Below are 57,230 nucleotides of genomic sequence, written 5' to 3' on the forward strand. Positions count from 1 at the left end.
GTTCGGTCCCCAGGGCGAGATGAGCCTGGCCGCCAATGTGCTGGAACGCCCTGTGGCCGAGCCTGCCTGGCGACCGACAGTCTCGTCTGGCGGTTATGCGCCGCCGTCCCGGTCTACCGGTCCTGTAGGGACGGCCGAGGCCCAGGCGGCTTACCGCGAGTATTTCGCGCCGTTGCCGGATTCGGCGCCCGTGAGCCTGCCGGAAAGCCAGGGCGATATTCCGCCGCTGGGCTATGCTCTGGCACAGCTCAAGGGCATCTACATCCTTGCGGAAAACGCACAGGGGCTTGTGCTGGTCGACATGCATGCGGCTCACGAGCGCATCACCTATGAGCGCCTGAAAATCGCCATGGCCAGCGAGGGGCTCAAAGGGCAGCCATTGCTGGTGCCGGAATCCCTGGCGGTAAGCCAGCGTGAAGCGGACTGCGCCGAAGAGCATGCGACCTGGTTTCAGCGGCTTGGCTTCGAGCTGCAACGACTGGGGCCGGAGACCCTGGCGATCCGCCAGACACCGGCATTGCTGAAGCAAGCCGAAGCCTCCCAGCTGGTGCGGGACGTGCTGTCGGATCTTCTCGAATACGGGACCAGCGACCGCATTCAGGCGCACCTGAACGAACTGCTGGCGACCATGGCCTGCCATGGCGCGGTGCGTGCCAATCGCCGGCTGACCGTGCCGGAGATGAATGGCCTGCTCCGCGACATGGAGCAGACCGAGCGCAGCGGCCAGTGCAACCACGGACGCCCCACCTGGACCCAGCTGGGCATGGACGACCTCGACAAGCTCTTCCTGCGGGGCCGTTGAGATGGGGGAGCGTTTACCGCCCGCCATCTTCCTGATGGGGCCGACTGCTGCGGGGAAGACCGATCTGGCCATCGAGTTGGCCCAGGTGCTGCCCTGCGAGTTGATCAGCGTTGATTCCGCCCTGGTGTATCGCGGCATGGATATCGGCACCGCCAAGCCGGATCGCGCCACACTGGAAGCCTACCCGCATCAATTGATCGATATCCTCGACCCTGCCGACGCCTATTCAGCTGCGGATTTTCGCGCGGATGCGCTGGCGGCCATGGCGGATGCCACCGCCCGCGGACGCATACCGCTGCTGGTTGGCGGCACGATGCTCTACTACAAGGCGTTGCTGGAGGGGTTGGCGGACATGCCCAGCGCGGATCCGGCCATACGGGCTGGGCTGGAAGCCCGTGCCGCGCGGGAGGGATGGGAAGTCTTGCATCAGGAGCTGGCAGCGGTCGATCCCGAGTCGGCGGCGCGCATCCATCCCAATGATCCCCAGCGCCTGACCCGGGCGCTGGAGGTGTACCTCTCTGGCGGTGTTTCCATGAGTGAGCTGCGACGTCGACAGGCGTCGCAAAATCACGACGCCGGCCCCGCTGGGGCGGGGCATTTGCCTTATACTGTCGCGCAGCTGGCGATTGCTCCTGCGAATCGCCAGGTTTTGCATGCACGAATTGCGCAACGATTTCGTCTGATGCTGGAACAGGGGTTCGTCCAAGAGGTCGAAAACCTGCGCGAAAGACGTGACTTGCACGCAGGATTGCCGTCTATAAGGGCTGTGGGTTACCGCCAGGTATGGGAATACCTCGAGGGCAACCTGACCCGGGCCGAAATGGAGGAGCGAGGCATCATTGCCACGCGCCAGTTGGCCAAGCGACAGTTCACCTGGTTACGCAGTTGGGCCGATTTGCACTGGCTCGACAGCCTGGCTTGCGACAATCTGCCGCGCGCCTTGAAATACCTGGAGTCGGTCTCCATATTGGGCTAAGACCTCGCCAGTTACCGTCTATCCTTGGGGGTAGGGCGGCCAACTTTCTCGTCATTTGACAACTCATACGAATTAGATCCCTACAGGAGTGCGGCATATGTCAAAAGGGCATTCGCTACAAGACCCTTACCTGAATACCTTGCGTAAGGAACGCGTACCGGTTTCCATCTACCTGGTCAACGGCATCAAGCTGCAGGGCCAGATCGAATCCTTCGACCAGTTCGTGATCCTGCTGAAGAACACCGTCAGCCAGATGGTCTACAAACACGCCATTTCCACCGTTGTACCGAGCCGCCCCGTCCGCCTGCCCAGCGCCAGCGAACAAGAGCAGCCTGAGCCCGGTAACGCCTGATAGGAGTCTGCTTTGTTTTTCGAACGCCCAGGTGGTGGTGAGCGTGCCGTCCTTGTTCATTTGGAAGGCCATGATCCTGAGGCGCGAGAAGACCCGCAGGAATTCCAGGAGCTGGCTCGATCGGCTGGTGCGGATACGGTGGCCTTCATCTCCGTTTCCCGTCACCAGCCGACCGCCAAATACCTGATCGGCAGCGGCAAGGTCGAGGAGCTTCACGATCTGGTCAAGGCTGAGCAGGCTGAGCTTGTCATCTTCAATCACACCCTCACACCCAGCCAGGAGCGCAACCTCGAGCGCGCCTTCGAGTGCCGGGTGCTGGACCGCACCGGTCTGATCCTCGATATCTTCGCCCAGCGCGCCAGGACCCATGAAGGCAAGCTGCAAGTGGAGCTCGCGCAGCTCGAACACATGAGCACCCGTCTGGTTCGCGGCTGGACCCACCTGGAGCGCCAGAAGGGCGGTATTGGCCTGCGTGGTCCCGGTGAAACCCAGCTGGAAACGGACCGTCGCCTCCTGCGCGTGCGCATCCGCCAGATCAAGCAGCGCCTCGAAAAGGTCCGCAGCCAGCGTGAGCAGGCCCGGCGTGGCCGCAAGCGAGCGGATATCCCTTCCGTGTCACTCGTGGGGTATACCAACGCGGGTAAATCCACGCTTTTCAATGCCCTGACCACGTCCGAGGTCTATGCGGCAGACCAGCTGTTCGCCACGCTGGATCCCACGCTGCGCCGGCTCGAACTGGCCGATCTGGGACCGATCGTGCTGGCAGATACCGTGGGTTTTATCCGCCATCTTCCGCACAAGCTCGTCGAGGCTTTCCGGGCTACCCTTGAGGAGTCCAGCAACTCCGACCTGCTGCTGCACGTTATCGATGCTCATGAGCCTGAGCGGATGGCGCAGATCGAGCAAGTGCTGGCGGTACTGGGGGAGATCGGTGCCGATGGATTGCCGATGCTGGAGGTCTACAACAAGATCGACCTGCTGGAATCCATGGAGCCGCAGATCCAGCGAGACGAGCATGGCAAGCCCGAGCGTGTCTGGTTGTCTGCCCGTGAGGGCAAAGGGCTTGAGCTGCTTGAGCAGGCGATTGCCGAGTTGTTGGGGGAGGACCTCTTCGTGGGGACCCTGAAGCTACCGCAGCGTTTGGGGCGACTGCGGGCGCAGTTCTTCGCACTGGGGGCCGTGCAGAGCGAGCAGCACGACGAGGCTGGCGATACATTGCTGGCAGTCAGGTTGCCACGTGTCGAGCTGAACCGGCTTGTCAGTCGCGAAGGCTGGCAACCCCAGGCGTTCATCGAGCAACACACTTTGCAATAAGGCCGCGGAATGGCTTTTTGCCGCAGATAGCGGGCTTTCGGTAGCATTGGCGGACGTGCCTTGGGCGCGTCTTTGCTTTATCAGTATGGAGAGCGCTATGGCTTGGAACGAGCCGGGTGGCAACTCGAACAATCAGGATCCCTGGGGTGGCCGCCGTGGCGGTGACCGCAAGGGACCGCCGGATCTGGACGAAGCCTTCCGCAAGCTGCAGGACAGTCTTAATGGCCTGTTCGGGGGCGGCAAGAAACGAGGCGGCGATGAAAACCGTGGCGGTGGCTTCGGTTTGCTGGGTATCGCCCTGTTCATCCTTGTACTGGGCTGGCTCTACAGCGCGGTGTACGTGGTCGATGAACAGGAGCAGGCGGTGGTACTTCGCTTCGGCAAGTACTACGACACCGTTGGGCCTGGCCTGAACATCTATTTCCCGCCGATCGATCGCAAGTTCCAGGAGAACGTCACCCGCGAGCGCGCCTATAGCAAGCAGGGGCAGATGCTCACCGAGGACGAGAACATCGTCGAAGTGCCGCTCACTGTGCAGTACAAGATCAGTGACCTGCAGAAGTTCGTGCTGAACGTCGATCAGCCTGAAGTGAGCTTGCAGCACGCCACCGAGAGCGCCCTTCGTCATGTGGTGGGCTCGACCGAGATGGACCAGGTGCTGACCGAAGGCCGTGAGCTGATGGCTAGTGAGATCAAGGAGCGCCTGCAGCGCTTCCTCGACACCTATGGCACCGGCATCACCGTCACCCAGGTCAACGTCCAGAGTGCGGCCGCCCCCCGTGAGGTGCAGGAAGCATTCGATGACGTGATCCGTGCCCGTGAAGATGAACAGCGTGCCAAGAACCAGGCAGAGGCCTACGCCAATGGCGTGATCCCTGAGGCCCGTGGTCAGGCCCAGCGCATCATCGAAGAGGCCAACGGTTACCGTGAAGAGGTCATCTCCCGTGCCAAGGGTGAGGCTGATCGCTTCACCAAGCTCGTGGCTGAATACCGCAAGGCGCCTGATGTCACGCGCCAGCGCCTGTACCTCGACACCATGCAGGAAGTCTTCAGCAACACCAGCAAGGTCCTGGTAACGGGTGACAAGGGGCAGAACAACCTGCTGTATCTGCCGCTGGATAAGATGATCGACAACCGCGGTGGTGCCAGTGCGGCAATACCGGCGCCGGCCACCTCGAGCGGCGCGGCCAGCGACCTGGGTTCGCGCGTCACCACCGATCTGCAGCAGCGCGATCTGCGTTCTAGGGAGAGTCGCTGATGGGTAACAAGTCGCTGATCGCCCTGATCGGGGCTGTCGTGCTCGGGCTGGTAGCCTGGAGCAGCTTCTACATCGTGGCCCAGACCGAACGAGCGGTTCTCCTCCAGTTCGGCCGTATCGTCGAGGCGGATGTCCAGCCCGGCCTTCACGTGAAGATCCCCTACGTCAACCAGGTGCGGAAGTTCGATGCGCGCCTGCTGACCTTGGATTCGCCTACCCAGCGTTTCCTGACCCAGGAGAAGAAAGCGGTGATGGTGGATGCCTATGCCAAGTGGCGGGTCTCCGATGCCGAGCGCTTCTACACCGCCACATCCGGCCTCAAGCAGATTGCGGACGAGCGACTCTCTCGTCGTCTCGAGGCCGGCCTGCGCGACCAGTTTGGCAAGCGCACCCTGCATGAAGTGGTATCCGGTGAGCGCGATGGCCTGATGGCCGATATCACGCGTTCGCTGAACACCATGGCCAGCAAGGAGTTGGGTATCGAGGTCGTGGACGTTCGCGTGAAGGCCATTGATCTGCCTCGCGAGGTGAACCGCAGCGTTTTCGAGCGCATGAGCACCGAGCGCGAGCGGGAAGCGCGTGAGCATCGCGCCAAGGGTAGCGAGCTGGCAGAAGGTATCCGCGCGGATGCCGACCGTCAGCGCCGTGTACTGCTGGCCGAGGCCTACCGGGAATCCGAAGAGCTTCGCGGTGATGGTGATGCCCAGGCGGCTGCCATCTATGCCAAGGCCTACAGCCAGGACCCGGAGTTCTATTCCTTCTACCGGAGCCTGCAGGCTTACCGCGAGAGCTTCGCCAAGAAGAGCGATGTGATGGTGCTGGACCCGCACAGCGAGTTCTTCCAGTTTCTGAACAAGGCCAAGTGAGGATGCACCCCGGCGGACGAACCTGACCGCCGGGGTGACCCTCCGGGAAAACGTGTTATGATGGGCCAGCCGGGAAATCCCGGCTTTTTTGCGTCCGCGGGAATCATGTGGCAGGAAATCGGCATAGCGATCTGTTTTGTGCTGGTGCTGGAAGGCATCCTGCCCTTCCTCTATCCGCGCCGTTGGCGCGCCGCGGTGCTTGGGTTGGCGAGTCTGAAGGATCGCCATCTCCGCCTCATGGGCCTCGCCAGCATGTTGCTGGGGACCGGCCTCCTGTATCTGCTTCACTGAAGGCTTGCCGCCCAGCTAAGAGGGGAGTGGCGAAATGGCAACGGTAGATCGCTGGCTGCTGCCAGACGGAATCGAAGAAGTACTGCCGCCCGACGCGGCGCGCATCGAGGCAGCCCGCCGCCAGGTACTGGACCTGTTCCAGCGCTGGGGCTACGACTTCGTGGTAACCCCGCACATCGAATTTCTCGAATCCCTGCTCACGGGCGCCGGGCAGGATCTTGAATTACGTACGTTCAAGGTCACGGACCCGCAATCGGGACGGCAGATGGGCTTCCGCGCCGACATCACGCCCCAGGTTGCGCGTCTGGACGCCCATACCTTGCGTCGAGAAGGGCCTAACCGGCTGTGCTATGCGGGCAGTGTCCTGCATGCCAAGCCGCGCGCACTTTCCACCTCCCGCAGCCCGATCCAGCTGGGTGCCGAGCTGTATGGCGATGCCAGCCCGGCCAGCGATGTCGAGGTCATCAGCCTGATGCTGGAGATGCTCGAGCTGGCCGATGTGCCGGACGTGCACATGGACCTTGGTCATGTCGGTATCTACCGTGGTCTTGCCCGTGCTGCCGAGCTGTCCGGCGAAGCTGAGCAGCGTCTTTTCGACGCCCTGCAACGCAAGGCGGTCGATGAGGTGGCCGAGCTGACCGAAGGCCTCCCTGCACACCTGGCCGGGATGCTTCGCTCCCTAGCCGAGCTCTGCGGTGATCGCCAGGTTCTTGAGCTTGCCCAGGGCGTCCTGGTGGATGCGCCCGAAGAGGTCCATGTCGCGCTCGATGAACTCGTCGCCATCGCGGATGAGCTGGAGCTGCGTTATCCGGAGCTTCCGCTGTACTTCGACCTGGGTGAGCTGCGTGGCTACCACTACCACACGGGCGTGGTCTTCGCGGCATTCGTACCGGGTGAAGGGCAGTCCATCGCCCAGGGTGGCCGCTACGACGACATCGGCGCCGACTTCGGGCGTGCGCGTCCAGCAACCGGCTTCTCTACCGACTTGAAGACCCTGGTGACCCTGGGGCGCATGCAGCTGGATGATGCGCCCGCCGGAATCTGGGCGCCGGATGTCCATGACGTCTACCTCTGGCAGGCAATCAAGCGCCTGCGTGGCGAAGGCCAGCGTGTCGTTCAGGCGCTGCCGGGCCAGGATGTAGGCAGTGCGCAGGAAGTGGCATGCGATCGCCAGCTGATCCTGCAGGATGGGCGCTGGCAGGTTGCGCCCCTGGTTTAAGGTTTTCCCGCCGGCGCGCGCCGGCATCGAGCTTCCGAAGAGGACAAGTGTTATGGGTAAGAATGTCGTGGTCCTGGGCACCCAGTGGGGTGATGAGGGCAAAGGCAAGATCGTCGACCTGCTGACCGACCAGGCTGCAGCTGTCGTGCGCTACCAGGGCGGCCACAACGCAGGTCACACCCTGGTGATCGATGGCGAGAAGACCGTCCTGCACCTGATTCCGTCCGGCATCCTGCGCGAGAACGTGCAGTGCATGATCGGCAACGGCGTGGTTGTGGCGCCGGACGCGCTGATGCGCGAGATCACCAAGCTTGAGGAGAAAGGCGTACCGGTTCGCGAGCGCCTGCGCATCAGCCCCTCCTGCACCCTGATCCTCCCGTACCACGTGGCCCTCGACCAGGCGCGCGAGAAGGCGCGTGGTGACGCCAAGATCGGCACCACCGGTCGTGGCATCGGCCCTGCTTACGAAGACAAGGTTGCTCGCCGTGGCCTGCGGATCGGCGACCTGTTCCACCGCGAGCGTTTCGCCGCCAAGTTGGGTGAGCTGCTGGACTACCACAACTTCGTCCTGCAGAACTACTACAAGGAGCCGGCCGTCGACTTCCAGAAGACCCTCGACGAAGCCCTGGGCTATGCCGAGCTGCTGAAGCCGATGATCACCGACGTCGCCGCCCGCCTGCACGAATTGCGCAAGCAGGGCGCCTACATCATGTTCGAGGGCGCCCAGGGCTCCCTGCTGGACATCGACCACGGCACCTACCCCTACGTGACCAGCTCCAGCACCACCGCTGGCGGTACCGCCACCGGCTCCGGCTTCGGCCCGCTGTACCTGGACTACATTCTCGGTATCACCAAGGCCTACACCACCCGTGTCGGCTCCGGCCCGTTCCCCACCGAGCTGTTCGACGACACCGGTGCATACCTGGCCAAGCGTGGCCACGAGTTCGGTTCCACCACCGGTCGTGCCCGTCGTTGTGGCTGGTTCGATGCCGTCATCCTGCGCCGCGCCATCGAGATCAACAGCATCTCCGGCCTGTGCCTGACCAAGCTGGATGTGCTGGATGGCCTCGAAACCATCCGCATCTGCACCGGCTACAAGGACCAGAATGGCAACCTGCTGGACGACGCACCGACCGATGCCGACAGCTACATCGGCCTGCAGCCGCTGTACGAGGAAATGCCGGGCTGGACCGAGTCCACCGTCGGGGCCAAGTCCCTCGAAGAGCTGCCCGCTAACGCCCGCGCCTACATCAAGCGCGTGGAAGAGCTGGTGGGGGCGCCCATCGACATCATCTCCACTGGCCCGGATCGCAACGAGACCATCGTCCTGCGCCATCCCTACGCCTGAGTGCGATGAACGAGAAAGGGCCGCTGATGCGGCCCTTTTTCTTTGCGAGACAGCGACCGTTCGTCGACCCCTTCTCCTTCCCCTCCGCGCGTCCGCCCCGTCGCAGCCACACTCCATGGGCCGGGTTTCAAAAATTTGCGGCATGCCCCTTGCTGAGGACCTATATAAATCCCGGAAGTCGCCGTTAACCCAGAACGGTCGTTGAGGAGTAATCGTCGTGTCCGCCATCCTTTCCCTCCTGCAGAGCCGCCTGTTGCGGCCTGTATTCATCGCCCTCGGAATCGCCCTGCTGGTGCAGGTGGTGGTGGCTGTTGCACTGACTCGGGGCACGGTCGATGCCTTGGTCACGGACCTTGGCAAGCGTCTGGGGGATGACACCCAGCGCCTGTCCGGAGAGCTGGCCCAGGCGGGGCAGGAGGTGTCGGGAAGTCTTTCCAGTCTCTCCACCCAGACCCGTGAACGCCTGAGCGCCTCCCTTTCCGAGCGGTTGAAGGCCGAGCAGGGGCAGCTGCGCGAATCCCTTGAGCAGAGCCTGAAGGCATCCGCCAACGACCTGGCCCAACTGCTGGCGGCCGTAGCACCCCGCGCCATGTGGGACAGCGATATCCCCACCCTTTCCGAATTCGCTCGGCGCGCCCAGCGCAACCCCAATGTGCTGTTCGTGATCTACGACGATGCCCAGGGCCAGCACCTGACCCGCTACCTCAATCGCGAGAACGAAGTCATCAAGGCCCTGCTGGACAAAGGTCAGGGTGAGCGCGCGCTGGACAAGGTCCTGGATGCAGCGGCCCACGACCCCTCTGTCTACTTGGTGGAGGCCTCCATCAGTCCCAACGGAGTGGAGATCGGCAAGGTACGCCTAGGCGTTTCCACCGCCTCCGTCGAAACCCAGTTGAAAGCCCTGGACAGCCGCTTCAGTGCCCTCATCGCCAGCAGCGGTGACCTCGTGGCCCAGAGCCTTGCGGGGGCGGCTACCGGCAGCACCGCCGTGCTCACGGCGCGCTTGAAGTCTGCCCAGGACGCAGCCAGCAGCATGAGCACCGGTGCCCAGAACACCGTCGAGGGCGCCGCCCACGAGTTGCGCTGGCGCATCGGTCTGGCGCTCGTGCTGGTCGGTCTGGGCGTGCTGCTGGTCCTGGCGGTGGTGCTGGGGCATCGGGTGGTCAATCGCCTGCGCCTGCTCATATCCGCGTTGAATGACCTGGCGGCGGGCGAGGGCGACCTGACCCGGCGCGTGCAGATCGACAGCCGTGACGAGGTGGGGGAGATGGCGGGTGCGGTTAACCGCTTCATCGACAAGCTCCAGCCGATCGTCCGTGAAGCGGGCGAGGTGGCGGTGCGCACCGGTTCGGAGATCCGCTCCCTGGCGGAGCGCAGTAGGGTGGCCGAGGCTGCCGCTGATCGGCAGCGCAACGAAGTCGCCGGCAGCCTGGAGGCTCTGGGCCAGATGGCGGCCGAGGCCCAGGCCGAGAGCCATGCCATGCAGAGCGCGCTCCAGCAGGTCGGCGAGATTCGCCAAGCCACCCAGGACAGTGCAGCGATCGCCCGCAAGGTAGGTGGGCTGATCGAAACCCTGGAGGAGCGGGTCCAGAACGGTTCCGAAGTCATCGAGCGCCTGGCGCGGCAAAGCGAGCAGATCGAAGTCGTGCTCTCGGTGATCCACGGTATTGCCGAGCAGACCAACCTGCTCGCGCTCAACGCCGCGATCGAGGCGGCGCGCGCAGGGGAAAGCGGTCGCGGATTCGCCGTGGTCGCCGATGAGGTCCGGGCGCTGGCCAGCAAGACCCAGCAATCCACCGGTGACATCCAGGCTCATATCGGTGCGCTGCAGAAAGGTGCGCAGGAGGCGGTGGCTGCCATCTCCCAGGCCCGTGCGCGGGCCGCCGAAGGGATCGACGCCCTGCGGGACAGCGAGCGCCTGCAGCAGAGCGTCCAGCAGGCGGTCGAAGGTGTGCACGAGGCGGTACGGACTGCGGCGCGCGCGGCTGAGCATCAGGCCGAGGGAGCGGGGGCGGTACGCGGGCGGGTCGATGTCATCCACGCCGAGGCGCGCCTTGCAGCCGAGGCTGTCGCGGCCACGGCCAGCAGCGGGCGCGTGCTGGATGGCCTGGCGGCTCAGCTCAAGTCCAGTCTCGGGCAGTTCAAGGCGTGATGAGGGAATGCCAGAAAGCACAAAGCCGAGCATTGCTCGGCTTTGTCTTGAAGAGTGGTGCCCAGGAGAAGACTCGAACTTCCACGGTGTTGCCACCGCTAGGACCTGAACCTAGTGCGTCTACCAATTCCGCCACCTGGGCACATTGCGATGATCGCTCATCGACTTTTGCTGCACTTGATCGACGGTGTCGACAGGGAGTGCTGCATCCCTATTTTGAAACCCGACGCATTGTCGTGTTTCTGAAGAGTGGTGCCCAGGAGAAGACTCGAACTTCCACGGTGTTGCCACCGCTAGGACCTGAACCTAGTGCGTCTACCAATTCCGCCACCTGGGCACTGCGTGCGATGATTGCTCACCGTCTTCACACTACAACGTCAGCAACGTTGTGGGCGCGAACTATACGGTTCGGGTTTTTGCTTGTAAACCCCTGACCCCGAAAAAAATTATTCTCTGGCGAAAGCTGACCGACGATTGGATTTCGCGCTTCAATAGCTACATGACAAGCCGACCTATGAATGAAAAGGTGATTCCCAACTGATGGCCGATTGGCAAAACCTCGATCCCGAGGCCGCACGCGAAGCGGAAAAATACGACAACCCCATTCCCAGCCGTGAACTCATCCTGCAGCGCCTCGACGAACGTGGCGCGCCCGCCAGCCGCGAGCAGCTGGTGGAAGAGTTCGGCCTGACCACGGACGACGAGCTGGAAGCCCTGCGGCGCCGGCTGCGTGCCATGGAACGTGATGGCCAGCTTATCTATACGCGCCGTGGCGCCTATGCACCGGTGGACAAGCTCGACCTCATACGCGGCCGCATCAGCGGCCACCGGGACGGCTTCGGCTTCCTGATCCCCGACGACGGCAGCGACGACCTTTTCCTCAGCCCCGCCCAGATGCGCCTCGTGTTCGACGGCGACCGCGCCCTCGCGCGCGTTTCCGGCCACGACCGCCGTGGCCGCCGTGAAGGTGCGCTGGTGGAAGTCATCGAGCGCGCCCACGAGACCCTGGTAGGCCGCTTCTTCGAAGAGAGCGGCATCGGCCGCGTGGTTGCCGACAATCCCAAGATCCAGCAGGAAGTGCTGGTGGCTCCCGACAAGCGGGGCGGTGCACGCCACGGCCAGTTCGTCCAGGTGCGCATCGAGCAATGGCCGAGCGCCTTCCGCCTGGCCCAGGGTGAAGTGGTGGACGTGCTGGGCGACTACATGGCGCCCGGCATGGAGATCGAAGTCGCCCTGCGCAGCTACGACATCCCCCACGAGTGGCCCGAGGCCGTCGAGAAGGAGGCCGCCAAGCTCAAGCCCGAAGTGGCTGAGAAGGACAAGCAGAGGCGCGTCGACCTGCGCGACCTGCCCCTGGTCACCATCGACGGCGAGGACGCCCGCGACTTCGACGATGCGGTCTACGCCGAGGCTCGCAAGGGCGGCGGCTGGCGTCTGTTCGTCGCCATCGCCGACGTTTCCCACTATGTGAAGGTCGGTTCGGCACTGGATGAAGAGGCCGCCAAGCGTGGCAACTCCGTCTACTTCCCCGAGAAGGTCGTGCCGATGCTGCCGGAGGTCCTCTCCAACGGCCTCTGTTCGCTGAACCCCCAGGTCGACCGGCTGGCCATGGTCTGCGAGGTCACCCTGTCCCGGGCTGGCAAGATGACCGGCTACGAATTCTACGAAGCCGTTATCCACTCCCATGCACGGCTCACCTACACCAAGGTCAGCCAGTTGCTGGAGACGCCCGACTCCCCGGAAGGGCAGCAACTCGCCGAGCAGATGCCGCACCTGGTCCCCCACCTGCAGCAGCTCTACAAGCTCTACAAGGTGCTCCTGGCCGCACGCCACAAGCGTGGCGCCATCGACTTCGAAACCCAGGAGACGCGCATCGTCTTCGGCGCTGATCGCAAGATCGCCGAGATCCGTCCGACCCAGCGCAACGATGCCCACAAGCTGATCGAGGAATGCATGCTCTGCGCGAACGTCGCCACCGCGCGTTTCATGCAGGACCATGACATTCCCTCGCTCTACCGCGTGCACGATGGCCCGCCGGCCGAGCGCCTGGAGAAGCTGCGCCTGTTCCTTGGCGAACTGGGCCTGACCCTCAATAAAGGCAAGGGCGAACCGACGCCGAGCGACTACCAGGCGCTGCTGGAAACCATCCGCGATCGCCCGGACTACCACCTGATCCAGACGGTCATGCTGCGCTCCCTCAGTCAGGCGGTGTACAGCGCCGACAACCAGGGCCACTTCGGTCTCAACTACGACGCCTACACCCACTTCACCTCGCCGATCCGTCGCTACCCGGACCTGCTGGTGCACCGCGCCATCCGCAGCGTGATCCGCTCCAAGCGCGAAACCGAGCACGTCCGTCGTGCCGGCGCCGCCGCCATGCCCAAGGCACGCATCTACCCGTACGACGAAGCGGCTCTCGAGCGCCTCGGCGAGCAGTGCTCCATGACCGAGCGCCGTGCCGACGAAGCCACCCGCGATGTCACCAACTGGCTGAAGTGCGAGTACATGCGCGAGCGGGTGGGCGAGACCTTCCCCGGCGTCATCTCCGCCGTCACCGGCTTCGGTCTGTTCGTCGAGCTCACCGACATCTATGTGGAAGGCCTGGTGCACGTCACCGCCCTGCCTGGCGACTACTACCACTTCGACGCAATCCATCACCGCCTCGCCGGTGAGCGCAGCGGCCGCAGCTTCCGCCTGGGGGATCAGGTGGAAGTGGTCATCGCCCGGGTCGACCTGGACGAGCGCAAGATCGACTTCGAGCTGTCCGAGAACGTGCTGACCGCGCCGGTCGGCCGCAAGAAGCGCGGGGCCGACAAGGCCGCGCCGGTTGCTGAGCCTCGTACCGCCAAGGGGGCCAAGACCCGCAGCCGCGGAAGCAAGCCCTCTGCCCAGGCGAAGAAGGCTGCGCGAGCGCCTCAGCCCGAGCAGATGGCCCCCGGCGTCGCCGTGGCACCCCGTCGTGCCAAGGCCGGCAAGGTCCAGGCGCTGCCGCCGGTGGCACCCGAAATCCTCGCCCAGGCCGAGGAGATGCTTGGCAATACCGACGTCAAGCGCAGTCGCGCCCTGAAGCAGGCGTTGCTCAGCGAGGCCCGGCAGGGCGGCGAGAAACCGCGCGAAGGCAAGGGCAAGGCCGGCAAGGGTTCGTCCCGCGCCGCGCCCTTCGGCGCCGACGGCCAGGACCCGACCGGCAAGGCCCGGCCTGCCAAGGCGGGGGGTGACAAGTCGAAGAAGGCCAAGCCCGCCGCCAAGGCGAGCAAGCCAGGCAAGCATCGCAAGGGGCCGCCCAAGCCCAAGGCCGCCGGTAGCGGCAAGAACAAGGTCAAGTCATGAGTGAGTTGGAAAAGGTCTACGGCGTGCACGCCGTGGAAGCGTTGTTGCGTCACCACCCCAAGCGCGTGAAGCAGTTGTGGCTGGCCGAGAGCCGGCAGGACCCGCGCATCCAGGCCCTGCTGGGCCTGGCCGGGCAGGCCCGCGTACCGGTCGGCAACAAGGACCGGCGCGAGCTGGATGAATGGGCCGAGGGTGTCCACCAGGGCGTCGTCGCCGAAGTCAGCCCCAGCCAGGTGTGGGGCGAGAACATGCTCGACGAACTGCTGGAGCGCAGCGAGGGCCCGCCCTTGCTGCTGGTACTGGACGGCGTCACCGATCCGCACAACCTCGGCGCCTGTCTGCGCACCGCCGATGCCGCCGGCGTGCAGGCGGTCATCGTGCCGAAGGACAAGTCCGCCACCCTCAACGCCACGGTGCGCAAAGTCGCCTGCGGTGCGGCGGAGGTGGTGCCCCTGGTGGCCGTCACCAACCTGGCCCGCACCCTGGAGAAACTGCAGAAGAAGGGCCTGTGGACGGTCGGCACTGCCGGCGAGGCCGAGCAGGTCATCTACCAGCAGGACCTCACCGGCCCCACCGTTCTGATCATGGGTGCTGAAGGCAAGGGCATGCGCCGCCTGACCCGCGAGCATTGCGACTACCTCGTCAAGCTGCCCATGGGCGGCAGCGTCAGCAGCCTCAACGTCTCCGTCGCCACCGGCATCTGCCTGTTCGAGGCGGTGCGCCAGCGCACCGCCGGCAAGCCTTCCGCCGCCAGCGGCCGCTAGCGAACCGCGCCGGGGCGTGCCACTTCGGCCGTCCCGGCGCGTCCTTCGCGGCTGTTCAAATATTCACCAGTTTTTCTTGCGTGGCCCTGCGCCCTTCTCTAGAATGGCGCCCCTTGCCGCGACGGCAGGTGTTCGTACGCCCGATGTCCAGCAAGCCAAAACGAAACATTCACTCCTTGCCTGACCACGATGTTGGCAGGCTACAACCCGTAAGGAGCATTTATGCGTCATTACGAAATCATCTTCCTGGTTCACCCGGACCAGAGCGAGCAGGTTGGTGGCATGGTCGAGCGCTACACCAAGCTGATCGAAGAAGACGGCGGCAAGATCCACCGTCTGGAAGATTGGGGCCGTCGTCAACTGGCCTACGCCATCAACAACGTTCACAAGGCTCACTACGTGATGCTGAACGTCGAGTGCAGCGGCAAGGCCCTGGCCGAGCTGGAAGACAACTTCCGCTACAACGACGCCGTCCTGCGCAACCTGGTCATCCGTCGCGATGAAGCCGTTACCGGCCAGTCCGAGATGCTCAAGGCCGAGGAAAACCGCAACGAGCGCCGTGAGCGTCGTGAGCGCGTTGAGACTGAAAGCGCCGCTGAAGGCGATGACAGCGACAACGACAGCGACAACGCTGACGAGTAATCCCCGGACCTTATTGAGGAGCCAAGTTCATGGCACGTTTCTTCCGTCGTCGTAAGTTCTGCCGTTTCACCGCTGAAGGCGTGAAAGAGATCGACTTCAAGGATCTCAACACCCTGAAGGCCTACATCTCCGAAACCGGCAAGATCGTTCCCAGCCGTATCACCGGTACCAAGGCCAAGTACCAGCGTCAGCTGGCCACCGCTATCAAGCGCGCCCGCTACCTGGCCCTGCTGCCCTACACCGACAGCCACGGCCGTTGATCCCGGACTGCCGGCAAGCTGAGAGATAGATCGCATGCGCGCACTGGCTGAATTCACCATGCGGGGCCGCATGCAGGCGACACTGGCCGTAGCCGGTTCCGCCGCTGTTCCACTGTTGTTCTGGCTGAGTGCGGCCGCAGGTGGCCTCGTGCTGCTGCGGCGCGGCTTCAGCGATGCCTTCGGCATCCTGGCCTGGGCGGTCCTGCCGGCGTTCTGCTGGTGGTACCTGGGCGAACCGAGCACCCTTCTGGTCCTGCTCGGGACGCTGGTGCTGGCGCAGATCCTGCGCGCCACCACTTCCTGGAACCATGTACTGCTGGGCAGCCTAGTGATCGGGGTGGTGTTCGCCCTGGTGCTGGGCCATACCCATGGCGAATTGATCAGCGCCCTCTCGACCGAGATTTCCAAGGTCATGGCGCAGTTCAAGAGTGGCAGTCCCGCGTCGGGCGAAGAGGCCGACGCGTTGCAGGCGATGATGTTGCCGCTCCTTACCGGAGTGATGGCCTCCTCGCTGCAGATGACCAGCCTGCTCTGCCTGGTGCTTGCGCGTTACTGGCAGGCGGCGCTGTACAACCCGGGCGGTTTCGGCCGCGAATTCCGGAGTCTGCGCCTGTCGCCCGTCGTCGCGGTGTTGCTGTTGCTGGGTGCCATGCTGGCACCGCAACTGTCGCCCGAGGCGGCGATGTTCGGCCCGCTGTGCAGCGTGCCGCTGCTGGTCGCCGGTATCGCATTGGGGCATGGCCTGATCGCCCAGAAACAGCTGTCGGGCGGTTGGCTGGTGGTGTTGTACGCCGCCGTGCTGATGCTCGGGAACTTGATCTGTCTGTTGGCTGTGATCGACAGCCTGTTTGATTTTCGCGGCCGCCTTGCGCGCAAGAACGGCGCCGGCCCCGCGAACGGTGAAGGTTAAAAGTTAAGAGGTTAATGCCAAATGGAAGTCATCCTGCTGGAAAAAATCGCCAACCTGGGCAACCTGGGCGACAAGGTGAACGTAAAGTCCGGTTACGGCCGTAACTACCTGCTGCCGCAGGGCAAGGCCACCGCTGCTACCGCCGAGAACGTTGCTGCGTTCGAAGCCCGCCGCGCTGAACTGGAAAAACTGGCTGCCGACAAGAAGGCTTCTGCCGAAGCCCGCGCTGCCCAACTGTCCGAGCTGGAAGTGACCATCACTGCCACCGCTGGTGATGAAGGCAAGCTGTTCGGTTCCATCGGTACCCACGACATCGCTGACGCCCTGACCGCCGCTGGCGTTCCGGTTGCCAAGGCCGAAGTCCGCCTGCCGAACGGCACCATCCGCCAGACCGGCGAATACGACGTGGCCGTGCACCTGCACACCGACGTCGAAGCCGCGGTCAAGCTGATCGTCGTAGCCGCCTAAGCGACGCGCCCGGTGGGTCCTCGCTTGAGGGCCATCCAGGCGGAGCAGGCTTGCACTCCGGTGCGGCCGGCTCAACAATCGGGCACGTCATTGCGCAAGCGGTGACGTGCCCGTTGTCTTTCTACCCCCTTCCATTCCGAGCCCATGAACGAGATCAGCATTCCCGAGCAGTTCGACCTGGAAACCTCAGCCCTCAAGGTGCCGCCGCACTCCATCGAGGCCGAGCAGGCGGTTCTGGGTGGCCTCATGCTGGACAACAACGCCTGGGAGCGGGTGCTGGACCAGGTGTCTGATGGCGACTTCTACCGTCACGACCACCGACTGATCTTCCGCTCCATCTTCAAGCTCGCCGAGCGCAACATGCCCTTCGACGTCGTCACCCTGTCCGAGCAACTGGACAAGGAAGGGCAGCTGTCCCAGGTCGGTGGCCTGGCGTACCTCGGCGAACTGGCCAAGAACACCCCCTCGGTGGCCAACATCAAGGCCTACGCGCAGATCATCCGCGAGCGCGCCACCCTGCGGCAGCTGATCGGCATCAGCAACGAGATCGCCGACAGCGCCTACGCCCCCCAGGGCCGTACCGGCGAGGAGATCCTCGACGAGGCCGAGCGCAAGATCTTCGAGATCGCCGAAGCCCGTCCCAAGACCGGCGGCCCGGTAGGCATCAACGACATCCTGGTCAGGGCCATCGACCGCATCGACGAACTGTTCAACAACGGCGATGCCATCACCGGCCTGACCACCGGCTTCGACGACCTCGACCAGCAGACCAGCGGCCTGCAGCCGGCGGACCTGATCATCGTCGCCGGCCGTCCCTCCATGGGTAAGACCACCTTCGCCATGAACCTGGTGGAGAACGCCCTGATGCGTAGCGACAAGGCGATCCTGGTGTACTCCCTGGAGATGCCCTCGGAATCCATCGTGATCCGTATGCTCGCTTCCCTCGGCCGTATCGACCAGACCAAGGTCCGTGCCGGCCGCCTGGACGACGACGACTGGCCGCGCCTCACCTCCGCGGTGAACCTGCTCAACGACCGCAAGCTGTTCATCGACGACACCGCCGGCATCTCCCCCTCGGAAATGCGCGCCCGTACCCGCCGCCTGGCCCGCGAACACGGCGAGATCGGCCTGATCATGGTCGACTACCTGCAGCTCATGCAGATCCCCGGTTCCAGCGGCGACAGCCGGGTGAACGAGATCTCCGAGATCTCCCGCTCGCTCAAGGCCCTGGCCAAGGAATTCAACTGCCCGGTGATCGCCCTGTCCCAGCTCAACCGCTCCCTGGAACAGCGCCCCAACAAACGCCCGGTCAACTCCGACCTCCGCGAATCCGGGGCCATCGAGCAGGACGCCGACATCATCATGTTCGTGTACCGCGACGAGGTGTATCACCCCGAGACCGAGTACAAGGGCGTCGCCGAGATCATCATCGGCAAGCAGCGTAACGGCCCCATCGGCACCGTGCGCCTGGCCTTCCTCGGCAAGTACTCGCGCTTCGAGAACCTCGCCCCCGGCAGCTACAACTTCGAAGACGAGTAGACCGGCTCGCAACATCCGTCGTGGATCAATGAACACGGGCGCCCTGCAGGTATCATGGGCGCCCGTTTTCGTTCATGAGCCACGCCCATGCGCCCGCTGATCGCCGCCGTCGACCTCTCCGCCATCCGCCACAACCTCGCCGTCGCCCAGCGCTGCGCGCCCGGACGCCAGGTGTTCGCGGTGGTCAAGGCCAACGCCTACGGCCACGGCGTGCGCGAAGTGGTGAGCGTGCTGCGTGGCGTTGCCGACGGTTTCGCCGTCGCCTGCCTGGAGGAGGCTGCCGAAGTCCGCGCCCTGGACGACCGCGCCCGCATCCTGCTGCTGGAAGGCTGCTTCGAAGCGCGTGAAGTGATGATCGCCGCCCAGCTCGGCCTCGACCTGGTGATCCAGAGCGAGCGCCAGGCCCGCGCCCTGCTGGCGTCGGACATCGGCCGCCCGCTGAACGTCTGGCTCAAGCTCGACACCGGCATGCACCGCCTGGGCTTCGACGGTGACAGCCTGCGCGCCTGGCATGCCCGCCTCCAGGGCGATGCGCGCATCACCGAGCTCAACCTCATCAGCCACTTCGCCTGTGCCGACGAGCGCGGCCACAGCCTCACCGAAGTGCAACTGGAGCGCTTCCTCGACGTCCTCGACCTGGATTTCCACCAGCGCAGCCTGGCCAACTCGGCTGCCGTGCTCAGCGTCCCGGCCGCCCACATGGACTGGGTCCGCCCCGGCATCATGCTCTACGGCGCCAGCGCCATCAGCGACCTCAGCGCCCGCGAACTGGGGCTCAAGCCGGCCATGAGCCTGACCGCCGAACTGATCGCCGTGCGCGACGTGGCCGCCGGCGAGAGCGTTGGCTACGGCGCCACCTGGGTCGCCCAGCGCCCCTCGCGGATCGGCACCGTCAGCTGCGGCTACGCCGACGGCTACCCGCGCCACGCCCCCAGCGGCACCCCCGTGGTGATCCACGGCCAGCGCGTCCCGCTGGCCGGGCGGGTGTCGATGGACATGCTCGCAGTGGACCTCACCGACCTGCCGGAGGCCCGCGAAGGGGATGCCGTGGAACTCTGGGGGGCGCAATTGCCGGTGGATGAAGTGGCCGCCGCCTGCCGCACCATCGGCTACGAGCTGCTGACCAAGGTCACCGCCCGCGTTCCCCGTCGCTACCTCAGCTGACGGGGAGGGCACACAGGCTCAGGTCAGCCCGGTGGGCACCTTCAGCACGTCCAGGCGCAGGCAGGCCTCGCCGGACAACTCACCGTTGTCGCCGAAGATGGCGAAGCCCGAACGCCCCCGGTCCTTCACCTGGTAGAGCGCCTGGTCCGCCGTCTTGTACAGGCCGGCGAACTGCCGGGCGTGGTTCGGGTAGAGCGCCACGCCGATGCTGATGGTCACCGTCAGCTCGTGCTGGCCGTAGCTCACCGGCTTGGACAGCTCCGCCAGCAGGCGCTCGGCGATCTCGCGCGCGTGGGGTTCGGCATCCGGCCCGCAGATCAGCACCGCGAACTCGTCCCCGCCCAGCCGCGCTACGCTGTCGCCGCCGCGCACGTGCTCGCGCAGGCGGTGGCCGATGGCCCGCAGCATCGCGTCCCCGGCGTCGTGGCCATGGCGGTCGTTGATCGGCTTGAAGTGGTCCAGGTCGATCAGCATCAGCGCCACCGTCTCCTCGCGGCGTCCCGCATTGGCCAGGGCCTGCTCGGCGCGGTCGATCAGGTGGCGGCGGTTGGGCAGGTCCGTGAGGCTGTCGTGGAAGGCCGCGTGCTCCAGCTCGCGCTCCCGCTCGCTGAGGCGCTGGTTGGCCGCCGCCAGCTCCGCCGTGCGCCGGGTCACTGCCGCCTGCAGCTCGTCCGAGCTGGCCTGCATCTGCGCCAGCCGCGCGGTCTTCTCGCGGTCGGCCAGCTCCAGCGCGGCCGCCTTCTCCTGCTTGAGCATCTGGATGCGGTAGGCCAGGGCGAAGGAGAACAGGATGGACTCGGCCGCCACCGCGATGGGGAACATGTAGGCCGTGAAATTGGTGGGCTGCACGATTCCCGCCGCACGCATCACCAGCACGGCGGTGCTGATCAGTACCGTGCCGTAGCCCACCAGGTAGAAGCGCGCCGGGAAGAAGCCCTGGTAACAGCGCACCCCCGCGCTGACCAGCGCAGTGGGCACCGTGACGATGGGCGTCAGGGCGATCAGCAGGGCGCCCTCGGCGCGGTAGCCGAAGGCGTTGATCAGGATGGCGATGGCATAGAGCACGCCGCCGGTGTTGAACGCCCGATCCGCCCACACCAGCCCGCGCCGGGTGTAGAGCAGCTCCTGGGTGAAGCGCATGACGAAGATGCCCCACAGCGAGGGCAGGGTGATGCGGTCCAGCCAGAACGGCACCGGCCAGTCCCCCCAGAAGTACTGGAAGCCGTGGCCGGTCATGCTGAGGATGAACACCAGCGCGCAGCCGGTGGCCAGCACGTACCAGAAGTAGGCCTTGTCCCGCAGCGCGACGAGGATGAACAGGTTGTAGAGGAACAGCGCCAGGATCACCCCGTAGATGATGCCGAAGCCCATGTTCTCGGTGGCGCGCAGGTCCTGCAGGTCCTGCAGCTGCCAGACCTTCAGCGGGAAGGAGTTGCCGGCCGGGTCGTAGCTGCGGAAGTAGAAGGTCAGCCCCTGCTCGTCGATGGGCGGCAGGCGGAACACCATGCGCCGGTAGTCATGGTCGCGGCCCTCGGCGAAGGGCACGCTCTCGCTGGTGACGCGCTCCTGCCAGCCGCCCTGGCCGTCCGGCAGGAACAGGCTCACCCGGTACACGGTGATGCCCGAGTTCTCCAGCCACCACTGCGCCGGAGCCCCCGGCGCGCGGGCCAGTTGCACCTTCACCCACCACTGGCTGCGGCTCTGCCCCACCGAAGCACGCCCCTCGGCCGGCACGAAGCGCGCCTGCACCGCCGGGTCGGCCATGTCGGCGATGGTCAGTTGGCCGCTGGGGTCTTCGAGGAGTTCGATGGAGCCGTTGAGGGTGCGGCCGCTGCTATCGGGTTGCAGGGTGAAGGGGGCTGCGCCGGCGTGCGTGCACAGGCCAAGAACACCCAGCAGAACCATCAGGGGGATGAGTCGAGATAACACCGCACGCTCCTGTGTGCCCGTTACCGGTGGAAGCGGGCGATCTTGTTATCGGCGGGAGTATAGCCATTGGACATCAACGCTTCATGACAGGAGCACGAATCGTGCCGTCATCTGTCCGAAGCACCCTCAAAAAACCAAGCGTGGGAGTCGGGCTTGTACATTTTTTGTGCTATATTCCGCGCCCCCGTGAAAGCCAGCTGATCAAAAAACATGCAAGCCGCCAAGCCGCTGTTCGACTACCCCAAGTACTGGGCCGAGTGCTTCGGGCCCGCCCCCTTCCTGCCCATGAGCCGGGAAGAGATGGATCAGCTGGGCTGGGATTCCTGCGACATCATCATCGTCACCGGCGATGCCTACGTCGATCATCCTTCGTTCGGCATGGCCATCATCGGCCGCCTGCTGGAGGCCCAGGGCTTCCGCGTGGGGATCATCGCCCAGCCTGACTGGCGCTCGAAGGACGACTTCATGAAGCTCGGCGAGCCGAACCTGTTCTTCGGGGTCGCCGCCGGCAACATGGACTCCATGATCAACCGCTACACCGCCGACCGTAAGATCCGTTCCGACGACGCCTACACCCCCGGCGGCGTCGCCGGCAAGCGCCCCGACCGCGCCAGCCTGGTCTACAGCCAGCGCTGCAAGGAAGCCTACACCCACGTCCCGGTGGTGCTCGGTGGCATCGAAGCCTCCCTGCGCCGCATCGCCCACTACGACTACTGGCAGGACAAGGTGCGCCGCTCCATCCTCATGGACGCCACCGCCGACATCCTCCTCTACGGCAACGCCGAGCGCGCCGTGGTCGAGATTGCCCAGCGCCTGTCCCGTGGCGAGGCCATCGAACGCATCACCGACGTGCGCGGCACCGCCTTCGTCCGCCGCGACACCCCCGAAGGCTGGTACGAGGTGGACTCCACCCGCATCGACCGCCCGGGCCGCGTCGACAAGATCATCAACCCCTACGTCAACACCCAGGACACCGAAGCCTGTGCCATCGAGCAGGCCAAGGGGGAGATCGAGGACCCGAACGAAGCCAAGGTCGTGCAGATCCTCGACAGCCCGCGCATGACCCGCGACAAGACGGTGATCCGCCTGCCGTCCTTCGAGAAGGTGCGCAACGACCCGGTCCTCTACGCCCACGCCAACCGCGTGCTGCACCTGGAGACCAACCCGGGCAACGCCCGCGCACTGGTGCAGAAGCATGGCGAGGTGGACGTGTGGTTCAACCCGCCACCCATCCCCATGACCACCGAGGAAATGGACTACGTGTTCGGCATGCCCTACGCGCGCGTGCCGCACCCGGCCTATGGCAAGGAGAAGATCCCCGCCTACGAGATGATCCGTTTCTCGGTGAACATCATGCGTGGCTGCTTCGGTGGCTGCACCTTCTGCTCCATCACCGAGCACGAAGGCCGCATCATCCAGAACCGCTCCCACGACTCGATCATCCGCGAGATCGAGGAAATGCGTGACAAGGTGCCGGGCTTCACCGGCGTGGTCTCCGACCTCGGCGGCCCGACCGCCAACATGTACCGCATCGCCTGCAAGGACCCGGAGATCGAGCGTCACTGCCGCAAGCCGTCCTGCGTCTTCCCCGGCATCTGCGAGAACCTCAACACCGACCACAGCTCGCTCATCGAGCTGTACCGGAAGGCGCGCGCACTGCCCGGCGTGAAGAAGATCCTCATCGCCTCCGGCCTGCGCTACGACCTGGCCGTGGAGTCCCCCGAGTACGTCAAGGAGCTGGTCACCCACCACGTCGGCGGCTACCTCAAGATCGCCCCGGAGCACACCGAGCGCGGCCCGCTGGACAAGATGATGAAGCCCGGCATCGGCAGCTACGACCGCTTCAAGCAGATGTTCGAGAAGTACTCGAAGGAAGCGGGCAAGGAGCAGTACCTCATCCCGTACTTCATCGCCGCCCACCCCGGCACCACCGACGAAGACATGATGAACCTCGCCCTGTGGCTCAAGCGCAACGGCTTCCGCGCCGACCAGGTGCAGGCCTTCTACCCCTCGCCCATGGCCACCGCCACGGCCATGTACCACTCGGGCAAGAACCCCCTGCGCAAGGTCACCTACAAGAGCGACGGCGTCACCATCGTCAAGAGCGAGGAGCAGCGCCGCCTGCACAAGGCCTTCCTGCGCTACCACGACCCGAAGAACTGGCCGCTGCTGCGCGAGGCCCTGCAGCGCATGGGCCGCGCCGACCTGATCGGCAACGCCAAGCACCAGCTGATCCCCACCTTCCAGCCCCAGGCCGACGAGTACCACAGCGCCCGCCGCAAGAACTCCACCACGGCCGGCACACGCAAGGCCGGCAGCACCGGCAAGGTGCTCACCCAGCACACCGGCCTGCCGCCCCGTGGCAGCGATGGCAGCAAGCCCTGGGACAAGCGCGAGCAGGCCAAGGCGGCAGCCCAGGCCCGCAAGCGCGCCGAGGAGAAGGCCGCCGGGCCCGGCAAGGGCGGTGGCAAGAAGCCCGCAAAGCGCCCCGTCGCGCCGCGCTAGATGAAAACGCCAGCCTTCGGGCTGGCGTTTTTGTGTGTGCGCTCCAGCGGATGAGCCTCCCGGCTGCCGGGCGTGGAGACTAGACCGCCATCTCCCACAACGGCATCACCGTCACCCGCACCTCCGGGTCATGGCTGCCGCCTCCGAGGATCACCCCCCGCAGCGGGGATACGTCCGAGAAGTCCCGGCCCCAGCCGAGGGTGATGTGCTCCAGGTCCGGCAGCATGTTGTTGGTCGGGTCGAAGTCCACCCAGCCGTGCCGGGGGCAGTACACCGACACCCAGGCGTGGGAGGCGTCGGCGCCGATCAGCCGGGGTTGCCCCGGTGGTGGCTGGGTCAGCAGGTAGCCGCTGACGTAGCGTGCGGCCAGGCCCCGCGAGCGCAGGCAGGCCAGCATCAGGTGGGCGAAGTCCTGGCACACGCCACGGCGGCGCTCCAGCACTTCCACCAGGGGCGTCGCCACCTGGGTCGCATCGCCGTCGAAGTCGAACTCGCGGAAGATCTTCTCCATCAGCGCCGCCACGCCCCGCAGTAGCGGTCGGCCGAGGGGGAAGCAGTCCTCGGCGTAGTCGGCGAACTGGCGCTTCAGGCGCACGTAGGGCGACTCGCTGCGAAAGCGGCAGGCCTCCAGCGTGTCCGCCGGCAGCGGCCGCCCGGTGTAGGCCAGGCCGGCCAGCACCTGTTCCCAGGCCGGCGAGGCGTCGAGGTCGAAGGGGCCGCGGGGCAGCACCTCCACCAGCAGCCGCGCGTTGACCTGCAGTTCGTCGTGGGGGCGCTCGAAGGCCAGCCGGGTCAGCGGGTTGCCGAACACGTCCAGCCCGTCGCTGCGGGTCGAGGGCGCGGGGTGGATCTCCAGGGACTGGCCATGGCAGCGCTGCCAGGGGCATTCCCGGGGCCACAGGTGCACCTGCTGCTGCGACAGCGATACCGGCGAGGCATAGCGGTAGAGGGTGTCGTGGAACACCTGGTAGCGCGCGCCCTGGGGCGCGAGGGAGAGGGCGGGGGCGTGCATCAGGTGGACACCGTTTGCTGGCTGACGTCATCGACATGGGCAAAATAGCGCAGCCCGAGGCGGTCGGAGAGCTGGCCGGCGAGGGTGGCGATCTCCTGCAGCAGGCCGGCCAGCCCCTCCAGCACCTCCTCGACGCTGTCGGCGCCGAACAGCGGGTTCTCCAGGCTGCCCAGGTCGAAGGCCAGCAGGCGCCCGATCAGCCCGCTGAGCACCAGCTCCTGGGGCGCCCCGAAGGTCTCGTGGACGCGCGCCAGTGAGCGTTCCAGCGCCTGCAGCTGGAAGCGCAGGGCGTGGGGGTTCTGTTCGTGCAGCAGCAGCAGGTCCAGCACCGGGATCAGCTGCGGCGAGGCCAGGTAGCGCGAGCGGTAGGTGATGGTGCTGTTGCCCAGCTCCAGCAGCCAGTCCAGGGTGCCGGCCTCCCAGGCCGCGCCGCCGCGCAGGACGCCGGCGATGGCCTCGGCGAAGAACTGCACCCGCTCGATGCGCCGGCCGATCATCAGGAAGCGCCAGCCGTCGTCGCGGGTCATGTCGTCCAGGGCGAAGCCCGACAGCGCCGCCATCGACATCAGCAACCGCCCGAGGAAGTCCAGGGCATCGCCCAGGTCCACCTGGCGCGGGTCGAGGGCATTCACCTCGCGTTGCAGCTCCAGCAGTGCGTGCCAGTTCTCCCGCGACAGGCGCCCGCGCACCTGGGCGGCCGACCAGTGCAGCCGGCGCAGGTTGGCGCGCAGGCTGAAGGGCCAGTCCTCGCTCAGCAAAGCGTCCAGCAGGCGCCGCTCCAGGGGCGCGTCGCCGGCTGGCAACTGCCCCAGCTGGCCGGCCAGGTGCAATGCGCTGTGCAGCGCCTGCTCGTCGCCGTCGGCGTCCACGTAGCGGGTCAGCACCACCCGCAGCAAGCGCGCCGAGTCGTCGCAGCGCTCGGCGTAGCGGCCGAACCAGAACAGGTTCTCCACCAGCCGCGAGGGCAGGTACGGGTCCTGGCGTACCAGGTCGCGCACCCCCAGTTCGCGCGGACGCAGCGGCTCCCCGCTCACCGGGCGGTCGGCCAGCACCCAGGTGTCCTTGCTGGCGCCGCCACGCTGCATGGACACCACCTCGGCATCCGCCTCCGAGGCCACCCGCGTCAACCCGCCGGGCATCACCCAGTAGCCGCCGTCGGCCGTGGCCACCGCGAACACCCGCATGCCGATGGCGCGGGCCTGCAGGGTGCCGCCGTGGTCCGGCTGCCACACCGGGGCCAGCGACAGCTGCGCCTGGTGCTGCGCCACGTAGGCGTGGGGGCGGGCCCGCAGGCGCTGGTGCAGGGCCTCGCGCTCGGAGGCCGAGAGGGTGTGGCCGAAGACCGGCTCGAAACTCTGGGAAGGGAAGGCCGGCTTGATCACCAGCCCCTCCAGCCCGGTGAGGATGTCCCCCAGCGCGCCCGGCTCGCCGCACCAGCGGGTGCCCACGGTGGGCAGCAGCAGCTCCTCGCCGAACAGGCGGCGGTTCACCCCCGGCAGGAAGCCCAGCAGCCCCGGCGACTCCAGCACGCCGCTGCCCAAAGCATTGGCCACCAGCACCCGGCCCTGGCGCACCGCCTCCAGCAGGCCGGGCACGCCCAGGGCCGAGTCGGTGCGCAGCTCCAGCGGGTCGCAGAAATCGTCGTCCAGGCGGCGCAGCACGGCGTGCACGCGCTTCAGGCCGCCCAGGGTCTTCAGGTAGAGGGTGGCGTCGCGCACCGTCAGGTCGCTGCCTTCCACCAGGGGGAAGCCCAGCTGGCGGGCCAGGTACAGGTGCTCGAAGTAGGTCTCGTTGAAGCGTCCGGGGGTCAGCAGCACCACCAGCGGCGTCTCGCCATCGCTGGGGGCCTGGCGCAGCAGGGTGTCCTGCAGGGCGCGGAAGTAGCCGGCCAGGTACTGCACCCGCAGGTCGCGGTACAGCTCCGGCAGGGCGCGGGAGACGATCTGCCGGTTCTCCAGCGCATAGCCCGCGCCGGAAGGGGCCTGGGTGCGGTCGGCCAGCACGTGCCACTGGCCGTCGGCATCGCGCGCCAGGTCCACCGCGTAGCTGTGCAGGAAGCGCCCGCCCGCCGGGCGGATGCCCTGGCAGGGCCAGAGGAAGCTGGTGTGGCCGAACACCAGCTCGCTGGGCAGCAGGCCCTCGCCGACCAGGCGCTGCTCGCCGTAGAGGTCGGCCAGCACCGCGTCCAGCAGGCGTGCGCGCTGGGCCACGCCGGCGGCGATGGGCGCCCATTCCGCCGCGCTGAGCAGGTTCGGCAGCAGGTCCAGCTCCCAGGGGCGGTCGGTGCCCTTGGGGTCGGCGTAGACGTTGTAGGTGACGCCGTTCTCCTGGATCTGCCGCACCAGCAGCTCCTGGCGCTGGCGCAGCTGGGCCGCGCCGCTGCGCGCCAGTTGCTGGTGCAGGCGCTGCCAGTGGGGACGCACACGGCCCTCCGCCTCCAGCAGCTCGTGGTAGGCGGTGGGGCTGTAGGGGTAGTGGGCGAGCAGGTCAGGCATCGGGGACTCGGTTCAGGGTGGCCCGGATCAGCGGCGGCGCAGGTCCAGGGTCATGGGCAGTTCGTCGCTCCTCGCCGGGGCGGTGACCTCCAGCGTGCCGGGGGTGTGCCCGTGGCGGAAGAACCGCGCCAGGCGCCGGCTTTCCGCCTCGTAGGCGTTGACCGGCACGCGCTCGTAGTTGCGCCCGCCCGGGTGGGCCACATGGTACTGGCAGCCGCCCAGGGAGCGCTGCATCCAGGTGTCGACCAGGTCGAACACCAAGGGCGCGTGCACGCCGATGGTGGGCTGCAGGCACGCGGCTGGCTGCCAGGCGCGGTAGCGCACGGCGCCGATGTACTCGCCGACCCGGCCGGTGTTCTGCAGCGGCACCGGCTCGCCGTTGCAGGTCAGCACGTAGCGGTCCGGGGCCAGGCCGCCGAGGCGCACCTGCACCCGCTCCAGGGAGGAGTCGACGTAGCGCACGGTGCCGCCGATGGCGCCTTCCTCGCCGAGCACGTGCCAGGGCTCCAGGGCCTGGCGCAGCTCCAGCTCGATGCCCTTCACGGCGAAGTCGCCGTACCGCGGGAAGCGGAACTCGAAGTGCGGGTCGAACCAGTCGCTGCGCACCGGGTAGCCGGCCTCGTTCAGCTCCTGCACCACGTCCTCGAAGTCCTGGCGGACGACGTGCGGCAGCATGAAGCGGTCATGCAGGTCGGTGCCCCAGCGGGCCAGCTTCGGCGGCGCGTAGGGCGCCTCCCAGAAGCGCGCCACCAGCCCGCGCAGCAGGAGCTGCTGGGCCAGGCTCATGCGCGCGTGGGGCGGCATCTCGAAGGCGCGCAGCTCCAGCAGGCCCAGGCGGCCGCTGGCGCTGTCGGGGGAATAGAGCTTGTCGATGCAGAACTCGGCACGGTGGGTGTTGCCGGTCACGTCCACCAGCAGGTTGCGCAGCAGCCGGTCCACCAGCCAGGGCGGGCAGTCGCTGCCGGGTGCGGGCATCTGCGAGAAGGCCACTTCCAGCTCGTAGAGCGCATCGTTGCGCGCCTCGTCCACTCGGGGTGCCTGGGAGGTGGGGCCGATGAACAGGCCGGAGAACAGGTACGACAGCGACGGGTGGTTGTGCCAGTAGCTCACCAGGCTGCGCAGCAGGTCCGGGCGGCGCAGGAAGGGCGAGTCCGCCGGGGTGGCGCCGCCGAGGACGAAATGGTTGCCGCCGCCGGTGCCGACGTGGCGGCCGTCGACCATGAACTTCTCGCTGGCCAGCCGCGTCTGCCGGGCTGCCTCGTAGAGGAACTCGGTGCGCTCCTCCAGCTCGTCCCAGCTGCTGGCCGGGTGGATGTTCACTTCGATCACCCCCGGGTCCGGGGTGACGCGGAAGCATTCCAGGCGCGGGTCGCGCGGCGGCTCGTAGCCCTCCAGCAGCACCGGGCAGGCCAGGGCCCCGGCGGTGGCCTCGATGGCGGCCACCAGTTCCAAGTAGGCCTCCAGCTCCCCCAGCGGCGGCATGAACAGGTACAGCCGGCCCTCGCGGGGCTCGGCACAGAGCGCGGTGCGGGTGATGCCGTCGGCGGATTGGTGCGGGCCGGGCGGCTGCTGCGTCGGCGTGGCGGCCCCATGGCGCGGCTGGGTGCGCAGCTCGGCGGCTCGGCGCAGCGGGGGGAAGGCCTGGCTGGGGTCGGCGGCCTGCACGTAGGGGTAGTCCGCCTCGCTGACCCAGGGCTGCGAGTCCAGCGGCAGGCGATAGCCCAGCGGCGAGTCGCCAGGGATCAGCCGGCAGTGTTCGTCCCGCAGGAACCAGGGGCCGGTCTGCCAGGCGTCGCCGGCCGGGCTGCGCGCCAGCGGCAGCACCTGCCCGACCACGCTGCCCAGGCCGCGCTCGAACACCCGGCGCAGGCGTTCACGCTCCAGCGGGTCGGCCAGGCGCGGGTCGTCCGGGGTGACGTTGATCGGCAGGCGGCGCTCGCGCCACAGGTAGTAGAGGGCGTCTTCATAGGCCGGGAACAGCGCCGAGTCCGGCAGGCCCAGCTGCTGCGCCACGCCGGCCAGGAAGCGCGCCGCCAGCTCGGCGTCGGCACCGTAGTCGCGGCGTTCGTCGGCCAGCAGGGCGCGGTCCTGCCAGACCGGCTCGCCGTCCTTGCGCCAGAAGCAGTTCAGCGACCAGCGCGGCAATTGTTCGCCGGGGTACCACTTGCCCTGGCCGAAATGCACCAGGCCCTGGGGCGCGTAGTGGTCGCGCAGGCGGTGGAACAGCTCGGCGGCCAGGCGACGCTTGTTGGGGCCTAGGGCGGCGGTGTTCCACTCCGGGTCGTCGGGGTAGTCGATGGCGACGAAGGTCGGCTCGCCGCCCATGGTCAGGCGCACGTCGCGGGCCTGCAGGTCGCGGTCGATGCGCCGGCCGAGGTGCTGGATGGCCTGCCATTGCGCGTCGCTGTAGGGGCGGGTGACCCGGGGCGCTTCCCAGACCCGCTCCACGCGCATGCTGTGGCTGAACTCGCACTCGCATTCCTCCAGCATCCCGCTGATGGGCGCGGCGGAGGAGGGCTCGGGGCTGCAGGCGAGCGGGATGTGGCCTTCACCGGCGAACAGCCCGGAGGTGGGGTCCAGGCCGATCCAGCCGGCGCCGGGCAGGTACACCTCGCACCAGGCGTGCAGGTCGGTGAAGTCCACCTCGGTGCCGCTGGGGCCGTCGAGGGCCTTCTGGTCGGCGGTGAGCTGGATCAGGTAGCCGGAGACGAAGCGCGCCGCCAGGCCCAGGTGGCGCAGCAACTGCACCAGCAGCCAGGCGGAGTCGCGGCAGGAGCCGGAGCCCTTCTCCAGGCTCTCCTCCGGGCTCTGCACCCCCGGCTCCAGGCGGATCAGGTAGCGGATGTCGTTGGCCAGGCGCTGGTTCAGCTCCACCAGGAAATCCACCGTGCCCCGGGGCGTGCGGTCCACGCCGGCCAGGTAGTCGGCGAACAGCGGCGTGGCCGGCAGGCGGATCAGGTAGGGCGCCAGTTCGCGGGCTTCGTCGGCGGTGTAGTCGAAGGGCGCCAGCTCGGCGTAGGGCTCGAGGAAGAAGTCGAAGGGGTTGAACACCGCCATCTCGGCCACCAGGTCCACTTCGACCTTGAGTTCGCCGGTCTTCTCCGGGAACACCAGGCGCGCCAGGTAGTTGCCCTGGGGGTCCTGCTGCCAGTTGATGAAGTGCTGCTCGGGCAGCACCTTCAGGCTGTAGCCGAGGATGCGGGTGCGGCTGTGGGGCGCCGGGCGCAGGCGGATCACCTGCGGGCCGAGGGCGATGGCCCGGTCGTAGCGGTAGTGGGTGACGTGATGCAGAGCGACGTGGATCGACACGGCGTGCCTCCTGCGAGCCTGGGCGATGAGCCTGCTGCGCAAGTCTCATGCCAGCGGCCAGGGTCCTGTTTTGGGGTGGTCGACGGCGCTTGCAGCACCGCATTGGGGCCGCAACCGCACCGTTTCGAGCGACCTGCACGAAAATGGTTCGTGCCGCCCTCGGGTCGGGTCCGCGGGTGAGCTTAGACAGGGAAGATGACCGGCGCGCAGGCGGAGGCAGCCGTGCCCGCCCCATCGCGGATGAATCCGCTCCCACAGGGGCGCGGCATAGGTAGCCCGGGCTTCAGCCCGGGAGGCCCGAGCCAGTCGGTAGGCCGGACGTCGCTCTCTACGTCCACCGACGGTGCGGCGGGGAACTCCGCTGTTGGACCGGTGAAGCGCGGTCCACCCTGCACCACCCATCGCGGATGAGTCCGCTCCCACAGGGCACAGCATAGGTAGCCCGGGTTTCAGCCCGGGAGGCCCGAGCCAGTCGGCAGGGCGGACGTCACTCTTTACGTCTACCGACGACGCGGCGCGGATCTAGCCCTGGCAGTTGCCCGGCAGGCTGGCGATCCAGCGTTGGAGGATGTCCAGGCCCTCGCGGTGGGTGGTGGAGCGACCCAGCTCCGGCATCATCACGCTGGGGTCGGTGCTTTCGACGCGGTAGGTGAGCACCGAGGCGTCGGGCTGGCCGGGGTGGATGTCCACCAGGCGGTCGCCGGAGCCCTTGCCCGCCGCCACCGGCTGCTTGCACAGGCCGTAGTTGATGCCCATCGCGGCCGCCGCATCGAGGAACAACCCGGAGGTGCGCGCCGGTCCCTTGGGGTTGTGGCAGTGGCCGCAGTTGGCATCCAGGTAGCTGCGGGCCTGGCGCTCAAAGGGCTCGTCGGGGCGCGGGTGGCCGAACAGCGCGTTGCGCGGCAGGTCGGCGACCGGCCCCGGTACACCGGCGAGAAAGCCCCGGGCCTGCCAGCGCTCCAGCTGGTTGGCGTTGCCGTCGGCGTACACCAGCTCGCGGTTCAGGTGGCGAACCTTGGGCCCGAGCGGGCGCACGCCCTCGCCGTGGCGCTCTTCGTGGCAGCCGGCGCACTGGTTGGCGTCGGGCACCTGGTAGTCCACCGCCAGGGGCTGCCCGGCGGCGTCCTGCAGGGTCAGGTCCAGGCTGGCGCCGGCCCATTCCAGGGTGGCTTCGCGCTGGGCTTCGTCCCACACGTAGGGCAGGGCCACCCAGCCGTCCTTCTGGCGCAGCAGGATGCGCGTCTCCACCAGGCGCACCTGGTCCAGGGCCAGGCCCTTGGCCGGGGCGCGCTCGTCGCGGGTGTTCTTCAGCAGGCGGCCCTGGGCGTCCTTCGGGTAGTAGAAGGTCTTGGTCAGCACCGTGCCCACCGGGTAGTCGAAGTGGTCTTCGCCGTACTGCGCGGCCTGGCCCTCCGGCATCCAGACGGTGCGCAGCTTGTGCGCGTAGTCGGTGAACAGCGGGGTGTTCAGGTCGTAGGGCAGCACCTCGGCGGCGGGCGTGAGGTGCCCGTCGCGCAGGTGCAGCATGCCCCACTGGCTGAGCGTCTCCGGGTAGGCATCGCCTTCGGGCATGAAGCGCGGCGCCTGCTCCCGGCCGCAACCGACGAGGAGCAGCAGCGCCAGCAGGAGCGCGCGCCCCTTCATGCGCCAGGCGCCTTGGCCGGGGTGCCGAGGACGATTTCCGGCAGGCGCGGCAGCGTGCAGCGGTGGGCGCTCATGTCGGTGCTGATGTTCTTGTAGCCGTTGGGGCCGTCGACGTTGATCAGCGTGGCCTCGCCGTTGTCGACGCAGATGCCCAGCTCCGCCGGCAGCTTGCCGTCCACCCGCTTGGCGGGGTTCACGTAGCCGTCCCAGAGGATGTCCGGTAGGCGGCCGTTGAGGCCGAACTTGGCCAGCTTGAGGGCCTTGAGTTCGAGGTTGTCAGGGCTGTCGCCGCCCGGTCCGAAGCGGTTGCCGTGGATGTAGATGCGCTCGGGGTAGGGGTCGAAGCTCTCCGAGGTGGAGAGGTTGGTGTAGCCGGTGCTGAAGTAGCTGCTGACGATGACGTTGGCGGTGCGGTGGCCGCCGATGTCGTTGTCGAAGATCTCCACGTCGTCGTTGGAGTTGATCACCACGCCGGAGCCCGCCGGCACGCTGGCCACCGGGGTGCCCTTGTGGCCGAAGTTGTCGTGGTCGTTGTCCTTGACCTGGTTGCGGTAGACCCGGGTGCCGTGCCCCGGCTGCTGCAGGTTGGGCATGTTGAACACGAGGATGCCGCCGGTGTTGCCGGTGGCGACGTTGTCGTAGACGTCGGCGCCGATGGTGTTCTCGATCTCGATGCCGGCGACGTTGCGCTCGGCCCGGCTGTTGCGCACCACCACGTTGCGCGACTGGCCGACGTAGATGCCGGCGTCGGAGGCGCCGATGGCCACCGCGCCTTCGATCAGGGTGTTCTCGGTCTGCACCGGGTAGATGCCGTAGGCGCCGTTCTCGGTGGCCGGGCCGTTGGTCCATTCGGTGCGCACGTTGCGGATGACGATGTTCTTGCCGCCCACCACCTTGAGCGCATCGCCCTTGGTGTCCTCCAGGGCCAGGTCTTCGATGGTGAAGTCCGAGGCATCCACCAGCAGCCCTTCGGCGCCGGCCTTCTGGCCCTTGAAGTTGAGGATGGTCTTGTCCATCCCGGCGCCCTTGAGGGTCACGCCGCTGACCTTGAGGCTGAGGCTGCGGTCGAGCTGGTAGGTGCCGGCGGGAATCTCGATGACGGTGCCCGGCTTGGCCTTGATCAGTCTGGCCTGCAGGTCCTTCTGGAAGTCCGCGTGGGTGGTGGGTGCCTTGTCCTGCTCGCCGCAGGCGGCCAGGACGAGTGACAGCGCAAGAAGGGAGAGAGGGGCGATACGCATGGCAGGCTCCGTCATTGCTTTTATTGAATTGGCACTATAGTGCTAAAAACAATGTGTAACCAGTTCTTTCAGGGGCCTGCCGCCCGGCGGTTCAGTCGGGCAGACGCAGGTGCAGGATGGGGAAGGGGCGGCCGGAGCCGTCCAGCTCGGAGCGCTGCTCCAGCTCGAAGCCCAGGTGGTGGTAGAAGCCCACGGCCTGCGGGTTCTGCTCGTTCACATCCACCGCGCGGGCGCCGTCCACGTCGATGGCGTGTTGCATCAGGCGGCGCCCCAGGCCCTGGCCGTGGCAGGCCGGGTCGACGAAGAGCATCTCCACCTTGCCCTCGGCGGTGCCGACGAAGCCGTGCAACTGGCCGGCCGCGTCCCGTGCGGCGGTGAGCCGTACGCAGTCCAGGTAGGTGTCGCGCACCAGGGGGCGGAAGAAGTCGATGTCGTCCTCGCCAAGGAAGTGATGGGTGGCGCGCACGGCGGCTTCCCAGATGGCTGCCAGGCGCTGTCGGTCGGTGTCGGTGAGGGGGGAAAGGGTTTCCAGGTCCATGGGTTACCAGTGTCCTTTGCGTCGGTTCCAGTGGTAGAGCAGGCGGGCGAAGGCCTTGTAGCCCAGTTGCGCCAGCGAATGGACAAGAGGCAGTGACAGCAGGCGGGCCTTCCAGCGCTCCTTCGGCGAGTGGCGCCAGAGCACGATGAAGGCGTCCACGCCCATGCGCTTCACGCCCTGCTCATCCACCACGTGCAGGCGCTCGCGCACGTATTCCAGCGATTCGCCGATCTCCGCGACGGCGTCGTTGTCCTGGTGGATGTCGGCCCATTGCACCTGGCAGGCGGTGGTCTTGTCCTTCTGCCCTTCGATGCCCGCCCGGCACACCGGGCAGGCGCTGTTGTAGTAGACCTTGATGCGGTCCTGGTCATCGGCCATGGGGCACTCCCTGCGCGGGCCGGATCGGCCCGGGCGCCAGGGTGCTGCAGCGCCCCTCGGGCTGTCCAGCGGTCAGTGCGGCTTGCGGTCCACCCACTTGGGCGCGACGGTGGGCTGCCAGGCTTCCAGGCGGCCGAGCAACTGGTCGGGGGTGCCGCCGACCTGCAGCATGCCGCGGTGCTGGTCACGCACGAAGCGCTCTTCCACCAGGTGGTCGAGGAACTCGGTGAGTTTGCCGTAGAAGCTGTTCACCTCCAGCAGACCCAGGGGCTTGCTGTGGTAGCCGAGCTGGCCCCAGGTCCACACCTCGAACAGTTCCTCCAGGGTGCCCAGGCCGCCGGGCAGGGCGATGAAGGCATCGGCCAGTTCGGCCATGCGGGCCTTGCGTGCGTGCATGCCGTCGACCACTTCCAGGCGGCTCAGGCCCTTGTGGCCGATCTCCGCCTCTTCCAGGCTGCGCGGGATGATGCCGATCACCTCGCCGCCAGCAGCCAGGGCCGCATCGGCCACGGTGCCCATCAGGCCCACGGCACCGCCGCCGTACACCAGGGTGATGCCGCGCTCGGCGAGGGTACGGCCCAGGTCGCTGGCCGCGCGTTGGTAGATGGGGTTGGCGCCGGGGCTGGCGCCGCAGAATACGCAGACGGAGCGCAAGGTCATGATCGGTTCCTGGCGAAAAAAAGCGCGCAAGATTACCGACTTCGCACCCGTCCCGGAAGCGGCGCATGGGCGCAGCTTCCGAACGGTAGGGACGCGCCGGGTTCAGTCGGCGCAGGTGCCGCTGGCGCCGGCAGCGTAGGCGGCGAGCAGGCTCTGCAGGAAGTTCATGGCAAGGCTCCGTTGGGATGACGTGCACAGCCTAGGGGCACCCGCCGTGGCCTGCACGACAAGGCTTTGTATCGCCCTGATAGGCGGTTGCCAATCGTGCGGCCCGTTGCCGCAGGTTATGGGAACTGGCGCTCGAGTCAGGCAGTCTTCCGTGTCGGGCGCTTTGCCCAAACCTGCCAAGGAGAAACCCATGATTCGCAAGCTCGTCGTTGCATCCGTGCTGGCCCTGGCCAGTGCTCCGCTGCTCGCTGCTGAATGCTCCGTGGATGTCGAGGCCACCGACCAGATGACCTTCAATACCAAGGAAATCAAGGTCAGCAAGAGCTGCAAGAGCTTCACCGTGAACCTCAAGCACGTGGGCAAGCTGCCCAAGGCCGTGATGGGTCACAACTGGGTGCTGACCAAGACCGCCGACGCCCAGCCGGTTGCCACCGAAGGCATGGCCGCCGGTGTCGACAAGGACTACCTGAAGGCCGACGACGCCCGCATCATCGCCCACACCAAGCTGATCGGTGGCGGCGAGAGCACCAGCGTCTCCTTCGACGTGTCCAAGCTGGCTGCGGGTGAAAGCTACGAGTTCTTCTGCTCGTTCCCCGGCCACGTGGCGATGATGAAGGGCAACCTGGCCCTGGTCGACTGATCACTCAGGCAAGGCAAGAAGGCCGCTCATTGAAGCGGCCTTTTTCATTGGGGTGTATGGATTCTGGACAGTTATCGAGTTCGCGGACGTCTCTGGTTTCGCCCCGCCGGGCGAGCAACCGTGTTCAGCGTCAAGCCACTTGAGGCCTGAAATGTGCCTGATCACGGAGCATCGCATTGAGGATGGTGAGCAGTTTCCGCATGCAGGCGACGACCGCTACTTTGCCGGGTTTCCCCTGTTCTTTTAGTCTCCGATAGAAGCTGTGCACGACCTCGTTGCGGCTGCGAATGGCCGACAGCGTGGCCATGTAGAGCACCTTCCTGACCTCGGACCGCCCACCCCAAACTCGCCGGGTACCCCGGTAGTAGCCGCTGTCCCGGTTGAAGGGCGCGACACCCACCAATGCCGCAATCTGCTTGCGGTTCAGGTGGCCCAGCTCTGGTAGTAGAGCCAGCAACGTGATTCGACATACGGGCCCAATACCTTTCACTTCAGCCAGCAAGTCATCCTTGGCCCGCCAGATCTCTGATTTTTGAATGGCATCATTCAACCCTGCATCGCTGGCTCTGAGGCGCTTTTCCAGCCACTGGATATGCAGCTTGATGTCACGCCGCAAGGCCTTGCCTGCTGCCTGCTGCAAGCGCAGCTTCTCGGCGACCATCATGTCGACCAATTGACGTCGACGCCCAACTAGATCCGCCAGTTCGAGCGCTTGCTCCTCGGGTAGCGGCCGTACGGTGGGACGAATGGCGATCCCGAATGTGGCGAGAACCCGAGCATCCAACGCGTCAGTCTTGGCCAGTTGGCCCGATGCCTTGGCAAAGTCACGGACCTGCCTTGGATTGGCCAGTACCAACGGCAATTGCTGTGCAGCCAGCTCCGCAATCAGGAGACGCTCCAGGCCACCCGTTGCCTCAGCCACGATGAGGTTGGGTGCCAAGGCCAGCATATCGGTGGCCAGTTGGGCCCTACCTGAAGCGTCGTTGGCATAGCGCTGGAGCGTGGCGCTGCCACTGACGAAGACATCGAGAAAGTTCTTCGAGATATCGATTCCGACAACGAGGAGTTCTTGGTTCATGGCATTCCTCTCTCACCCTGACTTGCAGAAACGAGCTTTGAGCTCAGGCAACCGTTCGGGTTAATCAAGAAGAACCTGCTCCGACCCTCGCTCGCCCACGATCTGGAGATCTAGTTTCTGGCGGTCTGAAGCAGGTGTGGAACAACTTACAAGTTTCTGGCGGTCTGAAGCAGGTGTGGAACAACTTACAAGTTTCTTTTTTCAGTCGCCAAAAAAGAAACCAAAAAGGCTCGCCCCTGCATACGGGTCCCGCTGCGCGGGACTTCCCTCGCTCCATCGTCGTTCCAGGGGCCCGCGCTGACGGGCCATCCCTGGCCCGGCAGCGCTCTCGCGACATCCATGTCGCTCAACCCCTTCCACGACGATTCCACTCGGCCTCCTGAAGGGGCAGGTTTCGCTGCCCCACCATCCGACCTTGGAATGGGAACGGCATGTGCTTCAGCCTCGCACCTTTCCCGTAGGAGCGAACTCCCGGGCAGGGGAGCCCGTATCAGGCCCCGACCTGCCCCGCCGTCATCTTGAAGATGCCCTGGGCATTGCTGCTGTCGAAGGCCAGGTCCAGGCGGCCGGTGCTGTCGTCCACCCGGCGCTGGATGAACTCCACGAAGGACCCCGGCACTTCCCGCTGCACCGGGCGGCCGCTGGCGTCTAGCAGTTCGCGCCGGACCTGCACGGCGCGGTAGGCGGTCTGCAGGACGCGGCCGGAGGCGGAGACCTCGATGCTCGGCTTCATCGGCCGGCCCTTGGCGTTCTGCTCGGCCACCAGGGCCTCCAGGTCGGCGACGCGGTCGGTCAGGTGGTTGAACATGTTGCCCTCGGTGGCGATCCAGGCCATCTCCACGCTTTCCTCCCGCAGGCGCAGGTAGTCCGCTTCGTGCGGGGCCGGGTGCTGGCGGTCGAAGGCGGCGTGGAGCGCCGGGAGCAGTTCGCGGGCCTGGGCCGGGCTGCACTGGCGCTCCCGCCAGAGCTGGTCGAGCACCGCCAGGTGCGTGGGCGAGAGCGGGTCGCGGCTCTGGCCCACCACGCGGCTCACGGCCTCGCGGAAGCCTTCGCTGAAGCGTCCCGGGTGCAGCTCGGAGACGAAGAACTGGGCGATGTCCTCCGGCAGGTCGAGGTGGCGGTAGGCGTGCCCGGTCATGTTCAGGCGGGTCAGCGGGTAGGTGCGCACGTCGGTGAAGCCCAGGGGCTCCAGCAGGCGGTTGAAGGCCTGGCGACCGCGCGGCAGCGCGCCGTTGTCCGGCCAGTCGACGGTGCGGATGGCGCCGTGGTCGAAGCACACCTGGCGCCCGGCGGCGCGCTGTTCCTCGACGTAGGTGCGGCCGATGGGCACCGCCTCCACCAGCTTGTGGAACAGGCACAGGTTGAGCGCCTCGGCCAGCCAGGCGCGGTGCACCTGCCGGTCATCGAAGGGGAAGGCGGCCAGGCCCTCGGGCACTTCCACGTGGGTGCGCACCCAATGGGCGGCGTCGGGGCCGATCACATGGGCAACCAGGTCGAACAGGCGGTCGGTGGACATCGGCGGCTTCCAGCGGCGAGGACGATGGCGTTATCCAAGCAGCCGGGCGGGGGCGCGGCAAACGAAAAAAACCGCTGCATTCATTCCGTTTTTTCCTGATGGGGCGGTTCCAGCTGCTCACGCATCCAGCGCACGAAGTCGCGCACCTTGGGTACCTCGGCGGTGTGCTCGGGGTAGGCCAGGTAGTAGGCATTGCGGCTGGGCATGGCGTGGTCCCAGGGGATCGCCAGCTTGCCCTCGGCCAGTTCCTCTTCCACCAGGAAGCGCGGCAGCAGGGCCACGCCGCAGCCGGCCTGGGCGGCGCGGATGCACATGTAGGAAGTGTCGAAGCGTGGCCCGTGGTAGCTGTGCTCGGTGTGCCGGCCCTGGCTCTGGAACCACTCGTGCCAGGCTTCCGGGCGGGTGGCGTTCTGCAGCAGCACCAGGCGGGTGAGCTGGGTGGGGTCGGTGAAGGGTGCCTCGGGCAGGGTGGAGGGGGCGCACACCGGCACCACTTCCTCGCTGAACAGGCGGATGCACTCGGCGCCGGGCAGCGCGCCCTGGCCGAAGAACAGGGCCACGTCGGCGCGGCCCTGCACCAGTGCATCCGGCTCCAGCTCGTTGCGCACGTCCAGGTGGATGTTCGGGTGGCGCAGGCGCCAGCCCTTCAGGCGCGGGATCAGCCAGCGCGCGCCGAAGGTGGGCGGCGTCGCCACCCGCAGCACCTCGGTCTCGCCGCCGTAGGACAGCATGTAGTGGGTCGACATCTCCACCTGGGTGAGGATCTTGCGCACCTCGGCCAGGTACAGCGCACCCGCCGGGGTCAGCTGCAGGCGCCGGCGCACGCGGCGGAACAGCAGGTGCTGGAGCATGTCCTCCAGCTGCGCCACCTGCTTGCTCACGGCGCTCTGGGTCAGTGCCAGCTCTTCCGAAGCGCGGGTGAAGCTCAGGTGTCGGGCCACGGCCTCGAAGCATTGCAGGGCGGTGAGGGAGGGCATGTGGCGCTTGAGCATGGGCGGGTCCGGGCGGCTGGGGTTCATGAGCAAACGGAATGATATGTGGAGCAAAGGTCGTTTGTTGGCAAGCCCCCGGAGCGGCTAATACTGGCGCCGACCTTTCATCCCGTGCTTTCCAGGAGTTCCCATGGTTGCCGCATTGCTCGATCGCCTGGGCGTCGCCCCCGGCCTCTACCAGCAGGGCGATCACGCCGTGCACACCCCCATCGACGGCAGCGTCATCGGCCGGGTGCGGCTGCAGGACCGTGACGAGGCGCGGGCCTGCATCGAGCGGGCCGATGCCGCCTTCCAGGCCTGGCGCCAGGTGCCGGCACCGCGCCGGGGCGAGCTGCTGCGCCGCTTCGGCGAGGCGCTGCGGGCGCACAAGGCGGACCTCGGCGAGCTGGTCTCCTGGGAGGCCGGCAAGATCGCCCAGGAAGGCCTGGGCGAGGTGCAGGAGATGATCGACATCTGCGACTTCGCCGTCGGCCTGTCGCGCCAGCTCTACGGCCTGACCATCGCCTCCGAGCGGCCGGGCCACCACATGCGCGAGACCTGGCACCCGCTGGGCGTGGTCGGGGTGATCAGCGCCTTCAACTTCCCGGTGGCGGTGTGGTCGTGGAACGCCGCGCTGGCGCTGGTGTGCGGCAACAGCGTGGTGTGGAAGCCCTCGGAGAAGACCCCGCTCACCGCCCTGGCCTGCCAGGCGCTGTTCGAGCGCGTGGCCGCTGAGTTCACCGAGGCCCCGGCGCACCTCTGCCAGGTCCTGCTGGGCGCCCGCGAGGCCGGCGAGGCGCTGGTGGACGACCGTCGCGTGGCGCTGGTCAGCGCCACCGGCAGCACCCGCATGGGCCGCGAAGTGGCGCCTCGGGTGGCCGCGCGCTTCGGCCGTAGCATCCTCGAACTGGGCGGCAACAACGCCATGATCCTCGCCCCCAGCGCCGACCTCGACCTGGCGGTGCGGGCCATCCTCTTCAGCGCCGTCGGCACCGCCGGCCAGCGCTGCACCACCCTGCGCCGGCTGATCGCCCACGAGTCGGTGAAGGCCGAGATCGTCGAGCGCCTCAAGGTCGCCTATGCCCGCGTGCGCATCGGCCACCCGCTGGAGGGCAACCTGGTCGGCCCGCTGATCGACCGGGGCAGCTTCGAGGCCATGCAGGCCGCGCTGGACAAGGCCCGCGCCGAAGGCGGCACGGTGTTCGGCGGTGAGCGCCAGCTGGCCGAGCGCTACCCCGGCGGCTACTACGTGTCGCCGGCCATCGTCGAGATGCCGGGGCAGACCGAGGTGGTGTGCCACGAGACCTTCGCGCCGATCCTCTACGTCATCGGCTACCGCGACTTCGACGAGGCGGTGGCGCTGAACAACGCCGTGCCCCAGGGCCTGTCGTCCTGCCTGTTCACCACCGACGTGCGCGAGGCGGAACGCTTCCAGTCGGCGGTGGGCAGCGACTGCGGCATCGCCAACGTCAACATCGGCCCCAGCGGGGCGGAGATCGGCGGCGCCTTCGGCGGCGAGAAGGAAACCGGCGGTGGCCGCGAATCCGGCTCCGACGCCTGGAAGGCCTACATGCGCCGGCAGACCAACACCGTGAACTATTCCCACGAGCTGCCGCTGGCCCAGGGCATCACCTTCGATTGAGCGGGTCGCTACACCGGCCCTGAGGAGTCGTGCATGTCCCTGCGTTCGTCCTGTCTCTGGGAGTCCGTGACACCGGCGTTGCCCGAGGCCGCCGCGCTGTCCGGCGAGGTCCGGGCCGACGTCTGCGTCATCGGTGGCGGCATCACCGGCCTGAACGCCGCCCTGCGCCTGCTGGAGGCGGGGCGCCGGGTGTGCGTGCTGGAGGCCCATGAAGCGGGCCACGGCGGCTCCGGGCGCAACGTCGGGCTGGTCAACGCCGGCCTGTGGATTCCGCCGGACGACATCGTCGCCGGGCTCGGTGAGGCGGTTGGCGAGCGCCTCAACCGCACCCTCGGCGGCGCCCCGGCCCAGGTGTTCGAGGTGATCGAACGCTACGGCATCGACTGCCAGCTGCGCCGCGAAGGCACCCTGCACATGGCCCACAACGCCCGTGGCCAGGCCGACCTCGCCAGCCGCTGTGCCCAGTGGCAGCGGCGTGGCGCCCCGGTGGAACTGCTCACCGGCCAGGCCTGCCGCGACGCCACCGGCACCGACCGCATCGCCGCGGCGCTGCTGGACCGCCGCGCCGGCACCCTCAACCCCATGGGCTACACCCGGGGGCTGGCGCGGGCGGTGGTGGGGCTGGGCGGCCAGTTGTTCCACCACAGCGCGGTGAACCGGCTGGAGCGCCAGGGCTCGCTCTGGTGCGTCGCCACCGAGCGCGGCACCGTGATGGCGCCCCAGGTGGTCATCGCCTCCAACGCCTACACCGAAGGGGAGTGGACCGAGCTGCGCCGCCACTTCTTCCCCGGCTTCTACTACCAGGTGGCCTCGGCGCCACTGGCCGGCGAGGCCGCCGCGCGCATCCTGCCGGGCGGGCAGGGCTCCTGGGACACCCGCCAGGTGCTCAGCAGCATCCGCCGCGACGCCGAGGGCCGCCTGCTGCTGGGCAGCCTGGGCAATGGCGCGCAGAAGCCGCTGTGGTTTCTCAAGGCCTGGGCCGACCGCATCCAGGGCCACTACTTCCCCTACCTGGGCAAGGTGGAGTGGACCCACACCTGGACCGGCTGCATCGCCTTCACCCCGGACCACCTGATGCGCCTGTTCGAGCCGGCCCCCGGGCTGGTGGCGGTCACCGGCTACAACGGCCGGGGCGTCACCACCGGCACCGTGGTGGGGCGCGCCTTCGCCGACTACCTGCTGGGCGCCTCGCCGGATGCCCTGCCGATGCCCTTCCAGCCGATGACGCCGGTGGCCGCCGTGGGCCTGCGCAGCGGCCTGTACGAGCTGGGCTTCTCCCTCTACCACGCCGGGCAATGCCTGCGGGTGGTCATCTGATGGGCCACCGCCCCGACCGCCCGGCCGGGCGCGGTGCGGCCCCTTCGCGACAGCGGCGCGCCGAGCCGGGTCTTCGCCCGGGCTGCGACGCCGTGTCCATCACACTGTCGGCAATCCGGACCGCCGCCCGGGCGGTCATGCACTAGCCTGTATTGGTGCGCGAGCCCGCCGCCCGCGCACCAGGCGTGTGCACTTCGGTGACAGTGGCAGTTACCAGGGGTTGCGCTTGCGGCGCCGGGGGTTGCTATTGCCTGGCGAGTGCCCGGAAAGAGGGGTGCTGCCGGGTTGCACCTTTGTCCGGAGGCGGGTTGCACATTGCCGTTCCAGACGGTTCGGAGGGCTGTACGACGTTTTTTCAGGACGCGCAAAAACGAGTGGCACGGCGCTTGCTGAAGTAACCGCTGCCAACACATAACCCCCCTCAGGAGCACAACTCCCATGCCTCACAAGTCTTTCAAGAAAGGTGTTCTGGCTGTTGCGGTTTCCAGTGTTATGAGTCTGTCTTCCCTGGCGTTCGCCGACGTGGTGATCGGCGTGGCCGGTCCGCACACCGGCGCCAACGCCTCCTTCGGCGAGCAGTACTGGCGTGGCGCGAGCCAGGCCGCCGAGGACATCAATGCCGCCGGTGGGGTCAACGGCGAGAAGATCAAGCTGGTCAAGGCGGACGACGCCTGCGAACCGAAGCAGGCCGTGGCCGTGGCCAACCGCCTGGTGGACCAGGACAAGGCCATCGGCGTGGTCGGGCACTTCTGCTCCTCCTCCACCATCCCGGCGTCGGAGGTCTACGACGAGGCGGGCATCATCGCCATTACCCCCGGCTCCACCAACCCGCAGGTCACCGAGCGCGGCCTGTCCGGCATGTTCCGCATGTGCGGCCGTGACGACCAGCAGGGCATCGTCGCCGGCGACTACATCGTCGACGTGCTCAAGGCCACCAAGGTGGCGATCGTCCACGACAAGGACACCTACGGCCAGGGCCTGGCCGACGCCACCAAGGCGCAGCTGGCCAAGCGCGGCGTGAAGGAGGTGCTGTACGAGGGCCTGACCCGTGGCGAGAAGGACTTCAACGCCCTGGTCACCAAGATCCGCGCCAGCGGGGCGGAAGTGGTCTACTTCGGCGGCCTGCACCCCGAGGCCGGTCCGCTGGTCCGGCAGATGCGCGAGCAGGGCCTGACCGCCAAGTTCCTCTCCGGCGACGGCATCGTCACCGACGAGCTGGTCACCACCGCCGGCGGCCCGCAGTACGTCAAGGGCGTGCTGATGACCTTCGGCGCCGACCCGCGCAAGATCGCCGACGGCGCTGCCGTGATCGAGAAGTTCCGCGCCAACGGCTTCGAGCCGGAAGGCTACACCCTCTACTCCTACGCCTCCCTGCAGGCCCTGGCCGCGGCCTTCAACGGGGCCGGTGCCAACGATGCGGCCAAGGCGTCCGCCTGGCTGAAGTCGCACCCGGTGCAGACCGTGATGGGCAAGAAGGAGTGGGATACCAAGGGCGACCTGAAGGTGTCCGACTACGTGATCTACGAGTGGGATGACCAAGGGAAGTACCACCAGCAGTAAGCGCCGGCCGGGAACGGCCGCGCGCCGGCCCGGCGGTGTCCACGACGCCGCCCGGCCTTCGAGCGACCGATCCCCGGCGTAATGGCTCGGCCGGCCCGCCAGGCGCCACCCGCACCTGGCCGGCCGGTGTGTTCCGGGTCCCGCTCGAATCCCACCTGCTTGTGCCGCGCAGGCGACTGCCCGACGTAACACGGCGATTCAGTGGCACCCGTCCGATTTCACTCGCGGGGGCTGGCCGAACCCAAGGCCCGTCCTCCAGAAGACGAGACTGATCAATGGACGGCATCTTCCTGCAACAGCTGATCAACGGCCTGACCCTCGGGTCGGTCTACGGGCTCATCGCTATCGGCTACACCATGGTTTACGGCATCATCGGCATGATCAACTTCGCCCACGGCGAGGTGTACATGATCTCCGCCTACCTCTCGGCCATCGGCCTCGCGCTGCTGGCCTTCTTCGGGCTCGAATCCTTCCCGCTGCTGATCCTCGGCACCTTGCTGTTCACCATCGCGGTGACCGGCATCTACGGCTTCGTGATCGAGCGCATCGCCTACAAGCCGCTGCGCAACTCCACGCGCCTGGCGCCGCTGATCTCCGCCATCGGCATGTCACTGATCCTGCAGAACTACGTGCAGCTGGCCCAGGGCGCCCGCCAGCAGGGCGTGCCCACGCTGCTGGACGGCGCGCTGAAGTTCCACGTCGGCGAGGGCTTCGTGCAGCTCACCTACACCAAGGTGTTCATCCTGGTGGCCGCCTTCATCGGCATGGGCGTGCTCACCTACGTGATCCAGCGCACCAAGCTCGGGCGCATGTGCCGCGCCACCCAGCAGGACCGCAAGATGGCCTCGATCCTCGGCATCAACACCGACCGGGTGATCTCCTACGTGTTCGTCATCGGCGCCGCCATGGCTGCGCTGGCCGGTGTGCTGATCACCATGAACTACGGCACCTTCGACTTCTATGCGGGCTTCATCATCGGCATCAAGGCGTTCACCGCCGCAGTGCTCGGCGGCATCGGCTCGCTGCCCGGGGCGATGCTCGGCGGGATCATCCTCGGGGTCGCCGAGGCGCAGTTCTCCGGGATGGTCAACACCGACTACAAGGATGTCTTCAGCTTCTCCCTGCTGGTGCTGATCCTGATCTTCCGTCCCCAGGGCCTGCTCGGCCGCCCGCACGTCGCCAAGGTGTAAGCATGTCTTCTGCCTCCAAGATCGATATCAAGAAGAGCCTGGTGGACGCCATCGTCGCCGGCCTGCTGGCGCTGATCGTGTTCGGCCCCATCGTCGGGGTGGTGCTCGACGGCTACAGCTTCAACCTGCAGCCGGAGCGCGTCGCCTGGATGGTCGGCGCCGTGGTGGTCGGCCGCTTCCTCCTCAGCCTGTACCTGCAAAGCGCCGGCGGCGCCGGCCTGCTGGAGCGCTTCGAGCGCGGCGGCTCCGGCGTCCACGTGCTGCCGCCAGACCACCGCAGCGCGATGCGCTGGGTGCTGCCGCTGGTGATCGTCGCCGCGGTGATCTTCCCCTTCTTCGCCAGCAAGTACCTGCTCACCGTGGTCATCCTCGGGCTGATCTACGTGCTGCTGGGCCTGGGGCTGAACATCGTGGTCGGCCTCGCCGGCCTGCTCGACCTCGGCTACGTGGCCTTCTACGCCATCGGCGCCTATGGCCTGGCGCTGGGCTACGAGCACCTGGGGCTGGGCTTCTGGAGCGTGCTGCCGCTGGCCGCCCTGACCGCCGCCCTGGCCGGGGCCATCCTCGGCTTCCCGGTGTTGCGCATGCACGGCGACTACCTGGCCATCGTCACCCTCGGCTTCGGTGAGATCATCCGCCTGGTGCTGAACAACTGGCTGAGCTTCACCGGCGGCCCCAACGGCATGTCGGTGCCGTCGCCGACGTTCTTCGGCCTGGAGTTCGGCCGGCGGGCCAAGGACGGGGGGACGCCGATCCACGAGTTCCTCGGCATCGCCTACAACCCCAACCTGAAGTTCCTGTTCATCTACGTGGTGCTGTTCCTGGTGGTGCTGCTGGTGCTCTACATCAAGCACCGCCTCACCCGCATGCCCGTCGGGCGGGCCTGGGAGGCGCTGCGCGAGGATGAGATCGCCTGCCGCTCCCTGGGCCTCAACCACGTGCTGGTGAAGCTCTCCGCCTTCATGCTCGGCGCCTCCACCGCGGGCCTGGCCGGGGTGTTCTTCGCCAGCTACCAGGGCTTCGTGAACCCCTCGTCCTTCACCTTCTTCGAGTCGGCGCTGATCCTCGCCATCGTGGTGCTCGGCGGCATGGGTTCCACCGTCGGCGTGGTGATCGCCGCGTTCGTGCTGACCATCGCCCCGGAGATGCTGCGCAGTTTCGCCGACTACCGGGTGCTGATGTTCGGCATCCTCATGGTGGTGATGATGATGTGGCGGCCGCGCGGGCTGATCCGCATCAGCCGTGCCGGTTTCGCCCCGCGCAAAGGAGTCGCGCCATGAGCCAGGACACCATCCTCAGCGTGCGCAACCTGATGATGCACTTCGGCGGCATCAAGGCCCTCAACGACGTCAGCCTGGACATCCAGCGCCATTCCATCTCGGCGCTGATCGGCCCCAACGGCGCCGGCAAGACCACGGTGTTCAACTGCCTCACCGGCTTCTACAAGGCCACCGGCGGCAGCATCCTGCTGGACGCCCGGGGCACCTCCACCGACGTCATCCAGGTGCTCGGCGAGCCCTTCCAGCCCACCGACTTCGTCAACCCGGCGCGCTTCGGCAGCCGCCTCTACTACAAGATGTTCGGCGGCACCCACCTGGTGAACCGCGCCGGGCTTGCGCGCACCTTCCAGAACATCCGCCTGTTCCGGGAGATGTCGGTGGTGGAGAACCTGCTGGTGGCCCAGCACATGTGGGTCAACCGCAACCTGCTGGCCGGTGTGCTCAACACCCCGGGCTTCCGCCGCGCCGAGCAGGAGGCCCTGGACCACGCCTTCTACTGGCTGGAGGTGGTGGACCTCACCGACTGCGCCAACCGCCTGGCCGGCGAACTCTCCTACGGCCAGCAGCGCCGCCTGGAGATCGCCCGCGCCATGTGCACCCGGCCGCAGCTGATCTGCCTGGACGAACCCGCCGCCGGCCTCAACCCGGCGGAAACCGAGGCGCTCAGCCGGATCATCCGCACGCTGCGCGACGAACACCAACTGACCGTACTGTTGATCGAGCACGACATGGGCATGGTGATGAGCATTTCCGACCACATCGTGGTGCTGGACCACGGCGTGGTGATCGCCCAGGGCGGCCCCGACGCGATCCGCAACGACCCGAAGGTGATCGCCGCCTACCTGGGCGCCGACGAGGAGGAGGTCGCATGAGTGCCCCCCTGCTCGAATTCAAGGACGTCGACGTCTTCTACGGGCCCATCCAGGCCCTGCGCCAGGTCAGCCTGCACATCAACGAAGGGGAGACGGTGAGCCTCATCGGCGCCAACGGGGCCGGCAAGTCCACCCTGCTGATGTCGATCTTCGGCCAGCCCCGCGCGGCTGCCGGGCAGATCCTCTACCAGGGCGTCGACATCACCCGCAAATCGCCGCACTACGTGGCCTCCAACGGCATCGCCCAGTCCCCCGAGGGGCGCCGCGTGTTCCCCGACATGAGCGTGGAGGAGAACCTGCTGATGGGCACCATCCCCATCGGCACCGCCCACGCCGACGAGGACATGCAGCGCATGTTCGACCTCTTCCCCCGGCTCAAGGAGCGGCGCAACCAGCGGGCCATGACCATGTCCGGCGGCGAGCAGCAGATGCTCGCCATCGCCCGTGCGCTGATGAGCCGCCCCAGGCTGCTGCTGCTGGACGAGCCGTCCCTCGGGCTCGCGCCCATCGTGGTCAAGCAGATCTTCCAGACCCTGCGGGAGCTGGCGAAGAGCGGCATGACCATCTTCCTCGTGGAGCAGAACGCCAACCACGCGCTGAAGCTCTCCGACCGCGCCTACGTGATGGTCACCGGGGAGATCCGCATGAGCGGCACCGGCGAGGAACTCCTGGGCAACCAGGAGGTGCGCAACGCCTACCTCGGCGGCCACTAGCCCGCCGTCACCCACGCCGCCACCCGGGCCACCGGGGGCGGCTGCCCCTGGAACGCGGCCACCGGCAGGGTGGCCGTGCCGGCAAAGGAGCGCGTCATGTCCAGCATCCGTTTCTTCACCAATGCCGAGGTCGCGGCGACCCTGGCCTATCCCGCACTCATCGAAGCCCTGCGCCAGGGCCTGGCGCAGCCCGCCGAGGCGCCGGTGCGCGCCTGCCACGCCCTGCCGCAGGACGCCTCGCTGCTGTGCATGCCGGTGTGGCGCACCGGGCAGGGCGTCGGCGTGAAGCTGGTGACGGTGTTCCCCGGCAACGGCGCCCAGGGCCTGCCCGCCGTGGCGGCGGTGTTCGCCCTGTTCGACGACGTCACCGGGCAGCCCCTGGCCCTGCTCGAAGCCTCCGAACTCACCGCCCGGCGCACCGCCTGCACCTCCGCCTTGGCGGCCGACCACCTGGTGCGCGCCGACGCCGAGCGCTTGCTGGTGGTGGGTACCGGCACCCTGGCGCGGCACATGGTGCGTGCCCATGCCTGCGTGCGCGGCTACCGCCGCATCGAACTCTGGGGCCGTGACGCGGGCAAGGCGGCGGCGTTGGCCACCGCACTGCGCGACGAGGGCTACCCGGTGCAGGCGGTCGGCGACCTGGCCAGCGCCGTGGCCACGGCGGACTGCATCAGCTGCGTCACCACCTCCCGCGAGCCGCTGGTGCGGGGCGAATGGCTGCGCCCCGGCACCCACCTCGACCTGGTCGGCGCCTTCCTGCCGAGCATGCGAGAGACCGACTCCGCCGCCGTGGGCCGCGCCCGGGTGGTGGTGGACACCCGCGAAGGCGCGCTGGAGGAAGCCGGCGACCTGCTGTTCGCCATGGCCGACGGCGCCTTCGACGCCGACCGCCTCGACACCGAGCTACGCGACCTGCTCGCCGGACGCGGCGCCCGACGCGATGCCACGGAGATCACCCTGTTCAAGTCGGTGGGCTACGCCCTGGAAGACCTGGTGGCCGCGCGGGTGCTGCTGGCCAGCGCCTGAGCCAGGCGCTCCACCGGCCCACCAGGCGGGGTCATGGCGAACGCCAATGGTGGATGGAAAAAGCGCCATCCAAGGCGCACAGAGCCTGTCCGTAGGATGCGGTGAGCTCGGCGAACCGCATCGATGCCCCGTACGTGGCGGCCATGTAGGGTGGGCCGGGCGGCGTTCCGCTTCAGCCCACCAGCGGTGGTCAACGTGGGCTGAAGCCCACCCTACGGCACCGCACGCTTCCTGGACGAATGAATGCACCCCTACCGGCGGCAGGCGGGCGCCTCGCGCTGCTCACAAAATCTGTGGACCGGGCTGTTGAAAACATGTGGGCAGCTGGCTGCCGGGCCCGACCGGCGGTCGCCCGCGGCGCTTGCTCGGGATTCGTACAGCCAGGCTTTTTTTAAGCAGAACAGTTGCTTGCGCGCGGGCCTTGAAGTGCCCTGGCAGTTATCCCCGTGGCCTGTGGATAACTGTGTGGGCAAGCTCTGGAGCCCTGGCCGGCAGCCCCTGCCGTCGGGGCGCCGGGCAGGCTGCTCGAAAAATCACCACCAGCGCCGGCAGGATTCCCTGGAGGCCTCGTGGTTGCTGGCGTTCACGAATGAAGGCGAACGGCCGGGCCGGCGCGCCCAGGCCCGCTGGAGTTGTCCCCATGATCTGTGGAACAGCCTGTGGCCTGCCTGTGGAAAACCTGGGGGCGGATGGCGCTATCCCACGCCCTGCAAGGGCCCGTTGGCGGCCGCCTGGAAATCCGCCACGGGCTAGGATAACCCGCCCGCTTTCTGGCACTGTGGGCGCCCCGTGACATAGCCCGCCCCAGCGAGGAGAGATTCCATGACATCCACCCTGTTCATCACCGGCGCCACCTCCGGGTTCGGCGAAGCCTGTGCCCGTCGCTTCGCCCAGGCGGGCTGGAAGCTGGTCATCACCGGTCGCCGCGAAGACCGCTTGAAGGCCCTGGCCGCCGAACTCTCGGCCCACACCGAAGTGCTGCCGCTGACCGTGGACGTGCGTGACCGCCAGGCCATGGAAGCCGCCATCGCCGGCCTGCCCGCCCAGTTCGACCGCCTGCAGGGGCTGATCAACAACGCCGGCCTGGCCCTGGGCACCGATCCGGCGCCCAAGTGCAGCCTGGATGACTGGGACACCATGGTGGACACCAACATCAAGGGCCTGCTCTACAGCACCCGCCTGCTGCTGCCGCGCCTGATCGCCCACGGCCGGGGCGCCGGCATCGTCAACCTCGGCTCCATCGCCGGCACCTACCCCTATCCGGGCAGCCACGTGTACGGCGGCACCAAGGCCTTCGTCCGGCAGTTCTCGCTGAACCTGCGCAACGACCTGGTGGGCACCGGGGTGCGCGTCACCGACATCGAGCCGGGCTTGTGCGAGAGCGAGTTCTCCCTGGTGCGCTTCGGCGGCGACCAGGCACGCTATGACGCGACCTATGCCGGGGCCGAGCCGATCCAGCCGCAGGACATCGCCGAGACCATCTTCTGGGTGATGAACCAGCCGGCCCACATCAACATCAACACCCTGGAGCTGATGCCGGTGAGCCAGACCTGGGCCGGCTTCGCTATCGATCGTTCAGCGAAGTGAGGCGGGTCGACCGCCCCAGCAGCTGAAGGGCGCGGTCGGGGTAGTCGGTGATCAGCGCCTGGGCGCCCATGTCCAGCAGGCGCTGCATCACCGGTTGTTCGTTGATGGTCCACATCTGCACGTTCAGCCCGCGCTCGCGGGCGCTGCGCATCATCGACGGCGTGGCGAGCTGCATCCCGGCGTGTTCCTCGGGGATCTGCAGGGCTTCGTAGGAGGGGCTCAGCAGGCGTTCCAGGCCGAGGCTCTGCAGCACCACCAGCAGCTTCACCGAGGTCGGCCCGGCCGAGGTGGCCACACCGGGGCAGACGCTGCGGAAGTGCGTGAGGCTGCGCTCGTAGAAGCTGCCGACGATGACCCGGTCGCGCTGCCCGGCCTGCTGCAGGGCGCTGCACAGGCGTTCTTCCAGCCCCACGTCGGGCACCTTGATCTCGATGACCTTGGCCACCTGCGGGAAGCCCTGCAGCACCGCGTCGAGGGTGGGGATGCGCACACCCTGGCCCCGGTAGGGGTGGCTCTCGCCGCCGTCGGCGGTCCAGCGGTAGCCGGCGTCCAGTGCCTGCACCTGGGCGAGGCTGAGGGCGGCCACCGCGCCGCTGCCCTCGGTGGTGCGGTCCACGGTGGCGTCATGCACCACCACCACCTGGCCGTCGGCGGTCAGGCGCAGGTCCATCTCCAGCATGTCCACCCCCAGCGCGGCGGCGCGCTCGAAGGCGAACAGGGTGTTCTCCGGCCACAACCCTCGGCCGCCGCGATGGGCGATCACCAGCGGGTGGTCCCCCAGCCCGGCGAGCACCGCCGGCCGCTCCACCGGGCGGCTGGTCAGCGCCATGCCCAGCAGGGCGATGGCCAGGAGGCAGAGCGGAACGAGGCAGAACCGGGCAAAGCGTTTCATGGGGCTTCCATTTCGATGAAGACGGGCGTGCCGAATCAGACCCGGCGACTATGACAAAGACATGAAAGCGCCGCGAGTGGCGAGGTGTCCCAGGGGCCCCGCGTGTGGGTGCGGGGCCGGCACTGCCCACATAAACGGTGGGCCAGCCTGTGGATATCTTCTGGGCAGATTGCTGCAGGCCTTGCGTTCTGTGGGCTTCCACCCGCCGGACGATTTTTCGCCAGCGGGGGAGGCCCGGGTCATGCGCAGGCCATCGAACCGGCTTCAGCCCGCCAGCAACCAGGCCCCGGCGACGGCCGAGGCGCCGCCGGCGATGCGCACCAGGGGCGCGGCGGCCAGGGGCAGGGTGCGCACCAGGACGTAGCCGATGGCATGCAGGGCGGCGGTGGCGGTGACGAAGCCGGCGGCGTAGCCCCAGGGGCTGGCCAGCTCCGGCAGCTCCAGGCCGTGGGCGACGCCGTGGGCCAGGGCGAACAGGGCGGTCATGGTCACGGCGACGGCCATCGGCGGGCGCACGGCCACGGCCACCAGCAGGCCGAGGGCGAGCACGGAGGCGGCGATGCCGGTCTCCATGAAGGGCAGCTGCAGGCCCTGGAAGCCCAGCAGGCCGCCGAGCAGCAGGGTGGCGACGAAGGTCAGCGGCAGGGCCCAGCGGGCACGGCCCTGTTGCTGGGCGGCCCAGAGGCCGACGGCGAGCATGGCCAGCAGGTGGTCGAGGCCGGTGACCGGGTGGGCGACGCCGGCCATCAGCCCGGAGTGGTCATGCCCGGCGTGGGCGAAGGCCAGTGCCGGGGTGCAGAACAGGGCGAGGGCGAAGAGGGATTTGCGCAGGTTCATGGGGGCTCCTTGTGGGGGTCAGGCTGCGCCGAGCAGGCCCTGTTTCTCGATGAAGGCGATGATGTCGTCCAGGCCCTGGCCGACCTTCTGGTTGCTGAACACGAAGGGCCGCTCGCCGCGCATCTTGCGGGCGTCGCGCTCCATCACCTCCAGCGAGGCACCGACCATGGGCGCGAGGTCGATCTTGTTGATCACCAGCAGGTCGGACTTGCAGATGCCGGGTCCGCCCTTGCGCGGCAGCTTGTCGCCGGCGGAGACGTCGATCACGTAGAGGGTCAGGTCCGACAGCTCGGGGCTGAAGGTGGCGGAGAGGTTGTCGCCGCCGGATTCCACCAGGATCAGGTCCAGGCCCGGGAAGCGGCGGTTGAGCTGGTCCACCGCCTCCAGGTTGATGGAGGCGTCCTCGCGGATGGCGGTGTGCGGGCAGCCGCCGGTCTCCACGCCGATGATGCGCTCGGGCTCCAGGGCCTCGTTGCGCACCAGGAACTGGGCGTCTTCCTGGGTGTAGATGTCGTTGGTCACCACGGCGATGTTGTAGCGCTCGCGCAGGGCACGGCAGAGGGCGAGGGTGAGGGCGGTCTTGCCGGAGCCGACGGGGCCGCCGATGCCGACGCGCAGGGGTTGGCTGTTCATGGTGCTCTCCTAGGAACGGAACAGGCGGCTGTACTGGCGCTCGTGCGCCATGCTCGCCAGGGCCAGGCCGAAGGCGGCGCTGCCCCGTGGGTGGGAAGGGGGTGTGCGGGCGGCCAGGCTCGCGGCCTGGAGGCTCGGCAGCAGGTGCGAGGTGAGGCGCTGGGCGGCCTGCTGGCCCAGGGGCAGGGTCTTCATCAGCACGGCCAGCTGGTTCTCCAGCCAGCCCCAGAGCCAGGCGCCAAGGGCCTCGTCGGGGCGGATGCGCCAGGCGCGGGCGGCCAGCGCCCAGGCGACGCCGAGGGTGGGTTCGCCCTGGCGGGCCAGGGCGTCGCGGGCCGGGGCATCCAGCTCGGGCAGGCCCTCCAGCAGCTGTTGCAGGGAGTAGCCCATCTGCCGGCATTCCAGGTGCAGTTCGCGGGTCTCGCGGCTGGCGCGTTGCTCGGCGCCCAGTTGCAGCAGGCGCGCCCAGTCCTCGTCGGCGGCGGCCTGGCAGAGGTCGAGCAGCATGGGCGCTTCGAAGCGGGCGAGGTTGAGGCGCAACTGGTCGTCCAGCCAGCGCCGGGCGCTCTCGGTGTCGTGCACCTGGCCCTGGTCCACGGCCATCTCCAGCCCCTGGGAATAGCTGTAGCCGCCGATGGGCAGCTGGGGGCTGGCCAGGCGCAGCAGTTGCCAGGCGCCCAGGGAGGGGCCGGCTTCGCTCACGGGCGCACTCCGAACTGGTGCAGGCGCGGGGCGTAGTTGAAGTCGGCTTCCAGCTGGTGGGAGTGGTGGTGGCCGCCGCCGTAGGCGCCGTGCTCGGGCTGGAAGCCGGCTTCCACGGCGGTCACCGTGGCACCGAGCTGTTCGAGCATGGCCTTGAGCACGTAGTCGTCCAGCAGGCGCAGCCAGCCGTCGCCGATCTGCAGGGCGACGTGGCGGTTGCCCAGGTGGTAGGCGGCACGGGTCAGTTCGAAGGCGTTGGCGCAGGTGACGTGGAGCAGGGCCTCGGGCCGGGCACGGACGCGCACGACGCGGCCATCCCCGGCCAGCAGGCAGTCGCCATCGCGCAGGGGCGGCTGGCCCCGTTCGAGAAACAGCCCGACGTCTTCACCGGCGACGGTGAAGCAGCGCAGGCGGCTCTTGCTTCGCGCTTCGTAGGTGAGCAGCAGTTCTTCGTCCCACTGCTCGCGGGGCGGGAGGCGTTCCTGGATGACCAGCATGGGCAGTTCCGGCAGTGTGCAATGCCGGTGCCTGAGCAAGGGGCTTGCCAAGACGGCGAAACCCCCGGGGCGCGGGCCTGTGGCGCGTGGGTGCGCAAGGACGGGGCGCTCGGGTGCGCGCTAATGGTGCGTGGCGTGGGTCGAAATGGTGCGCTGACGCTTCGGTCAGCTTCAGGCCCGGCCGAGGCCGTGCCAGTGCTTGCCGCCGATCATGATGAAGCGCAGCTGCTGGGTGATCTTCGCCGCCGGGGTGAGGTGCGCCGGCAAGTCGCGGGCGGGCGGGTCGATCAGCTCGGGCAGGGTGGCGAAGACGGTCTTCACCACCAGGTCGGAGACCACGTCGAGGGCGTCGTCGTCCAGGTGCGGCATGCGGTTGATCAGCTTGAGGTCGGCGGCCAGGTCGTCGGTGATGCGCTCGCGCAGGGCGGCGATGGCCTGGCGCACCGGTTGCGAGCCGCCGTACTGCTCGCGGGCGAGGAACAGGAACTGGCCACGGTTGGCGGCGACGGCGTCGAGGAAGATGCGCACCGAGGCGTCGATGATCCCGCCCATCTCGAATTCGTTGTGGCGCACCACGCGGATGGTGGCGCGGAAGGTCTCGCCCACTTCCTCCACCAGGGCCAGGCCGAGCTGGTCCATGTCGGCGAAGTGGCGGTAGAAGCCGGTGGGCACGATGCCGGCGGTGCGGGCGACTTCCCGCAGGCTCAGGCTGCCGAAGCCGCGTCCGCTGTCCATCAGCTGGCGCGCCGCGTCCATCAGGGCGTGGCGGGTCTGCTGTTTCTGTTCCGAGCGGGGCGTCGTGGACATGGAGCGAAGTCGAGGCCGAAGAATGGGCCGCACTCTAGGGGCTGTCACCGCATTGGTGCAAGTTGCGCGGCGCCCGGTGGGGCTGGAGGGCGGGTGTCGGTTTTTTCAGTGAACGACTGTTGACTGGAATTCCCGCGTTCAGGCAGCCTAGTGCACGACTGTTCACTGGATAGATCCATGGCCCTCATCCCCTTTTCCCTGGCCCGCCGACTCGGCGCGTGGCTGGCTCCGTTGCGTGCGCTGGTGCGCCGGGCCTGGCTGCGCGAGTCGGAGGTGGATTTCTTTCTCGCCCGGCTGCACCCGGTGCTGCGCCTGAACCGGGTGTTCGCCCGCGTCGAGGGGCGCCGCTGGGTGGCCCAGGACATGCTGGCGCTGACCCTGCGCTGCAACGGCAACGCCCGCCACTGGCGGGCCGGCCAGCACGTGCAGCTGCACCTGGCGCTGGACGGCGTGCGCCTGGCGCGCAGCTACAGCCTGACTGCCGTGCATGGCGATGGCCGTGTCGAGCTGGCGGTGCGTCGCCAGCCGGGCGGGCGCCTGTCCGGCCACCTGCTGGAGCGGGTGGAGGTGGGCCAGGTGCTGGAGCTGGGCCAGGCCGAGGGCGAGCTGAGCTGGCCCGAGGGGCAGGGCGATGTGCTCCTGCTGGCCGCCGGCAGCGGCATCACGCCGCTGCTCGGCCTGCTGCGGGAGGCGCTGGCGCGGGGCTTCTCCGCACCGGTGACGCTGCTGCACTACGTGCGCGAACGAGGCCAGCGGGCCTTCGTCGATGAGCTGCTGGCCCTGGCCCGCCGCTACCCGAACTTCAACGTGCGCTGGGGCCTCAGCGGCGATGCGCCGGCGCCCGGTGAACTGGCCGGGCGCTTCCAGCCGGAGCACCTGGCCGGGCTGGCGCCTCGGGACCTGTTGGTCTGCGGCCCCCACGGCTTCGTCGACACGGTGCGCCAGTGGTGGCAGGCCGCGCCCCGCGCTGGTCGCCTGCAACTGGAAGCCTTCAGCCTGCCGCGCACGGCGCCGTCTTCGGCCAGCCAGACCGTGCGCCTGGGCTTTGCCCGCTCCCGCATCGACGGTGAGGGCGACACCCACGGCAGCCTGCTGGAACAGGCCGAGGCCCTGGGTCTGCGGCCGGCCCACGGCTGCCGCCAGGGCGTTTGCGCGCAATGCACCTGTCGGCTGCTCAGCGGCGCGGTGCGTGACCTGCGCAGCGGCGCCATCCAGCACGAGCCCGACCAACCCATCCGCCTCTGCGTCAGCGCCCCGGTGGGCGACGTGACGCTCGACCTGTGACGAGGACTGCCATGCGCCACGACCGCCCCCTCGATGCCGAGGCCGCCCGTGCCTTCGGCGAAGAACTGGACGCCCTGCGCCAGCGCACCCTGGCCGACCTGGGCGAGACCGACGCCCGCTACATCCGCCGCGTGCGCAGCATCGCTCGGGCCTGCTGCTGGAGCGGCCGGGCCCTGCTGATGCTGGGCTGGTTCCCGCCCACCTGGCTGCTGGGCAGCCTGCTGCTGGGGCTGGGCAAGATCATCGAGAACATGGAGCTGGGCCATAACGTCATGCATGGCCAGTACGACTGGATGAACGACCCGGAATTCGCCGGGCGCACTTACGAGTGGGACATCGTCGGGCCGGCCGACTTCTGGCGGCACACCCACAACCACATCCACCACACCTACACCAACGTGCTGGGGCACGACGACGATGTCGGCTACGGGCTGGTGCGGCTGTTCCCCGAGCAGCGCTGGAAGCCGTTCTTCCGCTGGCAGCCCCTGTGGGTGACGCTGCAGGCGCTGCTGTTCCAGTTCGCCGTGGCGGTGCAGCACCTGCGCCTGGACAAGTACCTCAAGGGCCGCATGACCCTGGAGGAACTGCGCCCGCGCCTGCGCACCTTCAACGCCAAGGTGCTGCGCCAGCTGGTCAAGGACTACGGGGTGTTCCC

Annotated in this window: 49 protein-coding genes, 2 tRNA genes and 1 pseudogene (2 of these 52 running past the window's edge); 32 read left to right on the top strand and 20 right to left on the bottom strand. The window is 67.6% G+C overall.

Going from position 1 to position 57,230, the window contains the following annotated elements:
- From mutL to RTK35_RS30480, 11 genes and pseudogenes are all read left to right on the top strand, one after another.
- A protein-coding gene (mutL, locus tag RTK35_RS04710) for a DNA mismatch repair endonuclease MutL (RefSeq protein ID WP_316907629.1) crosses the window boundary here: on the top strand, positions 1-802 show its end. It extends 1,082 nt beyond the left edge of the window; 802 of the gene's 1,884 nt are visible here — the last part of the coding sequence; its start codon lies beyond the left edge, outside the window; the stop codon is at positions 800-802.
- Between the two features lies 1 nt (position 803).
- A complete protein-coding gene (gene miaA, locus RTK35_RS04715; RefSeq protein WP_316907506.1) occupies positions 804-1,778 on the top strand; it encodes a tRNA (adenosine(37)-N6)-dimethylallyltransferase MiaA in 975 nt (324 codons plus the stop codon).
- Between the two features lie 97 nt (positions 1,779-1,875).
- Positions 1,876-2,130: an RNA chaperone Hfq gene (hfq, locus tag RTK35_RS04720; protein ID WP_003453015.1), complete on the top strand. Its 255-nt coding sequence runs from the start codon at positions 1,876-1,878 to the stop codon at positions 2,128-2,130.
- Positions 2,131-2,142: 12 nt separating this feature from the next.
- Entirely contained in the window at positions 2,143-3,444 is a 1,302-nt protein-coding gene (hflX, locus tag RTK35_RS04725; protein WP_044401176.1) for a ribosome rescue GTPase HflX, read from the top strand.
- A 97-nt stretch (positions 3,445-3,541) separates the two neighbouring features.
- A complete protein-coding gene (gene hflK / locus RTK35_RS04730; protein WP_284547339.1) occupies positions 3,542-4,702 on the top strand; it encodes an FtsH protease activity modulator HflK in 1,161 nt (386 codons plus the stop codon).
- Complete coding sequence (gene hflC / locus RTK35_RS04735; protein ID WP_044401180.1) at positions 4,702-5,568, top strand: protease modulator HflC; 867 nt, start codon at positions 4,702-4,704, stop codon at positions 5,566-5,568. Before hflK ends, hflC begins: the two co-directional genes overlap by 1 nt.
- A gap of 105 nt (positions 5,569-5,673) precedes the next feature.
- Positions 5,674-5,859, top strand: coding sequence for a DUF2065 domain-containing protein (locus RTK35_RS04740; RefSeq protein ID WP_044401399.1), 186 nt, complete (start codon positions 5,674-5,676; stop codon positions 5,857-5,859).
- A gap of 34 nt (positions 5,860-5,893) precedes the next feature.
- Positions 5,894-7,078 (top strand): ATP phosphoribosyltransferase regulatory subunit, encoded by a 1,185-nt coding sequence (locus RTK35_RS04745; protein ID WP_044401182.1) that lies wholly within the window; start codon positions 5,894-5,896, stop codon positions 7,076-7,078.
- Between the two features lie 52 nt (positions 7,079-7,130).
- Positions 7,131-8,426 (top strand): adenylosuccinate synthase, encoded by a 1,296-nt coding sequence (locus tag RTK35_RS04750; RefSeq protein WP_044401184.1) that lies wholly within the window; start codon positions 7,131-7,133, stop codon positions 8,424-8,426.
- Positions 8,427-9,459: 1,033 nt separating this feature from the next.
- Positions 9,460-9,720 (top strand): annotated as a pseudogene (locus RTK35_RS30475) (HAMP domain-containing protein); the annotation flags it as partial.
- Positions 9,694-10,578, top strand: coding sequence for a methyl-accepting chemotaxis protein (locus tag RTK35_RS30480; protein ID WP_410478633.1), 885 nt, complete (start codon positions 9,694-9,696; stop codon positions 10,576-10,578). The pseudogene RTK35_RS30475 and the gene RTK35_RS30480, both read left to right, overlap by 27 nt.
- Before the next feature lie 55 nt (positions 10,579-10,633).
- Here RTK35_RS30480 and RTK35_RS04760 read toward each other — a convergent pair.
- Positions 10,634-10,720 (bottom strand) — tRNA-Leu (locus RTK35_RS04760).
- A 108-nt stretch (positions 10,721-10,828) separates the two neighbouring features.
- Positions 10,829-10,915 (bottom strand) — tRNA-Leu (locus RTK35_RS04765).
- 203 nt (positions 10,916-11,118) lie between these two features.
- Here RTK35_RS04765 and rnr point away from each other — a divergent pair.
- From rnr to alr, 8 genes are all read left to right on the top strand, one after another.
- A complete protein-coding gene (gene rnr, locus RTK35_RS04770; RefSeq protein ID WP_316907508.1) occupies positions 11,119-13,908 on the top strand; it encodes a ribonuclease R in 2,790 nt (929 codons plus the stop codon).
- Positions 13,905-14,672, top strand: a complete 768-nt coding sequence (gene rlmB / locus RTK35_RS04775) for a 23S rRNA (guanosine(2251)-2'-O)-methyltransferase RlmB (RefSeq protein WP_044401189.1) — start codon at positions 13,905-13,907, stop codon at positions 14,670-14,672. Before rnr ends, rlmB begins: the two co-directional genes overlap by 4 nt.
- A 222-nt stretch (positions 14,673-14,894) precedes the next feature.
- On the top strand, positions 14,895-15,314 hold the full coding sequence (gene rpsF, locus RTK35_RS04780) for a 30S ribosomal protein S6 (protein WP_044401190.1): 420 nt from the start codon (positions 14,895-14,897) through the stop codon (positions 15,312-15,314).
- 29 nt (positions 15,315-15,343) lie between these two features.
- On the top strand, positions 15,344-15,574 hold the full coding sequence (rpsR, locus tag RTK35_RS04785) for a 30S ribosomal protein S18 (protein WP_003452992.1): 231 nt from the start codon (positions 15,344-15,346) through the stop codon (positions 15,572-15,574).
- Positions 15,575-15,608: 34 nt separating this feature from the next.
- Entirely contained in the window at positions 15,609-16,484 is an 876-nt protein-coding gene (locus RTK35_RS04790; protein ID WP_044401192.1) for a hypothetical protein, read from the top strand.
- Positions 16,485-16,505: 21 nt separating this feature from the next.
- Positions 16,506-16,952 carry a 50S ribosomal protein L9 gene (gene rplI, locus RTK35_RS04795; RefSeq protein WP_044401193.1) on the top strand — a complete coding sequence of 149 codons (447 nt, stop codon included), beginning with the start codon at positions 16,506-16,508 and terminating at the stop codon, positions 16,950-16,952.
- Positions 16,953-17,096: 144 nt separating this feature from the next.
- A complete protein-coding gene (gene dnaB, locus RTK35_RS04800; RefSeq protein WP_044401194.1) occupies positions 17,097-18,491 on the top strand; it encodes a replicative DNA helicase in 1,395 nt (464 codons plus the stop codon).
- An 87-nt stretch (positions 18,492-18,578) separates the two neighbouring features.
- Positions 18,579-19,655, top strand: coding sequence for an alanine racemase (gene alr, locus RTK35_RS04805; protein ID WP_316907509.1), 1,077 nt, complete (start codon positions 18,579-18,581; stop codon positions 19,653-19,655).
- An 18-nt stretch (positions 19,656-19,673) separates the two neighbouring features.
- Here alr and RTK35_RS04810 read toward each other — a convergent pair whose 3' ends face one another.
- Entirely contained in the window at positions 19,674-21,560 is a 1,887-nt protein-coding gene (locus RTK35_RS04810; RefSeq protein WP_410478634.1) for a diguanylate cyclase domain-containing protein, read from the bottom strand.
- Between the two features lie 234 nt (positions 21,561-21,794).
- Between RTK35_RS04810 and RTK35_RS04815 the strand changes: the two genes are divergently transcribed.
- Positions 21,795-24,089, top strand: coding sequence for a YgiQ family radical SAM protein (locus tag RTK35_RS04815; RefSeq protein WP_142013956.1), 2,295 nt, complete (start codon positions 21,795-21,797; stop codon positions 24,087-24,089).
- Positions 24,090-24,168: 79 nt separating this feature from the next.
- On the opposite strand, the gene RTK35_RS04820 is transcribed toward RTK35_RS04815, so the two are convergent.
- From RTK35_RS04820 to RTK35_RS04855, 8 genes are all read right to left on the bottom strand, one after another.
- On the bottom strand, positions 24,169-25,101 hold the full coding sequence (locus tag RTK35_RS04820; protein ID WP_316907511.1) for a transglutaminase family protein: 933 nt from the start codon (positions 25,099-25,101) through the stop codon (positions 24,169-24,171).
- The gene (locus RTK35_RS04825; RefSeq protein WP_316907512.1) at positions 25,101-27,596 is read right to left on the bottom strand and encodes a circularly permuted type 2 ATP-grasp protein; all 2,496 of its coding nucleotides are present in this window, start codon (positions 27,594-27,596) and stop codon (positions 25,101-25,103) included. The genes RTK35_RS04820 and RTK35_RS04825 overlap by 1 nt, the downstream gene beginning before the upstream one ends.
- A gap of 27 nt (positions 27,597-27,623) precedes the next feature.
- Positions 27,624-30,905, bottom strand: a complete 3,282-nt coding sequence (locus RTK35_RS04830) for a transglutaminase family protein (RefSeq protein WP_316907513.1) — start codon at positions 30,903-30,905, stop codon at positions 27,624-27,626.
- A 522-nt stretch (positions 30,906-31,427) separates the two neighbouring features.
- Positions 31,428-32,549, bottom strand: coding sequence for an SO2930 family diheme c-type cytochrome (locus RTK35_RS04835; protein ID WP_316907514.1), 1,122 nt, complete (start codon positions 32,547-32,549; stop codon positions 31,428-31,430).
- Positions 32,546-33,787, bottom strand: coding sequence for a parallel beta-helix domain-containing protein (locus RTK35_RS04840; RefSeq protein WP_074970510.1), 1,242 nt, complete (start codon positions 33,785-33,787; stop codon positions 32,546-32,548). Before RTK35_RS04840 ends, RTK35_RS04835 begins: the two co-directional genes overlap by 4 nt.
- A gap of 91 nt (positions 33,788-33,878) precedes the next feature.
- Positions 33,879-34,325, bottom strand: coding sequence for a GNAT family N-acetyltransferase (locus tag RTK35_RS04845; RefSeq protein WP_316907515.1), 447 nt, complete (start codon positions 34,323-34,325; stop codon positions 33,879-33,881).
- A 3-nt stretch (positions 34,326-34,328) separates the two neighbouring features.
- A complete protein-coding gene (locus tag RTK35_RS04850; RefSeq protein WP_074970506.1) occupies positions 34,329-34,703 on the bottom strand; it encodes a thiol-disulfide oxidoreductase DCC family protein in 375 nt (124 codons plus the stop codon).
- 72 nt (positions 34,704-34,775) lie between these two features.
- Positions 34,776-35,363 carry a TIGR00730 family Rossman fold protein gene (locus tag RTK35_RS04855; RefSeq protein ID WP_044401235.1) on the bottom strand — a complete coding sequence of 196 codons (588 nt, stop codon included), beginning with the start codon at positions 35,361-35,363 and terminating at the stop codon, positions 34,776-34,778.
- Between the two features lie 358 nt (positions 35,364-35,721).
- On the opposite strand from RTK35_RS04855, the gene azu reads away from it, so the two are divergent.
- On the top strand, positions 35,722-36,171 hold the full coding sequence (gene azu, locus RTK35_RS04860) for an azurin (protein ID WP_182851116.1): 450 nt from the start codon (positions 35,722-35,724) through the stop codon (positions 36,169-36,171).
- Positions 36,172-36,301: 130 nt separating this feature from the next.
- On the opposite strand, the gene RTK35_RS04865 is transcribed toward azu, so the two are convergent.
- The 3 genes from RTK35_RS04865 to RTK35_RS04875 form a co-directional block, all read right to left on the bottom strand.
- Complete coding sequence (locus RTK35_RS04865) at positions 36,302-37,249, bottom strand: IS110 family transposase (protein ID WP_172432356.1); 948 nt, start codon at positions 37,247-37,249, stop codon at positions 36,302-36,304.
- A gap of 490 nt (positions 37,250-37,739) precedes the next feature.
- On the bottom strand, positions 37,740-38,765 hold the full coding sequence (locus RTK35_RS04870) for a DUF1338 domain-containing protein (RefSeq protein WP_074970502.1): 1,026 nt from the start codon (positions 38,763-38,765) through the stop codon (positions 37,740-37,742).
- Positions 38,766-38,845: 80 nt separating this feature from the next.
- Positions 38,846-39,757: a LysR substrate-binding domain-containing protein gene (locus RTK35_RS04875; RefSeq protein WP_044401243.1), complete on the bottom strand. Its 912-nt coding sequence runs from the start codon at positions 39,755-39,757 to the stop codon at positions 38,846-38,848.
- 130 nt (positions 39,758-39,887) lie between these two features.
- On the opposite strand from RTK35_RS04875, the gene RTK35_RS04880 reads away from it, so the two are divergent.
- The 9 genes from RTK35_RS04880 (at position 39,888) to RTK35_RS04920 (ending at position 50,923) form a co-directional block, all read left to right on the top strand.
- Complete coding sequence (locus RTK35_RS04880) at positions 39,888-41,378, top strand: aldehyde dehydrogenase family protein (RefSeq protein ID WP_316907516.1); 1,491 nt, start codon at positions 39,888-39,890, stop codon at positions 41,376-41,378.
- Positions 41,379-41,411: 33 nt separating this feature from the next.
- Complete coding sequence (locus tag RTK35_RS04885; protein ID WP_316907517.1) at positions 41,412-42,695, top strand: FAD-binding oxidoreductase; 1,284 nt, start codon at positions 41,412-41,414, stop codon at positions 42,693-42,695.
- A 438-nt stretch (positions 42,696-43,133) separates the two neighbouring features.
- Entirely contained in the window at positions 43,134-44,255 is a 1,122-nt protein-coding gene (locus RTK35_RS04890) for a branched-chain amino acid ABC transporter substrate-binding protein (RefSeq protein ID WP_142013985.1), read from the top strand.
- 275 nt (positions 44,256-44,530) lie between these two features.
- Positions 44,531-45,445, top strand: a complete 915-nt coding sequence (locus RTK35_RS04895; protein WP_044401255.1) for an ABC transporter permease subunit — start codon at positions 44,531-44,533, stop codon at positions 45,443-45,445.
- A gap of 2 nt (positions 45,446-45,447) precedes the next feature.
- Entirely contained in the window at positions 45,448-46,725 is a 1,278-nt protein-coding gene (gene livM, locus RTK35_RS04900) for a high-affinity branched-chain amino acid ABC transporter permease LivM (RefSeq protein WP_208275166.1), read from the top strand.
- Complete coding sequence (locus RTK35_RS04905; RefSeq protein ID WP_074970495.1) at positions 46,722-47,597, top strand: ATP-binding cassette domain-containing protein; 876 nt, start codon at positions 46,722-46,724, stop codon at positions 47,595-47,597. Before livM ends, RTK35_RS04905 begins: the two co-directional genes overlap by 4 nt.
- The gene (locus RTK35_RS04910; protein WP_074970493.1) at positions 47,594-48,310 is read left to right on the top strand and encodes an ABC transporter ATP-binding protein; all 717 of its coding nucleotides are present in this window, start codon (positions 47,594-47,596) and stop codon (positions 48,308-48,310) included. The genes RTK35_RS04905 and RTK35_RS04910 overlap by 4 nt, the downstream gene beginning before the upstream one ends.
- A 96-nt stretch (positions 48,311-48,406) precedes the next feature.
- Positions 48,407-49,336 (top strand): ornithine cyclodeaminase family protein, encoded by a 930-nt coding sequence (locus RTK35_RS04915; RefSeq protein WP_316907518.1) that lies wholly within the window; start codon positions 48,407-48,409, stop codon positions 49,334-49,336.
- Between the two features lie 822 nt (positions 49,337-50,158).
- Positions 50,159-50,923, top strand: a complete 765-nt coding sequence (locus tag RTK35_RS04920; RefSeq protein ID WP_044401270.1) for an SDR family oxidoreductase — start codon at positions 50,159-50,161, stop codon at positions 50,921-50,923.
- On the opposite strand, the gene RTK35_RS04925 is transcribed toward RTK35_RS04920, so the two are convergent.
- From RTK35_RS04925 to RTK35_RS04950, 6 genes are all read right to left on the bottom strand, one after another.
- Positions 50,901-51,815, bottom strand: a complete 915-nt coding sequence (locus RTK35_RS04925; protein ID WP_316907519.1) for a glycerophosphodiester phosphodiesterase — start codon at positions 51,813-51,815, stop codon at positions 50,901-50,903. The genes RTK35_RS04920 and RTK35_RS04925 overlap by 23 nt on opposite strands.
- A gap of 264 nt (positions 51,816-52,079) precedes the next feature.
- Positions 52,080-52,652, bottom strand: coding sequence for a HupE/UreJ family protein (locus RTK35_RS04930; protein ID WP_316907520.1), 573 nt, complete (start codon positions 52,650-52,652; stop codon positions 52,080-52,082).
- An 18-nt stretch (positions 52,653-52,670) separates the two neighbouring features.
- On the bottom strand, positions 52,671-53,285 hold the full coding sequence (gene ureG / locus RTK35_RS04935; RefSeq protein ID WP_044401282.1) for an urease accessory protein UreG: 615 nt from the start codon (positions 53,283-53,285) through the stop codon (positions 52,671-52,673).
- Positions 53,286-53,294: 9 nt separating this feature from the next.
- The gene (locus tag RTK35_RS04940) at positions 53,295-53,966 is read right to left on the bottom strand and encodes an urease accessory protein UreF (protein ID WP_074970679.1); all 672 of its coding nucleotides are present in this window, start codon (positions 53,964-53,966) and stop codon (positions 53,295-53,297) included.
- 17 nt (positions 53,967-53,983) lie between these two features.
- Complete coding sequence (ureE, locus tag RTK35_RS04945; RefSeq protein WP_074970484.1) at positions 53,984-54,484, bottom strand: urease accessory protein UreE; 501 nt, start codon at positions 54,482-54,484, stop codon at positions 53,984-53,986.
- 171 nt (positions 54,485-54,655) lie between these two features.
- On the bottom strand, positions 54,656-55,291 hold the full coding sequence (locus tag RTK35_RS04950) for a TetR family transcriptional regulator (RefSeq protein WP_044401292.1): 636 nt from the start codon (positions 55,289-55,291) through the stop codon (positions 54,656-54,658).
- Between the two features lie 177 nt (positions 55,292-55,468).
- Here RTK35_RS04950 and RTK35_RS04955 point away from each other — a divergent pair, with 177 nt between their 5' ends.
- Positions 55,469-56,575, top strand: a complete 1,107-nt coding sequence (locus RTK35_RS04955) for a ferredoxin reductase (RefSeq protein ID WP_316907521.1) — start codon at positions 55,469-55,471, stop codon at positions 56,573-56,575.
- 11 nt (positions 56,576-56,586) lie between these two features.
- On the top strand, positions 56,587-57,230 hold the 5' portion of the coding sequence (locus RTK35_RS04960; RefSeq protein ID WP_069560568.1) for a fatty acid desaturase family protein. 439 nt of this gene lie beyond the right edge of the window; 644 of the gene's 1,083 nt are visible here — the first part of the coding sequence; its start codon is at positions 56,587-56,589; the stop codon falls past the right edge of the window.

The sequence above is a fragment of the Pseudomonas sp. zfem003 genome, assembly GCF_032621675.1.
Taxonomy (GTDB): domain Bacteria; phylum Pseudomonadota; class Gammaproteobacteria; order Pseudomonadales; family Pseudomonadaceae; genus Metapseudomonas; species Metapseudomonas otitidis.

Coding starts and splice junctions, on each gene's coding strand:
- RTK35_RS04815 (WP_142013956.1), top strand. CDS start 21,795: ATGCAAGCCGCCAAGCCGCTGTTCGACTACCCCAAGTACTGGGCCGAG.
- RTK35_RS04920 (WP_044401270.1), top strand. CDS start 50,159: ATGACATCCACCCTGTTCATCACCGGCGCCACCTCCGGGTTCGGCGAA.
- RTK35_RS04835 (WP_316907514.1), bottom strand. CDS start 32,549: ATGAAGGGGCGCGCGCTCCTGCTGGCGCTGCTGCTCCTCGTCGGTTGC.
- rpsR (WP_003452992.1), top strand. CDS start 15,344: ATGGCACGTTTCTTCCGTCGTCGTAAGTTCTGCCGTTTCACCGCTGAA.
- RTK35_RS04950 (WP_044401292.1), bottom strand. CDS start 55,291: ATGTCCACGACGCCCCGCTCGGAACAGAAACAGCAGACCCGCCACGCC.
- RTK35_RS04865 (WP_172432356.1), bottom strand. CDS start 37,249: ATGAACCAAGAACTCCTCGTTGTCGGAATCGATATCTCGAAGAACTTT.
- RTK35_RS04905 (WP_074970495.1), top strand. CDS start 46,722: ATGAGCCAGGACACCATCCTCAGCGTGCGCAACCTGATGATGCACTTC.
- dnaB (WP_044401194.1), top strand. CDS start 17,097: ATGAACGAGATCAGCATTCCCGAGCAGTTCGACCTGGAAACCTCAGCC.
- RTK35_RS04750 (WP_044401184.1), top strand. CDS start 7,131: ATGGGTAAGAATGTCGTGGTCCTGGGCACCCAGTGGGGTGATGAGGGC.
- RTK35_RS04880 (WP_316907516.1), top strand. CDS start 39,888: ATGGTTGCCGCATTGCTCGATCGCCTGGGCGTCGCCCCCGGCCTCTAC.
- miaA (WP_316907506.1), top strand. CDS start 804: ATGGGGGAGCGTTTACCGCCCGCCATCTTCCTGATGGGGCCGACTGCT.
- RTK35_RS04955 (WP_316907521.1), top strand. CDS start 55,469: ATGGCCCTCATCCCCTTTTCCCTGGCCCGCCGACTCGGCGCGTGGCTG.
- RTK35_RS04745 (WP_044401182.1), top strand. CDS start 5,894: ATGGCAACGGTAGATCGCTGGCTGCTGCCAGACGGAATCGAAGAAGTA.
- rpsF (WP_044401190.1), top strand. CDS start 14,895: ATGCGTCATTACGAAATCATCTTCCTGGTTCACCCGGACCAGAGCGAG.
- RTK35_RS04895 (WP_044401255.1), top strand. CDS start 44,531: ATGGACGGCATCTTCCTGCAACAGCTGATCAACGGCCTGACCCTCGGG.
- hflK (WP_284547339.1), top strand. CDS start 3,542: ATGGCTTGGAACGAGCCGGGTGGCAACTCGAACAATCAGGATCCCTGG.
- RTK35_RS04855 (WP_044401235.1), bottom strand. CDS start 35,363: ATGACCTTGCGCTCCGTCTGCGTATTCTGCGGCGCCAGCCCCGGCGCC.
- rplI (WP_044401193.1), top strand. CDS start 16,506: ATGGAAGTCATCCTGCTGGAAAAAATCGCCAACCTGGGCAACCTGGGC.
- RTK35_RS04850 (WP_074970506.1), bottom strand. CDS start 34,703: ATGGCCGATGACCAGGACCGCATCAAGGTCTACTACAACAGCGCCTGC.
- rnr (WP_316907508.1), top strand. CDS start 11,119: ATGGCCGATTGGCAAAACCTCGATCCCGAGGCCGCACGCGAAGCGGAA.
- RTK35_RS04915 (WP_316907518.1), top strand. CDS start 48,407: ATGTCCAGCATCCGTTTCTTCACCAATGCCGAGGTCGCGGCGACCCTG.
- RTK35_RS04885 (WP_316907517.1), top strand. CDS start 41,412: ATGTCCCTGCGTTCGTCCTGTCTCTGGGAGTCCGTGACACCGGCGTTG.
- rlmB (WP_044401189.1), top strand. CDS start 13,905: ATGAGTGAGTTGGAAAAGGTCTACGGCGTGCACGCCGTGGAAGCGTTG.
- RTK35_RS04845 (WP_316907515.1), bottom strand. CDS start 34,325: ATGGACCTGGAAACCCTTTCCCCCCTCACCGACACCGACCGACAGCGC.
- ureE (WP_074970484.1), bottom strand. CDS start 54,484: ATGCTGGTCATCCAGGAACGCCTCCCGCCCCGCGAGCAGTGGGACGAA.
- livM (WP_208275166.1), top strand. CDS start 45,448: ATGTCTTCTGCCTCCAAGATCGATATCAAGAAGAGCCTGGTGGACGCC.
- RTK35_RS04840 (WP_074970510.1), bottom strand. CDS start 33,787: ATGCGTATCGCCCCTCTCTCCCTTCTTGCGCTGTCACTCGTCCTGGCC.
- RTK35_RS04820 (WP_316907511.1), bottom strand. CDS start 25,101: ATGCACGCCCCCGCCCTCTCCCTCGCGCCCCAGGGCGCGCGCTACCAG.
- RTK35_RS30480 (WP_410478633.1), top strand. CDS start 9,694: ATGGCGGGTGCGGTTAACCGCTTCATCGACAAGCTCCAGCCGATCGTC.
- RTK35_RS04810 (WP_410478634.1), bottom strand. CDS start 21,560: ATGGTTCTGCTGGGTGTTCTTGGCCTGTGCACGCACGCCGGCGCAGCC.
- RTK35_RS04890 (WP_142013985.1), top strand. CDS start 43,134: ATGCCTCACAAGTCTTTCAAGAAAGGTGTTCTGGCTGTTGCGGTTTCC.
- RTK35_RS04910 (WP_074970493.1), top strand. CDS start 47,594: ATGAGTGCCCCCCTGCTCGAATTCAAGGACGTCGACGTCTTCTACGGG.
- RTK35_RS04930 (WP_316907520.1), bottom strand. CDS start 52,652: ATGAACCTGCGCAAATCCCTCTTCGCCCTCGCCCTGTTCTGCACCCCG.
- RTK35_RS04825 (WP_316907512.1), bottom strand. CDS start 27,596: ATGCCTGACCTGCTCGCCCACTACCCCTACAGCCCCACCGCCTACCAC.
- RTK35_RS04790 (WP_044401192.1), top strand. CDS start 15,609: ATGCGCGCACTGGCTGAATTCACCATGCGGGGCCGCATGCAGGCGACA.
- RTK35_RS04925 (WP_316907519.1), bottom strand. CDS start 51,815: ATGAAACGCTTTGCCCGGTTCTGCCTCGTTCCGCTCTGCCTCCTGGCC.
- hfq (WP_003453015.1), top strand. CDS start 1,876: ATGTCAAAAGGGCATTCGCTACAAGACCCTTACCTGAATACCTTGCGT.
- ureG (WP_044401282.1), bottom strand. CDS start 53,285: ATGAACAGCCAACCCCTGCGCGTCGGCATCGGCGGCCCCGTCGGCTCC.
- hflC (WP_044401180.1), top strand. CDS start 4,702: ATGGGTAACAAGTCGCTGATCGCCCTGATCGGGGCTGTCGTGCTCGGG.
- RTK35_RS04875 (WP_044401243.1), bottom strand. CDS start 39,757: ATGCTCAAGCGCCACATGCCCTCCCTCACCGCCCTGCAATGCTTCGAG.
- RTK35_RS04740 (WP_044401399.1), top strand. CDS start 5,674: ATGTGGCAGGAAATCGGCATAGCGATCTGTTTTGTGCTGGTGCTGGAA.
- alr (WP_316907509.1), top strand. CDS start 18,579: ATGCGCCCGCTGATCGCCGCCGTCGACCTCTCCGCCATCCGCCACAAC.
- azu (WP_182851116.1), top strand. CDS start 35,722: ATGATTCGCAAGCTCGTCGTTGCATCCGTGCTGGCCCTGGCCAGTGCT.
- RTK35_RS04870 (WP_074970502.1), bottom strand. CDS start 38,765: ATGTCCACCGACCGCCTGTTCGACCTGGTTGCCCATGTGATCGGCCCC.